The following is a 57,671-nucleotide window of genomic DNA, read 5'->3' on the forward strand; positions in this document are numbered from 1 at the left end:
CTCGTGGAACCCGCGAAGGCGCAGCTGTACCGCGACGCGCCCGTGTCGGCGCACCGACGCTTCCGGGTGCTGCTGCTCGACCCCACCACGTCCGAATCCCTCGACGCCGTTGTCGACGTCACCGACCGAGACGTGGTGTCGCACCGCGTACTCGACACCGCCGTGGATGGTCAGGTGCCCGTGCTCGACGAGGAGTTCGGGCTCGTCGAGGAGGTCCTCGCCACCGACGAGCGATGGCTGGCAGCGCTCGCCACCCGCGACCTCGATGTGGCGCAGGTCCGCGTCGCACCCCTCTCGGCGGGCGTCTTCGACTATCCGGGTGAGGAGGGCCGTCGCATCCTGCGGGGACTGGCCTTCTGGCAGCCCGAGCCCACCGACCACCCGTGGGCACACCCGATCGACGGGTTGGTCGCCTTCGTCGACGTCACGGCACGAGAGGTCCTGCAGATCCTCGACCTGGGCGTGGTGCCGATCCCGCAGGAGTCCGGCAACTTCGCCGATCCCGAGGTCACCGGCCCGCTGCGCACGACGCAGAAGCCCATCGCCATCACCCAACCGCAGGGTCCGAGCTTCGCCGTCACCGGAAACCTCGTCGAGTGGGAGAAGTGGAGTCTGCGAGTCGGTTTCGACGCCCGCGAAGGTCTCGTCCTGCATCAGATCGGCTTCACCGACGGCGGTCGGGTGCGTCCGATCATCCACCGCGCGTCGATCGCGGAGATGGTTGTGCCCTACGGCGATCCGTCGCCGGTGCGTTCGTGGCAGAACTACTTCGACACCGGCGAATACCTCGTCGGGCGTTACGCCAATGCCCTCGAACTCGGTTGCGACTGCGTCGGCGACATCACCTACTTCGATGCGGTCATCGCCGACGAGAGCGGCGCCCCGCACACGCTGCGAAACGCGGTGTGCATGCACGAGGAGGATTACGGCATCCTCTGGAAGCACACCGACCTGTGGGCCGGCTCCCACGAGACCCGCAGACAACGGCGTCTGGTCATCTCGTTCTTCACCACCATCGGCAATTACGACTACGGCTTCTTCTGGTACCTCTACCTCGACGGGACGATCCAATTCGAGGTCAAGGCAACGGGAATCGTGTTCACCTCCGCCTACCCCGGCGACGAGTACCCGTACTCCTCGCAGATCGCCCCCGGACTCGGCGCTCCGTATCACCAGCACCTGTTCAGCGCCCGGCTCGACATGATGGTCGACGACGATGCCAACAGTGTCGAGGAACTGCAGAGCGTCCGGGTCCCGATGGGAGACGGCAATCCGCACGGCAACGCCTTCACCCTGTCGAAGACGTTGCTGCGCACCGAATCCGAGGCGCAACGTGACGCCGACAACACCGTCGGCCGGGTCTGGCACGTCACCAACCCCGGGATGCGGAACCGACTCGGCCATCCGGTCGCCTATGCGTTGCTCCCGGAGGGCCGCCAGACCCTGCTGGCCGACGACGGATCGTCGATCGCCCGTCGCGCCGCATTCGCCACCAAACATCTGTGGGTGACACCGTTCGACGCCGACGAGCTCTATGCCGCAGGCGATCTGGTGAACCAGCACCCCGGGGGCTCGGGCCTACCCGCGTTCGTGCACGGTGACCGCAGCGTCGAGAACACCGACATCGTCGTGTGGCACACCTTCGGTCTCACGCATTATCCGCGCCCGGAGGACTGGCCCATCATGCCCGTCGACTACACCGGCTTCACCCTCAAACCGGTCGGCTTCTTCGACCGCAACCCCACCCTCGACGTCCCCGCCTCGAGTGCCTCCTGCAACACCTCATCCTCCTGCGACACCTCAGACAGCGCCGCCACCGACGACTCCCCCTGCCACGGCTGACCTTTCGATCTCTCCCACCCCGATCTCCCTGGAGTTCCCATGACCACCGAGCACCCGGCGCCGAGCCCCGCCGCGACCTCCACCACATCCACCCGAGAACAACATCAACTCCGGCGCGGCAGCCTCGGCGTTTTCGGGGTCACGTTCTTCGTGATCTCCGCCGCGGCACCGCTGACCGCGATGGCCGGCGGTGCGCCCGTGGCCATGCTGCTGGGCAACGGCCCCGGCGTGCCCGGCGCCTACATCGTCGCCGTACTCACCCTGCTCGTCTTCGCCGTCGGCTACACCACCATGGCCCGCCACCACACCAGCACCGGCGCGTTCTACTCCTACGTGACCCGTGGTCTGCGCCAGCAATTCGGTGGGGCGGCAGCCTATCTCGCGCTGCTCAGTTACAACGCGATGCAGATCGGCCTGTGGGGTCTGTTCGGCGCCGCGGTCACCGGATTCGTCAGCGACGAATTCGGGGTGTCCATCGACTGGTGGGTGTTCGTCCTGATCGGCATCGCCATCGTCGCGGTGCTCGGCTATCGCCAGATCGATCTGTCGGTGAAGGTGCTCTCGGTGCTGGTGGCCGCGGAGTTCCTGGTGGTGATCGTGCTGGCGATCGTCATCGCGGTCAAGGGCGGCGATTTCGGGACGACGTCGCTGAGCGTCACCCCGCTCACGCCGAGCTCCCTCACGTCCGGCTCGCTACCGATCGCCTTGCTGTTCTGCTTCGCGTCCTTCGTTGGTTTCGAGGCCACCGCCATCTACAGCGAGGAAGCCAAGGACCCCAAGCGCACGGTGCCGCGGGCGACGTTCCTCGCCGTGATCACCATCGGCGTGGTCTACACCGCCGTCACGTTCCTGATGGTCAACGGTGCGGGGGTGGGCAACATCCCCGGCTACATCGCGAAACTGGCCGACCCGACGACGTTCCTGTTCGATCTCTCTAACTCCTACATCGGCTCCTGGTTCACCACCATCATGCGACTGCTGTTCATCACCAGCGTGTTCGCCGCGGTGCTGGCCTTCCACAACGCCGTCGCCCGCTACACCTATGCGCTCGGACGCGAGGGACTGCTGCCCGAGCAGGCCGGTCGCACCCACCGCACGCATCAGAGCCCGCACGTCGGGTCGGTGGCCCAGACCACCGTCGCGGTGATCGTGGTCGCGATCTTCGCCCTCGCCGGCCAGGACCCGGTGCTGGCACTGTTCACCTGGCTGACCAACCTCGGCACGCTCGGCGTGATCGCCTTGATGGCCGCGTCGTCGTTCGCCGTGGTCGCCTTCTTCCTGCGCCACCGCGACCTCGAACGGAACCTGTTGCGCACCTTGGTTGCTCCGCTGGTGGCCGGTATCGCCCTGATCGCGATCCTGTGGTACGCCATCGCCAACTTCGGGCTGCTCATCAGTTCGGGCGGAATCCTCGTCTGGCTGCTCCCGGCCCTGCTGCTCGTCGCCGCGGTCCTCGGGGCGGGTGCCTCCCTGGTGCTCCGCTCACGCTCACCGCAGCTCTACGCCGAGATGGGGCGCCACCGTGAGTGAGACAGCAATCGTGAACACGACAGCGACCACGCCGATGGTGTCGAAACCCCCTGCCCTGCACCAGATCACCACCGAGGACCGCCCGATGACCACCCGGATCGACTTCCGCTATCTCTCCGAACCCGACATGATCGCCGCCGGGGTCACCGACATGCCCGCCTGCGTCGACGCCATGGAGGAGACCTTCGTGTTGCTACACAAGGGCGATTACCGCATGGCCGGCCCCAACAGCGACTCACACGGTGCGATGATCACCTTCCCCGACGAGTCGCCGTTCGAGGGCATGCCCGCCAACACCGCCGACCGCCGGTTCATGGCGATGCCCGCCTACCTCGGCGGCAGCTTCGGTACCAGCGGCATGAAGTGGTACGGCTCCAATGTCGCCAACCGCGACAAGGGCTTACCGCGCTCGATCCTGATGTTCATGCTCAACGACACCGACACCGGCGCGCCGCTGGCGCTGATGTCGGCGAACCTGTTGTCGGCGTATCGGACCGGCGCGGTCCCCGGAGTCGGCGCGCGCCACCTGGCGCCCCCGGACTCGCGGGTGGTCGGCATCGTCGGTCCCGGAGTGATGGCCCGCACGTCGTTGTCGGCGTTCGTCGCCACCTGCCCGATGATCGACACCCTCAAGATCAAGGGCCGCAGCCGGAGCAGTATCGACGCCTTCACCGCCTGGGTGCGCGACGAATTCCCGCAGATCACCACGATTCTGGAGGTCGAGACGCTCGGCGAGGCCGTCCACGATTCCGACATCGTCACCTTCTGCACGACCGGGGTCACCGGCGATCCCGCCACCTATCCCACGATCCGCCGCGAGGACGTGAAACCGGGTGCTTTCCTGAGCATGCCCGCCCCCTGCAACATCGACGCCGGCATGCAGACACCCGATGTCCGCAAGGTGGTCGACAACGTCCGCCTCTACGAAGCATGGGCCGAGGAGACCGGGCACCCGTCGCACCACACCATCCCGATCATCGGATGCAAGTTCATGGACATGATCCATGACGGTGCAATGGCCGCCGACGACCTCGTGGATCTCGGTGCCGTCGCCGCAGGCGACGCCGTCGGGCGCCGCTCCGACGACGAGATCGTCGTGTTCTCGGTCGGCGGGATGCCCGTCGAGGATGTCGCCTGGGGCACCGTCATCTATCGCAACGCCGTCGCCAAGGGCATCGGCACCATCCTCAACCTCTGGGACTCACCGGCCCTGGCCTGAGTCATCCTCTACCCGAAGGACATTCACATCATGGAGACCGACGTCGTCGTCATCGGCCTGGGTTCGGCAGGATCAATGGCGCTGTGGCAGTTGGCCAAACGAGGCGTACGCACCATCGGCGTCGAACAATTCGGGATCGGGCACGCCCGCGGCTCGTATGCCGGTGATTCACGCCTGTTCCGATCGGCCGTGCACGAGGGTCCGCGCTTCGTCCCGATGCTCGCCCGCGCGCGTGAGCTGTGGTTCGAGTTGGAGCACGACTCGGGCCGGCACCTCTACGACGAGTGCGGCGCCCTGCAGATCGGCGACGCGGGCTCCGGCGGACTGCTCAAGTCGATCGCGTCGGCCGAACAGTTCGACCTCCCGCACGAGATCCTCGACGCGGCCGCACTGCGCTCGCGCTACCCGCAACACCGCGTCGACGACCACACCGTCGCCGTCCTCGATCACCGCGCCGGCAGCCTCTATCCGGAAGCGAGCGTGATGGCCGCCGTGGAGACCGCGAAATCCCATGGTGCGCAGGTACTCACGAACACCGAGGTGATCGACTTCGATGAGGCGGGCGGACGTCTGCAGATCATCACCGATCACGGCACGATCGCCTGCGACAAGGTCGTCGTGGCGACCGGATCGTGGACGACCCGCCTGCGCCCGGATCTCAAGGGATTCCTCTCGATCATCCCGCTGTCGCTGACCTGGTTCATGCCCCGCCACCCGCAGATGTTCACCCCGGAGCGCTTCCCGGTCTTCATCCGCGACGAGGACGGGGTACACCTCTACGGCACCCCCAGCCACGACTCGTACAGCATCAAGGTCGCGACCGAGCCCCTCTGGCCCGCCATCGGCTCCCCCGACGAGGTGCCCGAGTTCAGTCGCGCCGACCTCACCCGGATCGGCAGTTGGGCCGCGAACTTCCTTCCCGACCTCAATCCCGAACCGGTGAAGTACTCGATGCACCACGAGCTGTGTACTCCCGGCGATCTACCGCTGGTGGATCTCGACGCCGACACCGGGATGCTGCTGCTCACCGCGTTCTCCGGGCGTGGTTTCAAGTTCGCCCCCGTCTACGGGCAGATCGCCGCCGACCTCATCACCGGAACACCCACCGACCTCTACGATCCCTCGTTCGCGTTGTCGGCGCAGCATCGATGAGCATGCCCGCCCGGGACCCGGCAGGTTGTATAGATCAGAGGCGGTGATGCTGCTCGATCTGCACAGGATCGCCAGTTGTCGCCACCACTGTTGACCGCCTCCACGTGGCGTTGTTACCTCGAACACACCGTTGTCTGCAGCACATCTGTCTGCAGCACATCTGTCTCCAGCGCATCTGTCTCCAGCGCATCAGGGTTCGAGCGGAAGGACGCCACCGATGACCATCACCGCACCGAGCAGCCACCCGATCACCGAGACGCGACACCCGATCGCCACCCCGCGCACCACTGCGGAGGTACTCGTCGACGGGCTCGTCGCACACGGCGTCGACACAGTGTTCGGCATCCCCGGGGTCCAGACCTACCCGTTGTTCGAGGCGCTCGGCAACGCCTCGGACACCATCGACCTGATCACGCCGCGTCACGAGCAGACTTGCGCCTACATGGCATTGGGGTATGCACAGTCCACCGGACGCCTCGGGGTGTGCTCGGTGGTGCCCGGGCCCGGAATCCTCAACGCCTCGGCCGGCCTGCTCACCGCGATGGGCACCAGCACACCGGTACTCGCCCTCACCGGCGAGATCCCCTCGGACTACCTCGGACGGGGTTTCGGCCACGTCCACGAGATGCCCGATCAACTCGCCACCCTGCGCGGCGTCACCAAACACGCCGAGCTGCTGCTCGATCCCGAGAACGCCGCAACCGTTCTGGCGGTATCGATTCGGACAGCGCTCCAGGGCCGGCCGGGCCCGACGGCAATCGCCACACCGTGGGACGTGCTACCCCGGCAGGTACGCGTCGACGATGTGGCTCCGCTCGAGATCTCCCGTCCTGCAGTCGATTCGCGCGACATCGACGCCGCAGCCGCACTCATCGCCACGGCACGCGCGCCGATGATCCTCGTCGGTGGCGGCGCCCGGGAGGCCGGCCCGCAGGTACGGGCGCTGGCCGAGACCTGTGGCGCGCCGGTGGTGGCCTTCCGCGGCGGCAAGGGCGTCGTCGGCGACTCGTCACCCTACGGCTTCACCTGTGCCGACGGCCTCGCCCGCTGGCCCGACACCGATCTGGTGATCATCGTCGGGTCCCGCGCCGAGCTGCTCTGGTTCCGCTGGCCGACCCCGGACGTCGACGTTCCCCGCGTGGTCATCGACATCGATCCGGCCGTCCACACCCGGCTGCATCCGACGGTGGCGATCACCGCCGACGCCCGGGACGCGACCGCCGATCTGGTCGACCGCCTGAATGCCGGCGGGCGGCAACGAGTCGACCGCACAACCGAATTCGCCGCGATCAAACGCCGGACGCGCAGTGAGATCACCGAGTGGCTGCAGCCACACGCCGATCATCTCGCGGCGATCCGGCGAGCGGTACCCACCGACGGTTATCTCGTCGACGAGGTGTCGCAGATGGGTTTCGCCGCGTGCTTCGGCTTTCCGGTCGGCGCGCCCCGCCACTTCATCACCACCGGGCACCAGAGCACCCTGGGGTACGGCTTTCCCACGGCTTTGGGAGTCAAGGCGGCTCATCGTGATTCCGTGGTCGTCTCGGTGACCGGTGACGGTGGCTTCCAGTTCGCGATCGCCGAGCTGGCCACCGCGGTCCAGTATCGGCTCGGCGTCGTGGTGGTCGTCTTCGACAACGCGGCCTTCGGCAACGTCAAGGCCGATCAGATCCGCCGCTACGGCCACGCCGTCGGCGCGGATCTGCACAATCCCGATTTCGCCGCCGTCGCCACCGCGTATGGCGCACAAGGGGTTCGGGCCGAGTCACCGGAGGAGCTCGAAGCGGCGATCACCGCCGCCGCGGGCCGCGATGTGCCGACGGTGGTCGTCGTGCCGATGCCGCTGAGCACCGAGATCACGCCCTGGCGCTACCTCATGCGAACCACTGCCTGAGCGGTCGACGACCCCTAGACTGGCCGCAACTGGTCATCTCGACCAGCTGGAAGGGCACGCAATGGACGGAGTTCAGCTCGACGACATCGATTTCGCGCTGCTCGAGTCGCTGCATCGGGACCCGCAGATCGGGGTTCTCGAAACGTCGCGGCGGATCCGGGTGGCGCGCGCCACCGTGCAGTCCCGCCTGGCGAAGCTCGAGGACGCCGGGATCATCGCCGGATATCACCCGCATCTCGATGTCGCGGCCGCCGGTTTCGACGTCCAGTGCTTCGTCCAGCTCGAAACGGTGCAGGGTGAGCTGAGTACCGTCACCGCGGCGTTGTCGGCGATTCCCGGTGTACTCGAGGCGTTCGCCACCACCGGTGCCAGTGATGTGCTGTGCCGGGTCGCGGCCGCCTCGCACAAGGATTTGCAGGAGACCTTGCTCGAGATCGGCCGGTCACCGTCGGTCGCGCGCTCCATCAGCATCGTCGTGCTGTCGGAGATCGTGCCCTATCGGGCTCTGCCACTGCTGCGCACCGCGCGCTCGGACCGTACACCCCGTGCTCCCGGATACCGGTGAAGAATCCCGGGAATGCGCTCAGTACAACAACTTTCGGTAATTGCTCTCGGCATAGCGCTCCTGCAGGGCCACCTCGTCGAGTTCGGGCATGAGTTTCTTGGTCATCTGCGCGGTGCTCGGCAGGTCGTCGGGATGCCACGTCTCCGGCCGCCACAGATCCGACCGCAGGAAAGCCTTGGCGCAGTGGAAGAACACCTCCTCCACGGTGATCTCCAGCGCCAGGATCGGTCGGCGACCCTTGACGGCGAGCTCATCGAAATAGGTGCCGCCGCTGTCGTCGTCGGCGCCGTCGACGATGCGTGCGGTCCCGTTGACCCGCAACGTGTCCCCGCGTCCCGGGATGATGGCGATGGTTCCCACGTGCGGATTGCGCAGGATGTTGAGGTAACCGTCGACGCGTTTGTTGCCGGGACGTTCGGGGATGACGATGGTGTGCTCGTCGAGGACGTGCACCACCTTGCCGGGCGGATCACCCTTGGGTGAGACGTCCATCCGGCCCTGCTCGTCGGAGGTGGCCACGAACAGCATCGGCGAGGCTGCCAGCCACTCGACGTGCACCGGCTCGAGCGCGGACTTGACCTTCTTGACCACCATCTCGATGGGATGACCGACGATCGCGCGCAACTGTTCTTCGGTGGTGATCTCCATGTCGCCATGCTCCCAGATCGCCTCACACCTGCCCAGCGGTTTCCTGACCTCACGAGTTCCTGCCCTGCGGGCTTCCCGCAACTGCCGGGCGGTCAGGTGGTGGGCCGCAGCCATGCGAGGGCTGCGGCGACGAGTGCGCTGACCCCGTGCGAGAGGGTCGGTTGGATCACCGGTGCGAATTGCGGCGAGTGATTGGACGGCAGCCCGGCGACCACCGCCGCGATCTCCTCGACGCTGCCGGCACCGGCGAACAACGCCGGATCGGCGCCGCCCAGCAGCCAGTACGCACAGGGCGCGTCGGCCGCATGGGCGAAGTGACCGACGTCCTCGCTGCCGGTCACCACTCCGGGATCGACCACCATCACCCCGGGAACGTCCGAGAACGCCTTCCGTACCGTGTCACACGCGCCGGGATCGTTGACCAGCGCCGGGAACGACTCGGCGATCCGGATCTCCGGGTCACGACGGCCGCCGGCAGCCATCGTCTCCGCTTGCGCGAGAACGCGAATGCGTTCGAGGACGGTCTCGCGTACGTCCGGGTCGAAACTGCGTACGCTCACCGCGAGTTCGGCGCGGTCGGCGATGATGTTGGGAGCTGTGCCCGCGTGCAGCGATCCGACCGTCACCACCGCGGTCTCCGTGGGCGGCAGGGTCCTCGACACGATGGTCTGCAGACGCATGACCAAGGAGGACGCCATGACGACCGGGTCGATCGTCGTCTCCGGGCGTGAGCCGTGCCCGCCGACGCCGTGCAACACCACCGACACGCTGTCGGCCGCGGCAAACGAGACCCCGTCGTGAACACCGAGCAGCCCGGCCGGCAGCGGCGCGACATGTTGTCCGAGAACCACATCCGGCGTGCCGAATCGGCCGAAGAGGTCGTCGTCGACCATGGCGCGCGCCCCGCTGCCGAGCTCTTCTGCGGGTTGGAACACCAGGATCAGACATCCGCGCCACGTGGCGTCGGCGGCGAGGTCGTAGGCCGCGCCGATCAGGCAACTGGTGTGGACGTCATGGCCGCAGGCGTGCATCAACGGGGTGCTCGTCCCGTCGGCGTGGGTGCCGACCGCGGTGCTGGCGTAGTCGAGTCCGGTCTGTTCCTGCACGGGCAGGGCGTCCATGTCGGCGCGCAACAGAACCGTCGGGCCCGCTCCGCGTGTCAGTACTCCGACGACCCCGGTTCCGCCGATCCCCTCGGCCACCACGTACCCCGCGGCGCGCAGGTGGGCGGCGGCGATAGCGGCCGTGCGTGTCTCGGTGAAGGCGAGTTCGGGGTGGCGGTGCAGGTCCCGATACAGCGTCGGCACGTCGATGGTGGTGGTCATGGGCACTCCTTCAATCCTGCGGTTCGCCGACCTCGGTGTCGGCGGGGACCACGAGCAGCGGTACCTCGCGCCGGCCGATCATCCGGTGCGCGACGGATTGTCCGAGCGCCGAATCGAGCACCGACATCAGTCCCCCGCGCGGGCTGCCGATCGCCACGAGCAGTGCCGAATACTCGTCGGCGACCGCTGCGAGCAGGTCGGCCGCCGACCAGCGCGGTTCGTGCGGTCACCGACGGCGTGGGCCCGTGACGTCGTCGACGCAGCGGCCCGGTGTCCTCGGAACCTCGGTCCTCGGAATTTCGGTTGTGGGAACCTCGGTTGTGGGAACCTCGGTGGTGGGAATAGCGGTTTCGGTCGTTGTTGCTCATCGCGCTCCTCAGATCGCCCACATCAGGGCCAGCCCGGCTGCACATGCGGTCACCGAGGCGACCACCGAGCCGACCGCGTTGGCCATCGCGAGCATTCCGTGCCGCTGCTGGGCGAGCCGAATCGTCTCCACCGATGCGGTGCTGAATGTCGTGTATCCGCCACAGAATCCGGTCCCGACGACGGCTTGCAACCCGGTCGGCGCCCCGTGCGAGATCACCAGCCCGGCGAGCATTCCCAACACCAACGACCCGGTCACGTTGATGACGACCGTGGCCCACGGAAACGTCGTCGATCGCCATCGTTTGATGTTGCCGTCGACGACGAACCGGGCGACCGCGCCGAGGGCACCCGCCAGCAGGATCGCGATCACCGTCATGCGACCTCACCTCCCCGGCCCCGTAGAGCGGCACCGGCGAGCGCGATACCGGCCCAGGCGCACAGGATTCCGCCGACCACGCTGACTGCTGCGTACGCGATCGCGGTGCCCGGCGCGCCGTGGTGTCCGAGTTGAGCGGTTTCCAGGGCGAAGGAGCTATAGGTGGTGTACGAACCGCAGAATCCGGTGCCGACGAGCACCCGAACGCGTCGTCGCCATCCCTCGTCCGGCCCGGCCAGGGCGAGTACCTCGAGCAGCGCGCCCAAGACGAGGGAACCGCTGAGGTTGATGCCGAATGTGGCCCACGGCCAACCGGTTCCGTGGGCCGGGAACAACTCCTCGAGCAGGTAACGCATCCCGGTACCGGCAATACCGCCGAGAAAGACCAGCGCGAGCGCTCCCGGCTGCAGATGCAGGGGCCGTGGAGCCGGGCTGTCGGGGTCGACGGGACGAGGAGCTGGTGGATTCGAGGTCGGTTCGGGGTGTGGGGGTGCGCCCATGACAGAACTCCTTTCCGGCAATCGGAACAGGAGCCATCAGCCTTGTCGGCGGTTCGGGCCGGCGCGGCCCGGGCGAGATCCATCACCCGCGGCCGATGCTACTCGACGTCCGTCGAATCCGGGTGCAGGCGTCGGCGCAGGAGCGGAACACCCACACCGACCACCGCCGCGACCGCGAGACCGAGAAGCGTCTCGCCGACGCGCTCACCGAAGCGTCCGGGTGCGGTTCCGGTGGTCGCCGCACCGAGCATGAGGATGACCAGAAAGGTGGTGAAGGTCGGCAGAATGTACCATCGGCTGCCGCGGGTGCCCGCCGCCGCGGCGAGCACCACCCCGACCACGATCGCCAGCGACCAGGCAGGGGCATGGTCGACGAGTACGACGGCGGCCGCACCGCCGGTCACCACTGACACGAAACGCCCGGCGGTCCGCCACAGTTGCAGATCAGCATCCGGCCTCATGACCAGAAGCGCTGCCGCGCAGGCCCATCCGACGTGATCGAAGCCGGAGGCGAATCCGATGCCCGCGGTGATCGCCCCCACCACACCGACGAGCAGGCCATACTGCATCCCCGGCACCCGCGGCCCCGGCCCACCGCCGGGCCCGTCCGGGACGAGACGCTCCGGGATGACGACGGCGACGACGAACGCGGCGAGGCCACCGAGGAGGAACAGTCCGGTGATCCGCAGGCCGACGGCCACACCGTCGGAGCTCAGGCCCACCCCGATCAGCGGTGGCGCCATGATCGTCAGCAGCATCGACAGTCGCGGACGTCGCAGTGCGGGCGCCGACCACACGGCCAGCACCGGCAACACCGCCATCACCGCCACGGCGAGGACCGGGAAGGGAGCGACAGCGGAACCGAGGATGATCGGGACCCCGAGAACCAGTCCGGCTGCCACGATCACGAGCCGGGAGCGTCGGGCATGCGGTACGCCCACCACCAGCGCCGGGATCATGCCGACCGCCAGGGCAGCGCCGGCGCCCACGTCGACCAGTGCCGTCACGACGATCGCCGGGATACCCGCCACGAGTGCGGCCACGGCCGGCAGCCAGTTCCAGACGAACAGTGGCGGGCGGGCGCTGTCGGGAGCCACCCGCTCACCCTAGCCCAACCTCACCGCACCCGGACGCCGAACGATCCAGGGGCTCAGCCACCGAGCTGACGCGCCAACGCCGCCAACACGTCCGGGTCCTCGATGGTCGAGGGCACCGTGTAGTCCTCGTGATCGGCGATCTGGCGCATGGTCTTTCGCAGGATCTTGCCCGAGCGGGTCTTCGGCAGCGCCGGCACCACGGTGACGTCGCGGAAGGTCGCGACGGCCCCGATCTCGTTGCGCACCATGGCGACCAGCTCGGCGCGCAGGGTGTCGGGCTCGATCTCGACTCCCGACTTGAGGACCACGTACCCGCTCGGCCGCTGCCCCTTGAGGTCGTCGTGGATGCCGATGACCGCGCATTCGGCGACCGCCGGATGCGCGGCGACGACCGCCTCGATACTGCCGGTGGACAACCGGTGTCCGGCGACGTTGATGACGTCGTCGGAGCGGCCGAGGACGAACACGTAGCCGTCGGCGTCGACGTATCCGGAGTCGCCGGTCAGGTAGTACCCGGGGAAGGCCTTGAGATAGGAACTGCGGTAACGCTCTTCGTCGCGCCACAATCCGGCGAGGGTTCCCGGCGGCAGCGGGAGTTCGATGACGATGTTGCCCTCGGTGCCGGGCGCGACCGCGGCGCCCTCGGCGTCGACGACGCCGACGCGGTACCCCGGTACCGGCACGGTCGGCGAGCCGGCCTTGATCGGCATGGGTTGGAGCCCACGGAGATTGGCTGCTATCGCCCAGCCGGTCTCGGTCTGCCACCAGTGGTCGACGACCGGGATCCCGAGGATCTGTCCCGCCCACTCGAAGGTGTCGGGGTCGAGGCGCTCGCCGGCGGCGAACAGGGTCTGCAGCGAGGAGACGTCGTATTGGGCGAGTAGCGCGGCATCGGGGTCGGCCTTGCGGATGGCGCGGATCGCGGTCGGTGCGGTGAACAGCGCCTTGGCACGGTGTTCGGAGATGACGCGCCAGAACGCACCGGCGTCGGGCGTGCCGACCGGCTTGCCCTCGTACATGATCGTCGTCGCGCCGATCAGCAGCGGACCGTAGACGATGTAGGAGTGGCCGACGACCCATCCGACGTCGGACGCGGTCCACCAGACGTCACCGGGGTGGATGTCGTAGATGTTGGGCATCGACCAGGCCAGCGCGACGGCATGCCCACCGTTGTCGCGGACGACGCCCTTGGGTTTCCCGGTGGTTCCCGAGGTGTAGAGGATGTAGAGCGGGTCGGTGGCCGCGACCGTCACCGGTGCCGCCGGCATGGCGTCGGCGATCTCGTCGTCCCAGTCGAGCCAGCCGTCGTGGTCGGCGGCCGAGCCGGGGACCTCGTCGCGGTTCTTGACGATCACGGTGGTCGGGGGCTTGGCGGCGAGTTCGAGCGCCTTGTGCACCATCGGCAGATATTCCACGACGCGGCCGGGTTCGAGACCGCCGGACGCGGTGACGATCGCCACCGGCTCGGCGTCGTCGATCCGGGTGGCGAGTTCGGGTGCGGCGAATCCGCCGAAGACCACCGAGTGGACGGCGCCGATACGGGCGCACGCCAACATCGCGATCGCGGCCTCGGGAATCATCGGAAGGTAGATGACGACACGGTCGCCCGCCGCGACGCCTGCCGCGCCGAGTACCCCGGCGAAACGCGACACCTCGTCGAGGAGCTCGGCATAGGTGTAGCGCCGCACCTCACCGACCATGGCCGAATCCCAGATGAGCGCCATCCGATCGCCGTGACCGGCGGCGACGTGGCGATCGAGGGAGTTGAAACAGGTGTTCAGGGTGCCGTCGGGGAACCAGCGATAGATCGGGGCGTGTGAGTCATCGAGCGCCACCGTCGGCGGCACCGACCACTCGATCTCGGCGGCGGCGGTGAGCCAGAACGACTCCCGGTCCTCGATGCTGTCGCGAAATGCCTTGTCGTAGCTGTCTGATCCGAAGCTGCGCGCGTCGCTGTTGCTGGCCACTGCCGTCCTCACGTCGATCGATGTCGCGGCAGAGAGGTCGGGTGACCCGCCACGCTGCCGATTCGAGGGTAATCAGCCTCACACGTGGGCGCGAGGGGTTGGCCACACCTGCGCCGACCGGTCGGCAGATCGCGCCGAACGGTGTGGCGAACCCACCCGTTCGGGCAGGTCAGCATGTCCGATCGGGTGGGTTCGGTGGGCATCGGGTCTCGGCGATGCAAGGTGGATCCAGGACCCGAGATCACTCCAGATAGTTCTCGACGACGTCGGCTGGACGGGCCGACGCGTCGTCGGGATTCTGCCCGGCACGCCGGCGTGCCTGACGCTGCCGCAGCAGATCCCAGCATTGATCGAGGTCCACCTCGAGTGCGCGCAGTCGCGCATTTTCTTCACCCTTGCTGATATCTCCGCGCTCGAGTCGCTCACGCAACTCGTGCTCCTCCCCGATCAGCTCGGTGATGTGGTCTCGGATGGACCTGTCGGTATTCGGAAAGTCGTCGGCCATGCCCCGACACTACGCGTCGGGCACATCAGGCGTCGGAACGAGTTTCGACCCTCAGTTCGCGGCCTGGTACGCCTCGATGATCTCCGTTGCGATACGTCCGCGATCACTGATGTCGTACCCGTTGACGCGCGCCCAGTCGCGCACGGCCTTCAGATCGCGAGACGAACGTGCACTTCGGGCCGCCTTCGACCGGCGGCTACCGGCCGAGCGTGAGGCCGTCACATATTGTTCGAGATCCTGCCGGAATTGCTTGGCGTGCGCCGGCGACGTATCGAATTCATAGGCTTTGTTGTCGACACTGAAGGTGATTGTGACAGCTTCCTTCAGTTCTTTTCCATCGAGATCATCGACGAATGTAACAACGGTTCGACGTGCCATCGGATAGAGCCCCCTCGTAGTACTGCGTTGCTGAATACAAAACGAACAATAGCACCGTACGGCATTAGTGCTCCGTATCCGGGCGCCGAATCGAGCGTTTTCCGGCGAGCATCAATAAATAATTGTCACATGTAAAGAAAATCGAGATTTTTCCGTCTTGGAACACCGCGACGTCGATATTCCGTGCTTATTCGGAGGTTTATGTCGTCTGATTATGCGACACGGAGAACGCCCATCTCGGTACCCGACCCGCAGCGGGCGCGGCGGCACCGCGGGTCCGGCCGCCGGCCTCGCCGTGCGGGTCAGAGCCCCAGAAGCGAGGTGAGTTCGGTGGCGAGGTCGCCCAGGCGTGCCTGCGCCGTGGCCCGTGCCGCCCGCACCCCTGCGGTACGCACATCGTCGGCCGGAATGACCACCTCGAGATAGCACTTGAGCTTGGGTTCGGTACCCGACGGCCGGACGATGACGCGATCGTCGGCGGCGGTCCGGAACAGGAGGGCGTCGGTCGGCGGGAGGTCATCCCCACCACGTGCGAGATCGCGGAACTCGACGATCGCCTCCCCGACCAGTCGATCCGCCCGGGCCGACCGCAGCCTTGTCATCGTGGCCTCGATCACCGCGGGATTCTCGACGCGCACGCTGATGGCCGAGGTGCTGTGGAGCCCGTGCACATGAGCCAGGTGGTCGAGCTGGTCCTCCAGAACCGCACCGGTCGCGGCGAGATCCTCGACCAGGGTGATCATGCGGACGGCGGCAGCGATTCCGTCCTTGTCGTGCACCGCGTCGGGGTCGGTGCAGTATCCGATCGCTTCCTCGTAGCCGAATCGCAGGCCGGGGGTGCGCGCGATCCACTTGAAGCCGGTGAGGGTCTGCGCGAATCGCAGACCATGCGCGGCGGCGATGCGGCCCAGCAGCCTGCTGGACACGATCGAACACGCCAGGGTGTCGCCGGGCCGGGAATCGTCGGCGGCGGCCTGCTCGCCGAGCAGCGCACCGATCTCGTCGCCGGACAGCTGCCGCCAGAGTCCGTCGCGGCTCGTCGCGACCGAACAGCGGTCGGCGTCGGGATCGAGCGCGATGACGACGTCGGCGTCGACCTCCCGGGCGTGGGCGATCGCGAGATCGATGGCGCCGGGTTCCTCTGGGTTCGGGAACGCCACGGTCGGGAAGTCCGGGTCCGGGAGGAACTGCGCCGGCACGGGGTGGACGTCGCCGATGCCGGCGGCCCGCAGGACCTGCATCGCCGTGGAGCCGCCGACGCCGTGCATCGCGGTCAGGACCACGCGCACCGGTGACGGCTCGGCACGCCGGCGAAGACCGGCCGTGCGGGCGATGTAGCCATGCAGCAGCTCAGGATCGGCGCCGGTGATCCGGTCGTCGGAGCGCGGTACCTCGTCGGCCACCGGACTGTCGGCGATCCGCGACGCGATCTCGGCGTCGGCCGGCGGCACGATCTGCACCCCCGCTCCGTCGGCGTCGGTCGCCCGTCCACCCAGGTACACCTTGTAGCCGTTGTCGGTGGGCGGGTTGTGTGACGCGGTGATCATGATCCCGGCGTCGGCGTCGAGCGCGCGCACCGCGTACGCCGTGATCGGTGTCGGCAACTGCTCGGGCAGGGCGATGGCCCGCAGGCCGGCGCCGGAGAGCACCTGCAGCGCGGCTGTCCGGAATCGTGAAGAACCATGCCGCGCATCACAACCCACGACGACTGCGGCGTCGGGTCCGACGACGTCGAGCAGGTAGCGGGCCAGCCCCGCGGTGGCCCGGATGACGACGGCGGTGTTCATGCGGGATTCGCCGGCACCCACCGCCGCCCGCAGACCCGCGGTACCGAACTCGAGGGGACCGGCACACCGCGACCGCAACTCGGCGAGAGCCTCCGGATCGTGCGACCTCGCACCGGTGATGAGGACGCCGAGTTCGGCCCGGGTGGCCGCGTCGGGGTCGTGTGCGCACCAGTGCGCGGCGCGGGCGATCAGTTCACCGTCGGTGAGGACACCGTTGCTCACGCCAGTCATCGCATCCTCTTGCTCGTCTGTGTGAACCCGAACGTATCAAGCCCGCCCGCACTCGACTGCTCTCGATGGGGTGGGGGCGCAGATGCGAATCGGCCCCCGATCGCTGATGCGATCGGGGGCCGAATCTCCGTGGTAGCGGGGACAGGATTTGAACCTGCGACCTCTGGGTTATGAGCCCAGCGAGCTACCGAGCTGCTCCACCCCGCGTTGGTGAACACCACGTTACAGGGTGGTTCGGCGCGGATGCAAATCGCCTCCGCCCCGATACCTGCAGGTCGGAAAAACGTGTGACCACAACCACATTCATGGACTCCACGTCAGTTACCGCCACCGAGGGACTCGTATTGCGCAACTGCCTTGTTGAGCTGATCGAGCGCTTGACCGTACGCGGTGAAGTCGCCGCTGGACTGCGCTTGACGCAGCTTGTTGAGCGCATCACCGATCGCCGCGACGGCCGCATCCCGCTGCTGGTTGTTCCCCGACTGGCCCGTTTGACCATTGCCCGTGGAGGGCTGGTTCGGTTGTGGCGTCGGCACGGTCGGTTGGTCGGCGCCGGCCTGATTGCCGCTGGGCTCGCCGTTGAGCGGTGCGGTCGCATCCTCCGGACTGATACCCACCTGAGCCAGCGCCTCGGCAACGGTGGCTGCGTAACCGACCTTCGGATTACCCGCCGCGGCGTTGTAATACATCAGCACGCGGTGCAACTTGGGGATGCCGCCGCCGTTGTTGGTCTGGGTGTACAGCGGCTGGACGTAGAGGATTCCGCCCCCGCCGACGGGAAGCGTCAGCAGGTTGCCGTAGGTCACCTTGGTGGTGCCCTCCAACTGTTTTCGGTCGCCGAGGACGGCGCCGTAGTTGTTCATGTTGTCCTGCGCCTGCTGTGGGCCGACACCGGACTGACGATCGGTGGGCAGCACCTTCATGGTGATCTGGCCATAGGAGCCGGGATCCGACGAGACCGTCATGTAAGAGGCGAGGTTGCGCTCGCGGAAACCGGTGAACACCGTCGTCAGCTGGAATTGGGAGTCCGAACCGGTGCCGCCGCGCGGATTGCGCGCGGTGAAGTAGTAGGGCGGTTGGTTCAGCTGCCGGTTGGCGTTGTCCTCGTTACTCGGATCCGGGGGCACCGACCAGAAGTTGTTGTTCTGGAAGAACGCCGTCGGATCGGTCACGTGATACTTCGCGAGCAGTTCGCGCTGGATCTTGAACAGGTCCTCGGGATAGCGGACATGTGAGGCCAGGCTGGTGTTCTTGTCGAATTCCGAGCGCGGTTGCACGGTTCCCGGGAACACCTTCATCCACGTCTTGAGCACCGGGTCGTTCTTGTCGAACTGGTACAGGGTGACCTTGCCGGTGTAGGCGTCGACGGTGGCCTTCACCGAGTTGCGCACGTAGGACACCTGCGTGTTCGCCTGGCTGCGCTGAGCCTGGTTGTTGATCAGTTCTTGCGCATCGGTCGTCGCGTCCTGCAACGACGTCTGCTGCGAATACGGATAGTTGTCGAGGGTGGTGTACCCGTCGACGATCCACTTGATCGAACCGTCGGCCATCACCGCGGGATAGGCCTTGGAATCGACGGTCAGCCACGGCGCGACCTGCTTGACGCGGTCGCGCGGGTCACGGTTGTAGAGAATCCGCGAGTTGCTGTTGATGGCGTCGGAGAGCAGGAAGTTGCGTTCGGTGTACTTGACCGCGTACATCGCCCGCACGAACCAATTACTCAGCGAGACACCGGAATCGGCAGTGTAGGTGTAGGTCTTGTTGTCCTCGTCGTACTCCCGCGCGCCACCGGAGGTGCCGACGATCGCGTAATCGGGCGAGACGTTGGAGATCAGCTCGCCGAAGTAGATCCGCGGCTGGCTCACCTTGATCGGTGCGGTCGCCGCATAGTTGGGATCGCGGATGGTCTGCAGGTCGCTGACATAGAACACGGGAAGTCCCCCGCGGTCACTGCCCGACGTCGCGTCACCGGAGGCCTCGTCGACCTGATTGGCCGGTGCGGCGACGAAGCCGTTGCCGTGGGTGTAGACGGTGTGCTTGTTCAGCCAGTTCTGCTGCTGGTCACCGTATTTCGTCGGGTCGAGTTCGCGGACGGCGACGATGAAGTCACGTTCTTGACCGTCAACCTTGTACCGGTCGATGGCCAGCTGGGAGGGGAAGCCGTAGAAGTTCTTGAGGAACTGACGCTGGTTGAACGTGGGGGCGATGACATTGGGGTCGAGGATGCGGATGTTCGACAGGGTTGCCTCGTCGGCGTTGACCGCCTCGGCACTCGGCGCGGTCGCGCCCCAATCGTTCTGGTAGTCCACGTTCTTGCCGGCGACGATGCCGTACGCCTGTGTCGTCGCCGCGATGTTGCGACTGATGTACTCGGCTTCCTTCTGCGCCGCATTCGGCTTGACCGAGAACTGCTCCATCGTCAGCGGCCATCCGACACCCATGACCAACGCCGCGAGCAACATCAGCACCGTGGCGATCGCGGGAATACGCAGATCCTTGAGAACGACACCGGCGAAGAACGCCAGAGCACAGATGATCGCGATCGCCATGAGGATCAGCTTCGACGGGAGCACCGCGTTGATGTCGGTATAACTCGCACCGGAGAAGATCTCCTGCTTTCGATCACTGGAGAGCAGACTGTACCGATCGAACCAGTAGGCAGTTGCCTTGAGCAACAAGAAGATCCCGGCCAGGGCCGCGAGCTGGATTCTGGCCGACCCGGTCAACGATCCGCTGCCGCCGCCGAGACGGATACCGCCGAAGACATAGTGGGTGATCAGACTCGCCACGAACGCGATGACGACGATGACGAACAGGAAGTTCAGGACGAAGGTGATGAACGGCAGCTTGAAGGCGTAGAAGCTGATGTCGATGCCGAACTGGGGATCGGTCACCCCGAAATCGGTGCTGTGCAAGAAGGTCTGGACCGTCGCCCACGAACCCTGTGCGACGAGCCCGGAGAGCACACCGATGAGGACCGGCGGGATGATGGCGAACCAGCGAATCCGGCCCATCACCGCGGCGCGATAGCGCGCGAGCGGATCACCGGGTCCCGACGCGGGCACGAACACCGGACGCGACCGATAGGCGAACGCGATCGCGGCGAAGACGATGCCGCCGACGATCACCGCGGTGATCACGAACAGCAGGATTCGAGTCCACAGAATCGTCGAGAAGACCTCGGAGTAGCCCAGATCGGAGAACCACAACCAGTCGGTGACGAGGCCGACGATGCGCGGCCCGATCAGCAGGATGATCAGCAACGCAACCGCGATGCCGATGATGATCTTGCTCCTGCGCGACAGTGTCGGCAAACCTGCCGGCCCGCGAACGCCCACCTGACCCACTCTCCAAAGTTCTCAATCCGGACATGCGCCCGGCGACCGTCTGTGCCGTCCCTCCGGCGTGGCCACCCACTGTACTGGGCGGCGCAGGGTTCGGGCAGCGGGGCGATCCCGGCGCCGCAGTGTGGGTACTCGGGCGGTGCGGGCGCCGCGGTCGACGACCGTCCGGGCATGATGGACGCGATGTCCGACACGACCCGCTACTCCCCCGACGACCTCGGCCGTTCGCTACGCGAAGCGCTCGACTTCCTCGTGCCGAACGGACCCGATCACCTGCCCGCGGTCTTCGCGCTGGTTCCGACGCCGGTGCTGGCCCGGATGCACCCCGAACTCGTCGACCCCGACGACGACTCGGCGTTGAGTCTGCTCGCCGAGGAGCCGATTGCCCCGCGCGCAGACGACGATGGCGACACCGACGACGTCGAACCGTACGCCGCGCTCGAGGAATTCCTCGCGACCACGTCGTGGCCGGAACCGGTGGTGGGGGCGGCGGTCGTCCTCGACATCGTCGTACTGCCGCCCCAGGCCGGTCTCGATCTACCCGAGGCCGCCGGCGGCGCCGAACCGGATGCGCCCACCTTGCGCTCGGCGGCCCGTGATCATCCCGACGCGCGGGCGGCCCGGCTGGCTGTCGGCGCGTTGCGCGGTGGTACCCGTCTGGCCCTGCTCGAGCTGGTACCCGACGATCCCGACGAGGCGCGCGAGCTGCGGACCCATCCTGATATGGCGGCCGATCTGCAGCAGGCGTTGGCCGCGGCTCTCGACGGCTGACGCCCCCGGGGGGGGTCGCTCCCGGCGTCAGCAGTGCGGCACCGGCTTACCCGCGGCGAGGGCGTCAAGCGAGTCGACCGCGGAATCCAGCGACTCGACCTTGACCAGTTGCAGTCCGTCGGGGGCGTCACCGGCGGCCTCGGCGCAGTTCTGGTCGGGGACGAGGAAGACCGTTGCCCCGGCATCGCGTGCGGCACGGGTCTTGTGGGTGATGCCGCCGATCGGACCGACGTCGCCGTCGTCGGCGATGGTGCCGGTCCCGGCGATGAACTTGCCGTGGGTGAGTTGTCCGCTGCCGAGACGATCGATCACCGCGAGGGTCAGCATCAACCCGGCCGATGGGCCGCCGATGTCCCCGACGTTGAAGGTGATCTTGAGGTTCGGGTCGGCGTTGCGTACCTCCGGGGTGACGCCGATGTAGGCCACGTTCTGCTCGCCGGGACGCGCAGCGGCCTTGACGGTGACCGTCTGGGTGGCCCCGCCGCGTCGGATCTCGAAGGCGATCTCATCGCCCGGCTTGTGCGCGCGCACCGCCTTCTGCAGGTCTTCGGTGGTCGCGACCTCGGTGCCGCCGACCTTCACGATCGCGTCGCCGGACCGGAGCACCGACGAGGCCGGCCCGTCCGGGGCGACGAGTGCCGCCACGAGCTCGGTGGGCCGATCGAGGTATCGCAACGCGGCCGCCTGGGCGGTGGTCTCCGAGTTGCTCATGTCCTCGACGTTCTGCTGATTGGTCTGCTCGGTGGTCTGGTTCGGTGGGAACACGGTCTCGCGCGGCTGTACCGAATACGTTCCCGACAGCCACATCCCGATCGTCTGGAACAGCGACAGCCCGTCGGTCACCGACACCGTCGTCAGGTTCAGGTTGCCGTCGGTGTGCTGCGTCGGCACTCCGCTGATGTCGACGACGGGCACCTCGCGGTTGTCGAGTTGGATGGTGCCCAGGGTGTTGACCGTGGGCCCGGGCCCGAGCGCGACGAACGGCACCTGAACGGTCGTTCCCACGACGACGAGTGCCAGCAGGATCAGCACGGTCACGGCCACGGTGACGATGCGACGCGAGGTAGGCCCCTTCATTCCGACCACCCTAGGACATGGGTCCGATCCAGCCGCCGCACAGACCGATGCGGCGGACGGTCGAGGGCCGGTCGAGGGCCGGGTGCCGCCGTCGACGTCGACCACGCGCAGCCGACCTGCGCGAACTACGCTCAAGGCGAAATCATCGAGGGGGTCGCGACCACGCGCTGGCGGTACCGTGGAGGCATGAGTGATTTGCCCTTCGGTTTCTCGTCCTCCGGTGACGACAGCGGCAAGGACGACCGCCGCAAGGACGACGGTCCGACCGGCAACGACGGCCCCGGTGGCGCCCAGAACCCGTTCGGTGCCCAGAACCCGTTCGGGTTCGCCCTCGGCGGCGAGGGATTCGACCCGTCCGCCGGTCTCGACCCGTCGGCGCTGGGCCAGATGTTCAGCCAGCTCGGCAGCATGCTGAGCGGGATGGGGTCGTCGATGACCGGTCCGTCGGCCGGCGGTCCGGTCAACTACCAGCTCGCCGCCAACCTCGCGCGTCAGCAGATCGGCAACTTCACGCCCGTCCTCGACAAGGAGACCTCGGCGGTCGCCGATGCGGTCCGCCTGGCCGAGGTGTGGCTCGACGACGTCACCACGCTGCCGGCCGGCATCAGCAAGCCGGTCGCATGGACGCCGGTGCAGTGGCTCGACGAGACCATGCCGACCTGGAAAGGCCTGTGCAATCCCGTTGCCGCGCAGCTGGCCAAGACGTGGGAGCAGAATCTGCCCGCCGAGGCCGCGCAGTTCGCCGGACCGATGATGGGCATGATGACCCAGATGAGCGGCATGGCCTTCGGCACACAGCTCGGTCAGGGTCTGGGGCAGTTGGCCAAGGAGGTGTTGACCTCCACCGACATCGGATTGCCCCTGGCACCCGAAGGTGTCGGTGTGCTGTTGCCCGAGGCGATCGCGACCTTCGCCGACGGCCTCGATCTCCCGGCCCAGGAGATCATCGTGTTCCTCGCCGCGCGCGAGGCCGCGCACATGCGGCTGTTCACCCACGTGCCGTGGCTACGCCAGCGCCTGTTGGCCACCGTGGAGGAGTACGCGCGGGGAATCAGCATCGACTTCTCCGGCATCACCGACGCGACCGCGGGGATCGATCCCACCGAGTTGTTCTCCGATCCGTCCAAACTCGAGGAACTGATCAGCTCCTCGACGTCGTTCGAACCGACCACCACCCCCGAACAGAAGGCCGCACTCGAACGCCTCGAAACACTACTCGCCCTCATCGAGGGTTGGGTGGAAAACGTTGTCACCCAAGCACTCTCCGATCGCATCCCCAGTACCGCCGCGTTGACCGAGACGATGCGCCGCAGGCGGGCCAGCGGTGGTCCGGCCGAGCAGACCTTCGCCACCCTCGTCGGCCTCGAACTGCGCCCCCGTAAGTTGCGCGAGGCAGCCGCATTGTGGCGATCGCTGCTCGAGGCGTCCGACGTGGCCACCCGCGACAAGGTGTGGGAGCACCCCGACCTGCTGCCCGACGGCACCGATCTCGATGCTCCGGCGGCCTTCATCGACCGGGTGATCGGCGGCGACACCTCCGACATCGATTCGGCGATCGCCGAACTCGAGAAGTCCCTCGCCGCAGAGGCCGGAAGTACAGAGGCCGGAAGTTCAGAGGCCGGGGATGCAGAAGGCGGCAACACAGAGGCCGGGGACGGAAAAGCCAAGGACGTCAAGCCCGACGACAAGTCCGAGGACGGCGACGACAAGTCCTGACTTCGTACCGATACCGACAGCCGGGCCGGGCCCCACCGCCTGTGGATAACACCGCCTGTGGATAACACCGTGAGCCTGCGGTGTCGTCGGTGGCATGGTGATCGACATGACAGCGGCCGCCGCGACACCTGCTCCCGCCACCCCCGATGCCAGGACGTCCCGGCCGGCGACCGGTTCGCGAGTACCGACGGGCATGCCGGTCCTCGCCGACGGAACTGCGGTCCTGATCCGGCCCGGCAACCGGGTACACATCGGCGCGGACCCACACACCGCGTTGGTGCTCGAACTGCCCGCACGGGTCTCCGGCCGGGCGGTGGCCGACCTGTTGGCGTCGCTGTCCGGTCCGCGCAGCCGCGGCGAGGTGTTTTCCGATCTCGTCGACACCGGGCTCACCCGATCCGAGTTCGACGCGATCCTCGACCGCCTCGTCGCCGCGGGCAAAGCACTCCGCCCACCGTCGCAGCGACGCGTCGGCGCGCTGCGCATTCGTGTGCACGGGTCCGGGCCGCTGAGCACGCTGTTGTCGGCGTCGCTGACCGACGCCGGCTACAGCGTCACACGCAGCGTCCGCCGGCCCACCCCGACCGCGCCCGGGACCGTGCAGATGTCACCGATAGCGCTGCCCAATCTGGTCGTCCTCACCGACCACGTCGTACACGAGCCGTGGATGGCCGAACGTCTGATGCGCGTGGGCACCCCGCACCTGCAGGTCCGGTTGCGCGACGGGACCGGCCTGCTCGGTCCGCTGGTGCTGCCCGGCCTGTCGAGCTGCCTGAACTGCGCCGACCGTCACCGCGCCGACCGCGATCCGGCGTGGCCGTTGCTCGCGGCGCAACTCGCCGGGACGAGCGGGCACGCCTCGGCGTCGATCGCCCGTGCCACTGCCGCACTCGCCCACGAGCAGGTCGATCATCTCGCTGCAGCCCTCGCGTCGAGCCCCGACGCCGAGGGCACTGCCGCGCCGCCCGATCCCCCGCACCTGGTGAACCGGATCCTGCAACTGCACCCGGCGCCGCTGCGCATCGAGAGCACCACCTGGCTACCGCATCCACTGTGCGGTTGCCACGAGATCGCCACGCTGACGTGAGGCGCGGCCCGGGCAACACCTCGCCGGTCCTCTATCCTGAGGAGGGGAAAGGAAGCTATGACCGACATCACGCGGGGGCAAGGTCGCCGTAACGCCAAACTCGTCTCGCTGCCCATCGGTATGGCCGGGCGCGCCGCTGCCGGGTTCGGCAAACGGATGGCCGGCCGGGACAAGGACGAGGTCAACCAGGAGCTGCTGGAGAAGTCCGCCGAGCAACTGTTCGCGGTTCTCGGGGAGCTCAAGGGTGGGGCCATGAAGGTCGGCCAGGCCATGTCCATCATGGAGGCGGCGATCCCGGACGAGTTCGGTGAACCGTTCCGCGAGGCCCTCACCAAGTTGCAGGCCGAGGCGCCGCCGCTGTCGGCGTCGAAGGTTCATCGGGTGCTCGATCAACAGCTCGGCACCAAGTGGCGATCGCGATTCCGCGAGTTCTCCGACGAGCCCGCGGCCGCCGCCAGCATCGGCCAGGTGCATCGCGCGGTGTGGTCCGACGGGCGTGACGTGGCCGTCAAGATCCAATACCCGGGCGCCGACCATGCACTCAAGGCCGACCTGAAGACGTTGTCCCGGATGTCGGGGCTGATGCAGAAGCTCTCCCCCGGCACCGACGTGAAATCGATGATGGACGAGCTCATCGACCGCACCGAGGCCGAACTCGACTACCTCGGCGAGGCCGACAACCAGCGCGCGTTCGCCAAGGCCTTCGACGGCGACCCGGACTTCGTGGTGCCCAAGGTCGTGGCGAGCTCACCCAAGGTCATCGTCTCCGAATGGCTCAACGGCACACCACTGTCGAAGATCATCACCAACGGCGACAAGGCAACTCGCGACCGCGCCGCGGCGCTGATGTCGACCTTCGAGGTGTCCTCACCGTTCCGCGTGGGCCTGCTGCACGGCGACCCGCACCCCGGCAACTTCTTCCTCACCGACGACGGTCGGTTCGGCGCACTGGATTTCGGCGCGGTCGGCCACTACCCGAACGGGTTGCCGCCGGAGACCGGCCCGATCCTGCGTCTCGCGCGCGAGAAGGAATACGACGAACTCAAGGAACACATGGTGGCGGCGGGATTCATCCTGCGCTCCCAGGTCGACAAGGTCTCACCGACCGACCTGCAGGCGTATCTGCGTCCGTACGTGGATCCGCTGTACTCCGAGTCGTTCCATTTCACCCGAAAGTGGTTGCAGCGCGCCGCCGGTCACGCGACCGACGTACGCGGCGAGGTGTACAAGACCTCACGGCACCTCAACGTCCCCAAGCACTATGTGATGGTGTTCCGCGTGCTCGCCGGATGCGTCGGCATCGCCGCACAGCTCGACGCCGAGGCGCCATACCGGGCGATCATGGAGAAGTGGGTGCCGGGCCTGGCCTGAGACCGAAGCGGGCCGGCGTCGTCCCCAGCTCCCGGGAGAATGCGACGATGTAGGCCGACGGTGTGGCATAACCACAGGCCGCGGCCGCTCGTGTCACCGAACCGGTGTTCGTCAGGGTTTCCAGGGACGTCAGGATGCGCGCACGGCGCAGCCATAGTCCCAGCGTCAACCCGGTATCACGCCACACATGACGTTCGAGAGTGCGCACGGCAACCGACATGTCGCGTGCGAGGGTGGCCGCCGGCGTACCCGGCGATCGAAACGCGAGCACGACGAGCAAACGCCCGAGTTCCCCGGTGGGCAATGGCAACTCGAGAGATTCGACCGGTGCGGAACGCAGTTGGTCGACGAGGACGGTCACGAGGGCCGAGTGCAAGGGATCGCCCGGTTTCAGTGGCGCCTGTCGAACGATGTGTGCGAGCAGTTCACACGCGAACGGCGACAGCGACACCACCGTGGGTCGATCGGCGGGAAACGGTTCGGCAACAGCGGCCGGGTTGCGCTGTAGGTAGACGATCCTGACTCGGACCGGCCGTGCATTGTCGATCTCCACCGGCATCCCCGCGGGTATCCAGACCGCACGCCCGACGGGCACTGTCCACCGTGCGGCCGCGGTCAGCACGGTCAGCACCCCGGCTGCCGCATGGATCATCTGATTCCATCCGGGTTCGATGGCGATCTGCGCGCGTTCGGCCGGATGAGTCACGGCGTACCCACGAACGATCGGTTCCCTCGAATCGTGTTGTCGTAATTCCGACACAATTTGTCAGAGTATCGAAAGCACGGCGAGACAGCAGGGAGAATGCTGGAGCCATGGCCGCTCCGATCACTCACTTCGCACTCAACGCCGACGACGTAGCCTCGACTCGACGGTTCTACGAGTCGGTCTTCGGATGGAGGTTTGCCGCATGGGGGCCGCCGGGCTTCTACTCCATCGACACCGGCGGCGAAATTGCAGGAGCACTCCAACAGCGCCGCAGCCTCGACGGTCGCGAAATCGTCGGAGCCGAGATCACATTCTCCGTCTCCGATGTCGACGCGACAGCCTGCACCATCGAGGAATCGGGTGGGCGGGTGGTCCTGCCTCGCCACACCATCGACGGCGTCGGACACCTGATCTTTCTTGCCGATCCCGCCGGAAATGTGGTTGGCGCGATGCAATACGACCCTCGTGCGGGCAGATGAACGAGGAGCACCTCACGCTGTGCACCAGTAGCGAGTGGGCACATGCGGTACGTGAATGGATACTGCCGTGGACCCTCGAGGGCTTTGAGCTCGGTGAGCAGGTGGTAGAGATCGGACCCGGCCCCGGCGTGACCACCGAGTTGCTCATCGAGCGCGCCTCACATCTCACCGCGGTCGAGATCGATGAGTCGCTTGCCGCCGACCTGCGCCGACGTTTCGCCGATCGGACCGACATCGACATCCTCTGCGCTGACGGCGCGAATACCGGATTGACTGCAGGCCACTATGATTCGGTGATCTGCATGACGATGTTGCACCACGTCGCCTCACCAAGGGCTCAGGACGCGGTGTTCACCGAGGCACGGCGACTGTTATCACCAACCGGCGCCTTTCTCGGTTCCGACAGCCTCGACGGCCCTGAGTTCCGTGCATTGCACGAGAACGATGTGTGCGTACCCGTGGCGCCGGAGGAACTCGACACCCGCCTGCGACGTGCGGGTTTCCGGTGGGTCGAGGTCGACACCAACGAGTGGTCAGTACGCTTCCGCGCGCAGCCTTGATGCACACCGACGAAACCGGCCGTCCCCGACAGACTTTCGTCGGGAACGGCCGGTTACGTTCAGGCCGCATTCTTGCGCGGGCGGCCACGGGGACGCTTGCGCGCCACCACGACACCGCGATCGAAGATCTCGCCGCCCCACACACCCCACGGTTCGGCCCGCTCGAGGGCCGCGGCCAGGCAGGCCTCCCGCAACGGGCACTCGGCGCACATCGCCTTGGCCCGCTCGAGGTCTCGGGGATCCTCGGCGAACCACAGGTCGGCGTCGGTCATCTGGCAGGGAAGGTCGGTCTGCCCGAGGGCCGGGGCGGACGTGACGCCGACCGCGTCGAAGCGATCGGAGGGCATACAGGACTCGAGGACGCAGTCGGTCGTCATTGTTGTCTCCACCTCTACTCGGATTCTTCGGATGTTCTCGACCCGAGCCGTTGGTGGAGCCCTGCCGCACATCGACGAGATGGGCGGGAGGTCAACCAAAAAGGGCCACGGGTTCGCTTTCGCGATTCGCCCGTGGCCGCCGTTCCGACGCTGTCAGCGTCTGAATACGAGGTTCTGCACGGGGAACCGCTTGTCGGCTCGTGCTGCCGCTACCGCGGGAGCCGGAAATCCGACGGGCTGCGCCAGAGCGACGGCGCCGCAACGGTGATCGGTGGCATGGCCACATTCGTCGAGCCAGGAGCGGTCGCGACGGGCGACGGTCCGACGGGACATGGCGATGCCGTCGTCGACGACAGCGATGCCGTTGCCGATCTCCGATGCCGACGCTGCTTGCGTCGACTCGGCGGCGCCGAGAATGATTGGGTTCACTGATCCGCTCCTTTCTGGTCTCGTGTGGCCACGCGTGACAGGCGGTGCCATGACGGCACACAGCCGTCCCCGTGCTGATGTGTTCACCAGCCTAAGGGCCGATGCGTAGATCGCACAACCTATTTTTGACCTGCGGTTTTCACGATGTCGATGACGTCGGGACCGTACTTGTCGAGCTTGCTCGCGCCGATGCCCGAGATCGACACCAGCGCCTGCTCGTCGGTGGGATGCTGCTCGGCGATGGCGAGCAGGGTCTTGTCGGAGAACACCACGTAGGGCGGAACCGCGTCGTCCTTGGCGCGTTGCCTGCGCCAGTCCTTGAGCGCGACCAGCAGATCCTCGTCGAGATCGGACGGGCAGCTCTCGCATCTGCCGAGCAGCGTCGCCGTCGCATCGATCAGTTTGGACCCGCAGACCCGACAGGTGGGGCCGCGTTTGGGTTTGCGTTCGGGCGCGATCCGCGACGCCGGCGAATCGTCGGGGATCAGGCCGGACAGGAACCGTGACCGCCGGCGGGAGCGGCCACCCTCGTTGCGCGCGGCCGCCCACGACACCTGCAGATGCTCCCGGGCACGGGTGATCCCCACGTAGAACAGGCGCCGCTCCTCCTCGACCTCGTCGGGAGAGCCCTTGATGGCCTGGCTGATCGGCAACGATCCCTCGGTCAATCCGACCAGGAACACCGCATCCCACTCGAGTCCCTTGGCTGCGTGCAGCGATGACAGCGTCACCCCCTGCACGGTCGGTGGGTGCCGCGACTGCGCGCGCGTCCGCAGTTCTGCGGCGAGCTGGGGCAGCGTCAGGTCGGGGGTCTCGTGGACCATGTTCTCGGTGAGCTCGGCCAGCGCCCGCAGCGATTGCCACCGCGCCTTGGCCTGCGCGCCCGTGGGTTCGGTGTCGTCGAGGCCGAGTTCACGCAGCACCGCGGTCACCGCGGTGGTCACGTCGACGTCCTCGCGCAGTCCACGTTCGGCGACGGCGTCGAGACGACGCATCGCCTGCCGCACCTCGGTGCGCGTGAAGAACGCCTCGCCGCCGCGCACCTGGTACGGGATGCCCTGCTCGGTCAGCGCCTGTTCGTGATTCTCCGACTGGGCGTTGACGCGGTAGAGGATCGCGATCTCCGACGCCGGCACGCCGTCGTTGATGAGCCGCTTGATCCGCTTGGCGACCGCGGCGGCCTCGGCCGGCTCGTCGGGGTAGTCGACGAAGCGGGGCGCCGGGCCGCGCGCACGCTGGCCGACGAGTTCGAGCCGGGTCCCGGCGATCCGTCCGTGCGCGGCACCGATCACGCGATTGGCAAGACTCACCACCTCGGGGGTGGACCGGTAGTCGCGGACCAGGCGCACCATGGTCGCCTCCGGGAAACGCCGGGGGAAGTCGAGCAGGTAGTCGGCCTTGGCGCCGGTGAAGGTGTAGATGGTCTGGTTGGCGTCACCGACGACCGTCAGATCGTCGCGTTCACCGAGCCACGCGTCGAGCAGGCCCTGCTGCACGGGCGTGACGTCCTGGTACTCGTCGACGACGAAACACCGGTATCGCGAGCGGAACTCCTCGGCCACGGCGGGATCGACGTCGATCATCTGGGTCATGTAGATGAGCAGATCGTCGAAGTCGAGCAGACGATTCCCCTCCGGCGACACCTTGGCGTCCTCGTAGGCGGCGTAGACCTCGGCCACCTTCTCCGGCGCCGCGGGAGACTCGCGCATCAGCCGCGTCGCCGCGGCGACATAGCCTTCCGGCCCGATCACCGACGCCTTGGCCCACTCGATCTCCGAGAGCAGATCACGCACCGTGTCGGTGGACGTACCGAGCCCCGACCGCCGCGCCGCACGCGCCATCAACGGGAACTTGTTGTCCAGCAATTCCCATGACGCGTTCCCGAACACCCGCGGCCAGAAGAACCGCAGCTGCCGCAACGACGCGGCGTGAAAGGTCTGCGCCGACACCGACGGACCGGACGCGCCGATTCCCAAGGAGCGCAATCGGGTACGCATCTCCCCCGCCGCGCGGGCGGTGAAGGTGACGGCGAGTACCTGTGACGGATTGACCTGCCCGGTGTCGATGAGATGCGCGATCCGACGGGTGATCGTGCGGGTCTTGCCGGTGCCCGCGCCGGCGAGCACACATACCGGACCGCGCGGCGCGAGCACCGCCTCACGCTGTTCGGGGTCGAGTCCGTCGAGGATGCCGCGATCGCGCGACGGGGATGTCCCCTCCTCCGGTCGGGCGGACATCTCGACCCCCTTCTGCGTGGAACGTTGCGGCACGCCCTCCACTATGTCAGCCGCCCCCGACACCGTCGTGGGACGCTCCACAGGGACACGGGGCAGGTGCTCAGACGCCCAGTTTGGCCCGCACCTCGGCAATGCTGGGGTTGGTGGCGGTCGACCCGTCGGCGTAGAGCACGGTGGGGACGACGTGATTACCGCCGTTGACACTGCCGACGAACTCGGCGGCCTCGGGGTGGGCCTCGATGTCGATCTCGTTCCACTCGATCCCGGCGCTGCGCAATCCGGTCTTGAGTCGTGCGCAGAAGCCGCACCAGCTGGTGGTGTACATGGTCAGCTGATCGGTCGGGGTTGCGGTTGCCTCACTCATGGCACCCATAACATCATCGGACGGCAGGCTGTTCCGCACGGCGCGCGGTGATGCTCGCCACCGCGCGCCGACGCCTGCCACCGTGCAACGCGACAGGAGTGATGATGGCCGAATCCCCCACCAAGGAGCAGCTCGTCAAATACCTGCAGGAGCTCCGCGATACCGTCCTGTGGAAGCTCGACGGCCTCGACGAGTACGACCTCCGACGCCCGCTGACCCCCACCGGCACCTCACTGCTCGGCATGGTCAAGCACCTCGCCGACGACGAGTTCTCCTACTTCGGTGAAGCCTTCGGCCGGCCGGTGACCGACCTGCCCTGGATCGAGGGCCGCGACTCCGGGGACCAGGCGGACATGTTCGCCCGCGCCGACGAGTCCGTCGCCGACGTCGTCGGCTGGTATCGGAGCTCGTGGGAGCACGCGGCACAGACACTTGCCACCCGAGACCTCGACGCACTCGGGGTGGTGACGTGGTGGACCCATCAGTCGGTGACGCTGGGCCGGATTCTGCTGCACATGGCGGTGGAGACCGCACGTCACGCCGGGCAGATGGACATCCTGCGCGAATCCGTCGACGGCGCCGTGGGTCTCTACGCGGACAACACCAACATCGCGCCCGTCGATCACGCGGCGCACCGTGCGCGCGTCCAGGCCATCGCCGACGGATTCCGGCGCAGCTGACATGGCCATCGCGTGCGCAGCCGGTGCGTTCAGGGCGTCGCGTGCGCCCAGGTCGTGATCAGTGCGTGGGCGATGGAGATCGAACCGGGCAACAGCAACCGCGGGCCGTCGGCGTCGGGTTCGGGATCGTCGCGCTGCCATTCGTCACCGCGGGCAAGTGCCTCGAGCACCTCGTCCCGGTGGAACCACACCGCGTCACCGATCTCGCCGTCGAGGAAGCGCAGCGGCTCGCTCGGATCACCGACCGCGGCGAAGCCGAGCATCAATGATCGCGGGAACGGCCACGGCTGGCTGCCGAGGTACCGCGGATCGGTGACGGTGATCCCGACTTCCTCGTGCACTTCGCGAATCACGCACTGCTCCAACGATTCCCCGGGTTCGACGAAGCCCGCCAACGTGGAATACCAGCGTGCGGGCCACACGGCCTGACGGCCCAGCAGGATCTGGTCGGCGCCATCGTGCACCACGGTGATGATCGCCGGGTCGGTCCGCGGGAACTCATCCTCTCCGGTCTCGACGTGGCGTCGGACCCAGCCACCGCGGGCCGGGCGGGTCGCACCGCCGTCCACCGGCGAGAATTGTGCCCGCGCATGCCAATTCAGGATTCCCAACGCCGTCGCGAGCAGGCCTGCCTCGTCGGCGGAGAGCCGGGCGGCCCCGCGCCGGGCGTCGGCGGTGCGTCCGTCGAGGGTCTCCACGCGCAGCGCCCACAGATCGGTGTCGGTGTGGGCGAGGAAAACCGCGTCCTGCGGCGGGGCGTCGGCGATCTCGACGGCCGGACGCCATCGCAGGGCGCGTTCCTCGGTCACCGGGTAGCGTCCGGCCGGGTCGATCGGGAGAACCCTGGCGGTGGACCATCCCGACACCATCCGCGCCGGATCGTCGCGGATCTCGTCGGCACGGTCGAAGGTGCCGCGGGACAGCAGCGGCGGCTGGTCGAAAACGAAGGCGCCCATGTCAGTCCGCCGGTCCCTTGCGCACGTAGAGCAATCGGTCGCCGGCTTCGATCTGCTCCACCTCGCTGTCGTCGACCCGGTGCAACACCCCGCCACGGACCACACCGAGCACGATGTCGCGGGTGTGCGCCGGGGAGCCTCCGGTCTCGGTCGGGTCGACCTCACGCTCGGCGATCGCGTACCCGGCGTCGGGGGTCAGCAGATCCTCGATCACCTCCACCACCGACGGCGTCATGGTGGCGATGCCGAGCAGCCGGCCCGCGGTCTCCGACGACACCACCACGGAGTTGGCGCCCGACTGGCGCATCAGGTGGGTGTTCTCCGATTCGCGGATGCTCGCGACGATCTTCGCCCGCGGATTGAGTTCGCGGGCGGTCAGCGTGGCGAGTACCGCCGTGTCGTCGCGGTTGGTCGCGACGACGATGCTCGCAGCGTGTGCCACACCGGCGAGCCGCAGGATGTCGGACTTGGTGGCGTCACCGCGCACCGTGACCAGACCATCGGATTCGGCGGCCTCGAGCACCGTCGGGTCGGCGTCGACGACGACGATGTCGGCGGGTTTGATGCCGTCGCCGATCATCGCGTCGACCGCGGTACGACCCTTGGTGCCGTAGCCGATGACCACAGAGTGATTGCGCAAGTTGTTCCTCCAGCGCTGGATCTTGAGGGCTTGACGTGAGCGTTCGGTGAGCACCTCGAGTGTGGTGCCGATGAGCACGATCAGGAACAACACCCGCAACGGGGTGATGATGAGCAGGTTGAGCAATCGCGCCGACGGGGTCAGCGGGGTGATGTCGCCGTAGCCGGTCGTCGACAGCGTCACCGCCGAGTAGTACAGGGCGTCGAGAAACGACAGCGGGTTTTCCTGCACGTCGCGATATCCGTCGCGATCGAGGTAGACCAGCACCGCGGTGAAGAACAGCGCGATCACCGCGAACACCACGCGTTTGCCGATGGCGCGGCCCGGGCTCTGCTGCAGTTCGGGAATGCGAACGACCCCGACCAGGGCGTAGTCGGGGCCCTCGGAGAGATCCTCGCCGCGAAACCGGCGCCGGAATCCGCGCGATCTCATCGCCGGCACGGCGCGCTCGGATGGGTCGCTGCTGTCACAGTGTGGAATCTAGCTCATCGGGCCAGCAAAGCGGCGAGTGCCGCGGCATCGGGCAGGTCTCGGGGCGCGAGGGTGCGCCCGGACCGGACATAATGGAATGCGGCCGAGACCTTCTCCAGTGGCACCCCGGCCAACTGCGCCCACGCGATGCGGTAGGCCGCGAGCTGGATGAACACCGACGACGAGTCGGCGCTCGGCTCGGCTCCGGTCTTCCAGTCCACCACCACCCACGACCCGTCGGGTTCGGCGAAGATCGCGTCGATGCGTCCGCGGATCACCGTGTCGCCGATGACCGTCTCGAAGGGCACCTCGACCTCGCTGGGGCTGCGGGCGGCCCACGGCGAGGCCAGAAATGCCTCGCGCAGCGCGTCGAGGTCGGCGTCGGGGGCGGCACTCTCGTCGGCGGCGCCGGGCAACTCGTCGATGTCGAGCAGCCGGGTCGCGCCGAACCACCGCTCCACCCACGCGTGAAAGGCGGTGCCGCGCCGTGCGATCGGGTTGGGACGAAACGGCGTCGGGCGACGGAGCTTGCGCGCGAACTCGCGCTCGTCGGTGTCGAGGTCGACGAGTTGGCTGACCGACAGATGAGCCGGCAGCGCCACATCCACCTCGGCCTGATTCGTGCGCTCGTGCTCGGCGAGGAGCACCTCCACCTCGGCGCGCCACGCCTCGATCTCGTCGGCCGGCGCGTCGTGGGCCACCGGCGCCTGGGAATCGGGCTCCGGATCGGTGAGCGCCCCGAACAACGCCGGCGCCTCCCGCCGGCGCAGTTCGTCGAGGACGAGATCGGCCGCCGCGGCCACCGCGTCACGGCGCGCACCGAGACGGTCGGTCGGCCACATCCGGGCATCGACCCGCTCGGCCAACGGGTTGGCGGCACCGTCGGGCGGGTCGTCGGCGAGCACGTCGACCGTCAAACCCCGTGCCTCGTCGGCGGATCCGTTCTCCACCGTCTCGGTCACGATGGCCAGCAACTCGTTGAAGAACGGCGATCCACCCCGGGGTTTCTCCCCGGTTTCCGACCAGTGATGCGCCGAGACCAACAGGTCGTGACGGGCTCGGGTGATCGCGACGTAGAGCAACCGCCGGTCCTCGGAGAGCCGGCGTTCGGCGATGGCCTCCTTGTGTTCGGTCAGCGCGTCCTCGAGTTCCTTGCGGTCGCCCACCCGACTCAGATCGAGCACCGGGAACCCCTCGTCGGCGCCGGCCGGCCGGGCCGCCGCGAGCTTCGCGGCCGCGGGTCCCCGGGGTTCCGGCTCGGCGAGATCACCGCGCAGCGGCCCCGGAAGTTCACGCGCACTGCGCATCCAGGTGGTCTCGCCCTTGGACGACGGGAAGATCCCCTGGCACAGATGCGGAATCGCGACCACATCCCACTCGAGTCCCTTCGCGGCATGCACGGTCAGGATCTGCACGCGCTGCTCGGCGACCTCCACCCGCCCGGGCTCGAGCCCCTTCTCGATGGTCTCGGCGGTGTCGAGGAACGCCAGCAGCCCCGCCAGATTCGCGCCGGGCCGCTCGGCGTAGCGGGTGACGTAGTCGGCGAAGGCATCGAGGTGTTCACGCCCGGTGATCGCGCCGCGCATCCGGCGTGCACGGATCTGCGCCTCGACGGCCACCCCGATGGTGTTCTCGACGTCGGCGACCAGCTCGGGCAGCGGCTGACCCATCCTGCGCCGCAACGACTCCAGTTGCGCCCCGAACGCCCGGATACGCGCATAGCCGTCGGGGCTGTAGGCCTCCGGACCGCCGGGATCGACCACGGCGTCGGCGATCCCGGCGCGGTCGACCACCTCGGTGGGTAGCACCGCGTCGAGTGCCTCGTCGAGTTCCTCGCGGGTGGTGACCACCCCGCCGGTGGCGATCTGGCCGGCGGCCAGCTCGGTGGCGCGACGCCACAGCGCCGCCAGGTCGCGCGCGCCGAGCTGCCATCGCGAACCGGTCAGCAGACGCATCGCCGCGGTTCCGGCCATCGGATCTGCCATCAGGCGCAACGTCGCGACCACATCGGTGATCTCCGGTACGTGCAGCAACCCGCCGATGCCGACGACCTCCGCGGGAATGCCGCGCGCCTCCAGCTCGGCCGCGATCGGCGCCGAATCCTCGTTGCGGCGCACCAGGACCGCGACGGTCGGCGGCCCCGAACCGTCGACGTCGTGGTACCGGGCCGCGACCTGGTCGGCGAGCCAGGCGCGTTCGTCGAGCACCGTCTCGGTCAACGCGAACGTCACCGTCCCGGCGTCGGCGCCGGGCCGCGGACGCAGGACACTCACCGGCACACCGCGACGTCGCAGTTCCTCGGACGCCTCGTTCGCCAGGCGCAGCGTCTGCACCGGGTTGCGCCAGCTCGTCAACAGTTCGCGACGGTGCGCGGGCGAACCGTCGGCGCGGGGAAAGTCGGTGGCAAAGCGCGGGAGATTGGCCGCCGACGCACCCCGCCACCCGTAGATCGACTGGATCGGGTCGCCGACGGCGGTGACGGCCACCGGGTCGCTGCCCGCGGACGCCTGCCCACCGAAGAGCGCCGAGAGCAGAACCCGCTGGGAGTGACCGGTGTCCTGATATTCGTCGAGCAGCACCGCGCGAAATGATTGCCGCTGGGCGGCAACAACTTCCGGGTTGCCGGCGACGAGGCGGGCCGCCAGGGACATCTGGCTGCCGAAATCGAGGACGGCCTGCTCGCGCATGGTGCGCATCAACGTCGCCACGAGCGGCAACAGCTCCCGACGCTCGTCGATCACCTGCTGGACGGTACGTAGCGCGGCATTCGGTGCGCCCCGCTGGCGCGGGGCCTTGGGCAGATCGTCGACCATCCGGTAAAGGTCGTCACCCCATGCGGCGAGGGTGTCGAGGTCGACGAGGTGCTCCGACATCTCACCGAACAGCCGCAGGACCGCCTCGGTGACGCTCGCCGGCACCTTGGTGGTGCTCAGTTGCCCGGTCCACGAGGACACGATTCCGAAGGCCATCTGCCACAACTCGGTCTCCGACATCAGCGTCGCGTGCGGCTCGACCGGAAGGAGTAGACCGTAATCGGCGATGAGTCGCCCGGCATACGCGTGGTAGGTGCTGACCTCCGGATCACCGGCCCGCAGGCGTGCGGCGAGCGCCCCGTCGGGGTCCCAACTCAGCAGGGCCGGGGAGCCGGCGAGCATCGACAGCCGCCTGCGGATGCGGGCGCCGAGTTCGCTGGCCGCCTTGCGGGTGAAGGTGAGTCCGAGGATCTCGTCGGGGCCGACGATGCCGTTGGCCACCAACCACACCACGCGGGAGGCCATCGTCTCCGTCTTGCCCGCGCCCGCACCGGCGACCACCAGCATCGGTTCGGTGGGCGCCTCGATCACCTCGACCTGTTCGGGAGTGGGCGGAGGCAACCCGAGGGCGGCGGCCAGCGAGGTCGCCGACACCCGGGGCCGCGTGGGCCGCGCCTCGGTGGTGGTGCTCCCGGTGGTGTCCTCAGTCATCGGTGACCGCCTTGCCACGTAGTTGGGCGGGGCAACTGGTCACCAACGCACAGTGTGCGCAGCCGGGGTTGGGGGTCGCCTCGAAGACCGGACCGATGCCCGAGCGTGCGGCCCGGCGCACCACCGCGCGCCACTCGTCGAGCAATTCCGGTGTGAGCGCGGGCTGTTCGCGTTCGGTGGCGCCGGTCGAACGGTGCGGCGCCGACACGTACACCAGGCGACCGCCGCCGGGCTCGACGTCGGTGCCCGGGAAGTCACGCGCCCCGCCGTGCGCGATGGCGACTTGGTAGGCGGCGAGCTGGGCGTGGTCGAGCGTGTCGGCCTTGGTGATCGCCGACTTGGCGGTCTTGACGTCGACGACGACCGGTCGGCCCTGCGCGTCGCGTTCGAGGCGGTCGACCCGGCCACGGAGTCGTACCGGCAGGTCCGAGCCGTCCTCGGCCGGTGCGACGCCTTGTGCACCGGCGCCGGCGGCATCGGCCTCGGGGGCACCGGTATCCGCGGCCGGTGGGATGACGGCGTCGATGACCTCCTCGACGCCCACCGTGGTGAGATCGTCGCGCGAAAGAGAAAGCCACTCACGGAAATTCGTGAGCATCGCCTCGGCACGCTCGAGTTCGTGCGCCGAGTACCAGGCCGCCCCGGTGTCGACGCGCTCCCAGATCTCACGCAGCGCCGACGTCACCTCGGCGGGTTCGATCTCCCCGGCGACGGCCTGCACCAGCGTGTGCACGAGCGAGCCGGTCAGGGCCGGGGTGCCGTCGCCGTCGCGGCCTCCGGCACGCTCGAGCATCCAGCGCAGCGAACAACGCGACAGTTGGTCGACGTTGGACGGTGAGAGCACCACGGGGCCGGCGTCGGGCGTCCACAGCGGCTCGGCGGAACTCGGCCGCGACAGCCCGAACCAGTCCCGCGGATGCGCTCCGGGAATATCCGAATCGGCAAGTTGCGCAAGCAATTGGGCGGCGGCGCGAGTGCGTTCGTCCGGTTCGTCGGCGGTGGCACCGGCCACCACGACCGCACGCAGCGTCGCCACCAGCGACGGCAGCGACAACACCCGGTCGACACCGGGGTCGATGGGCAACTCGTCCTCGGCGACGGTGTCGAGGACGTCGGGATCGTCGGGCTGCTCGGCGTCGCCGGACTCGCCCGTCCCGCCCCGCCGGGCGTCGATCCGCAGTGCATCGGAGATCTCGCCGATGAACCTCGACGGCGACGACTCCCCTCCTCCGTCCTCGACGGCGGTCACCAGTAGTCGTCGGCGTGCGCGGGTGCACGCGACGAGCAACAGTCGACGTTCGTCGGCGAGCGCACCGGCGCCCCGCGCCACCCGATCGATCGCCGCGGGATCCATCCCGTCGAGAAGGTCCACCAATTCGGCTGTGCCCAAGACACTTCCGCGGCTGCGCAGCGACGGCCACAACCCGTCGAGAACTCCGGCGACGGCGACGACCTCCCATTCGCGGCCGGCGGCGGCGTGCGCGGAGAGCACCGACACCGAGTCGGCCGCGGCGGCCGGGGTGCGGCTGTCGCGTGGGATCTGCAGTTGCGAGAGATAGTGCACGAACGCGGCCGGGCCCGCGGCGGGCAGGGTGTCGGAGAAGTTCGCCGCCGCCTCGAACATCGCCATCATCGCGTCGAGATCCCGATCGGCCTGTTCGCCGCCGGGCCCACCTCGAATCGCCGAGGAGACCCACCGCCGTTCCAGGCCGGTGGCCTGCCAGGACGCCCACAGGGTTTCCTCCACGCCACGTCCGGCGCGATGGGCGGTGGCGCCGGCGGCGATCACGTCGAGCACCCGCGCCAGCGGTGCGCCCTCGTGGTCGGTCAGCGCCGCCAGGTACTCGGCGCCGAGGTCGGGGTCGAGGAGCGCCAGACGCAACGACGACAGCGAATCGCGGCCCGCGCGCTCGCCTCCCGCCTGCTCGTCGCGACGACGCACACCCCGCCGCAGCCGGCGCAGCGCCCCTGGATCGGCCATCCCGACCGGGCCGGTGAACAGTGCCAGCGCGTCGTCGGCGGTGAAATCCTCGGCAGGCGAGTCGTCGGCGTGTGGGTTCCCGACGACGTGCGGATTCTCGACGGTCTCCGCGGTGTGTTCGACCCGCTCGCGGGCGGCCACCGCGCGCAGCACCACCATCAGCGCGGCCACCGATCGCTGACGGTGCAGCGGCAAATCGGAGGTCGGGGTGCTCAGCGGGACGCCGGCCGAACGGAACGCCCGCCGCAGGGCGGGGAGCGCCAGATGCGCCGACCGCACGATGACCGCCATCTGCGACCACGCCACCCCCTCGAAGAGGTGCGCCCGTCGTAGGAGATCGGCCACCGCGGTCGCCTCCTTGGCCGCAGAGCTGTACACCCGTACCGATGCCCCGCCGGGCAGCGCGTCGGAGTCGGGGACCACCGGGAAGCGATGCGGGCGCGCGCCGGGCAACCGTGCGGCGAGTGCACGACCGACCACCGCGATCTGGCGATGATGACGGAAGTCGGTGTCGAGCACGACGTCACGGTCGGTACCGGACGCCGCCAGTGAGTCGGCGAAACGCGGACTGGCGCCACGGAATCCGAAGATCGACTGGTCGGTGTCGGCGGCGATGATCGTCGAATCCGTTCCGGTGCCGATCAGCCGAACCAGGTGGGCGGCTTGTGGATCGAGGTGTTGGGCGTCGTCGACGATCAGGTGCCGGATACGCCGACGTTGCCCGGCGAGGAGGTCGGGGTCGGTGGCGAAGGCCGACAATGCCGAGCCGACGAGTTCGGCGGCGTCGACCGCGGGCGCCGAGGCGCCCGGTGTCTGCGATCCGACCGTGCCGCGCAACAGGACGTTCTGCTCGTACTGCGCGTATGCGTGCGCCGCGGCGACCCACTCGGGACGCCGGTGCCGGGAGCCGAGCTCGGCGAGCTCCTCGGGGCCGACGCCCCGTTCGGCGGCACGCATCATCAGGTCGCGCAGCGCCTGCGCGAATCCATCGGTCCCCAGCGCGGGACGCAGATGGGCGGGCCAGTACCCGGCACCGTCCTCGATGTCGCCGGCCAGCAGCTCGCGCAGCACGACGTCTTGTTCGGAGCCGGTGATCAGCCGCGGCGGCGGGTTGCCGTGCGCCTGCGCCTGCAGTCGCAGGATCGCGAACGCGAACGAATGCACGGTGCGCACCAACGGTTCACGCAGCGCCCCGCCGAGCGCGGGCGCGTCCGAGGACTGCGCCAACACCCGGCGGGTGATCTCCTCCCGCAACGCCACCGCGGCGCGACGGTTCGCGGTGAGCACGAGCACCGACTCCGGGTCGATGCCGGGCCGGGTGAGACGTGCGACGGCCGCATCGACCACCAATGCCGTCTTGCCCGAGCCGGGCCCGCCGTGGACGCGGAAGGGCCGCCACGGGTCGGCGACCGTCCCGTCGGGCGTGTGCGCGTCGATGACCCGCATCACGCTAGGCGGCCACTCCCGGGTGACGATGGGCCCGCCGTCGACCCCAACGAGATGTGCGCGCAACGCGGTGCCGCCCCGGCCGGCCGCGCCGCGCGCCGATCCCGGGCGCGCCTGCTCCGACCGCGACGAACCCCGCTTGGCGGGGGCGGCCCGCTTCGGCGAGCTCGGCGCGGCCGTGGTCGAGGGACGCTTACGGGCCATGCGTCCATGCAAGCACGGCCCACCGACAATCGTTGGTGGGCCCGTCTCCCCCACGATCCGCCCCGGCCCGGGCCGGGGCCGCGCGCTGCGGCGCGTACGGCACAATCGTCGGCGTGACGGCACTTCACCACGTCGAGTTCGGCGATCGGCGCGCCCCGACGGTTCTGGCACTGCACGGCCTCACCGGTCATGGGATGCGTTGGGCTCCGCTGGCTCACGACCATCTCGCCGACCTGCACATCGTCGCACCCGACCTCATCGGCCACGGCCGCTCGCCGTGGCGTCCGCCGTGGGCGATCGAGAACCATGTGCGTGCGCTCTCGGAGTTCATCGACACCGCCATCGATCCGGCGGCGCTGCCGCTGGTGGTCCTCGGGCATTCCTTCGGAGGTGCGCTGGCGATCCATCTGGCCAACCAGCGGCCGGACGCGGTGCGCGGGTTGGTCCTACTCGATCCCGCGCAGGGCCTCGACCCGGAGTTTGCTCTCGAGGTCGCCACCGACAGCCTCGAGAATTGGGACTATCCCGACGCCGACGCGGCCCGCACGGCCAAGCGCTCCGAGGGCTGGGCACGGGTACCCGCGGAGATCCTCGATGCCGAGATCGCCGAGCACCTCACCACCATTGGTCACGGGCGCGTCGGTTGGCGGGTCAGTGCGCCGATGGCCGCCGCGTCGTGGAGCGAGATGAGCCGTCCGCCAACGCTTCCGCCGCGAGGGGTGCCCACCCATGTCGTCGTCGCCGATCGCGTCGACCCGCCGTTTGTGCGGCCGGCGTTTCTCGAGGCCTGTGCGAGCGAACGCGGCGATCAGGTGCAGGTTCACCGCGCCGACTGCGAGCACATGGTGCCCTTCCTCGAACCCGGGTTGACCGCCCGGTTGGTGCGTTCGCTGCTGTGAGTGCGGTCACCGAGGATGACGTCGAGCGGGTGCGAGCCCTGGTCGCCGCGATCCCGTCCGGCCGGGTCAGTACCTACGGCGATCTTGCCGCCGCGGCCGGATTGAGTTCCCCGCGGATCGTCGGGTGGATCATGCGCACCGATTCCGCGGACCTGCCGTGGCATCGGGTCATCTCGGCGAGCGGCAAACCCGCACCACACCTCGCCCACCGGCAGCTCGACCGACTCCGCGACGAAGGGGCGCCGATCCGCGACGGAAAGGTGCTGATGCGCGAATGTCGTTGGGAGATCGACGTACTCGACTGAGCACTGTCGGCGCTGAGAAGAGCGCTGTCGGCGAAGTACAGAGCGCTGTCGGCAGGGTGATGGGCGCTGTCGGCGGGGTGGCGGGCGCGGTCAGCGCAGCAGGACCGCGTCGGTGCGGTACGGACTGACCGCGGCACGCATCCGGGTGACGATGAGTTCGACGATCGCCGGGTCGGCGCCGAGCGGCTCGGCCACCAGGTCGGCACCCACGGTGTGCAGGCGCTCGTGAAAGAGGCCGGGGGCCAACAGGTATGCGGCGATGACGACGCGGCGACCGGAGGTTCGAGCGGCGGCGACCGCGTCGGCAACGGTCGGTGCGGCGGTGGTGAGAAAGCCGACCTCGATGTGCCCGCCGATCAGCCCCTCGAGCTGACGCGCGGCGAGATGCACCTGGGCACAGGCGGAGTCGTCGGACGAGCCGGCGGCGGCGAGCACCACGGCGTCACCGGGGCGCCACCCGGATTCGATCAACCGCCGCCGCAGGACCGCGGCGATCCTCGGATCGGGGCCCAGGGCGCGGGTCACGATGGCATCACCGACCCCGGATCTCCGGACATGGTCCGGGATATCCTGGCGCACATGGTATCCCGAAGCCAAGAACGCGGGCACCAGGACCGCGGGGCGATCCAGCCCGCCGAGCACCTCGCTCGGGGTAGGGCCGAGGACGTCGACGAAGGCGGTGCGCGTCGGACCGACCGTCGCAGCGACCTTTTCGGCGATCTCGGCAACCACCGCGACGCCGCGGGGGTTGCGGGTCCCGTGCGCGACGAGTACCGGGCGGACCCCGCCCAGCCGGTCACCCACGGCAGACCGAATGTCGTTGCGGATCATCATGACTCGTCCTCGGCTTCGTCGTACTCGAGATCGACGGCAAGGCGGTATCCGCGCTTGACCACCGTCTGGATCATCTTCGGGTCGCCGAGCGCCGCCCGCAGACGCGCAACGGCCACCTCGACCGCGTGGGTGTCGGCGCTGTCGCCGGGCAGTCCGCGCAGCAACTCCTGGCGACCCACCACCCGCCCCGGCACCTGCGCGAGCATCTTGAGCAACAGATGTCCGGTGGCCGACAACTCACGCATCTGCCCGTCGACGACCACCGCCTGACCCCGAATCGCGGTGTCGTGTCCGGCAACCCGCAGGGTATGGCTGCGTCGGGGCAACTCGTCGGTGATCAGCCGGGCCAGCGCACCGAGCCGGAAGCGGCGCGGATAGACGGTCGGGATCTGCAACGCCTCCAGCGGCCCCGCGGTCACCGAGCCCACACAGAACACCGGTACCGCGGTCCGCAGTCCGTGCAGGAACGGCTGCAGTTTGCCGAGTTCCTTGGCGCGGGTGAGTATCGACGCCGCCGCGGGTGCGCTGGTGAAGGTGAGCGCGTCGAGGTCGGCACGCACGACCGACGCGATCATCGCGTCGATCCGCCCGACGTCGGGATGCATGTTCCAGCGGTACACGGGGACGGCCAGGACGTCGGCGCCCGCGGCGCGGAGCACCGCGCAGAAGTCGGGCAGCGGCTCCCATTCGCTGGTGGCACCGTGCAATTGCACCGCAATCCGCTTGCCCTCCACCCCTTCGTCGAGCAGACGGTCGAGAACCTCCGAGGAGGACTCGCTCTCCGGCGACCACTCCTCGCGAAGTCCGGCCGCACGGATCGCACCCTTGGCCTTGGGACCGCGGGCGATCAGCCGGCTCTCGCCGAGCGCGACGAGGAGTTGCTCGGCGTCCCCCCAGCCGTCGGCGGCCTCGACCCAGCCCCGGAAACCGATCCCGGTGGTGGCAACCATCAGGTCCGGCGGATCGGCGATGATCCGTTCGGTGACCTGTTCGAGCTCGGTGTCGTCGACGAGCGGCAGGATGCGAATGGTCGGGGCCATGACGACGTCGGCGCCGCGACGCACGAGGAGCGCCGCGAACTCGTCGGCCCGGCGCGCGGCGGTGATCCCGACGGTGAAACCGGTCAACGGCAGATCGTCGGAACTCGAGGGTGTCGCTCCAGGACTCATCGGGGCCCGTCGGCAACAACACGATGATCGGCGGCGCCGAACCAGATTTCGACGATGCCGTCGACCACGCGGGTCGCCAGCGAGGGCACCGACACAGACTCGTCGTCGAGGCACACCCCGGTGCGCAGCGAGAAGACCTGCTTGCCCAGCGGACTGGCGACCGTGAGCTCACCGCCGTGATCGCCGGTCAGCCCGCGCGAGAGCACCGCGGCACGCCCGAACGGGTCGATGTTGCCGATGGCGTAGATCCGCGAGCGCCCCACCGCCTCACGGTCGGTCTCGGCGGCGGGAATCCGGAAGAGCGCCGCCTGACGGCCCTCCGGGCCGAGGACTGCGACTCCGCGTCCCTCGACGAGCCGATCGAAGGGGCAGGCGCGCACCCACTGCCCTGCGCCGATCTGCCCTGCGCCGATCTGCCCTGCGCCGATCTGCCCTGGGCCAATCTGCCCTGCGCCGGTCGCCGTGTCGGCGGTCATGTGGCCACTCCTTCGCGTTCGGTCGTACGGTCGGTGTTCGGCTGCTGCGCCCGGAACCGGGGCATGTCCAGCAGCACCGGGACCTTGCGGTCGCCTTCAACCGCTCCGTCGGTGAACCGGATGGTCGGGTCGGGCACGTCCGGCGCGTTGACGAACGACACGAACCGCGACAACTTTTCCTCGTCGGCGAGCACCTCGGCCCACTCGTCACGGTATCCGGCGACGTGACGGTCCATCGCGGCCTCCAGTTCTGCCGCCAGGCCGAGACTGTCCTCGCACACCACGGCTCGCAGGTGATCGAGACCTCCGTCGAGCGATTCCAGCCACGGGGCGGTGCGCTGAAGCCGATCGGCGGTGCGGATGTAGAACATCAGGTACCGATCAATGTAGGCGACGAGTGTCGCGTCATCCACTCCGCGGGCCAGCAGTTGGGCGTGCTTCGGGCTCTGTCCACCATTGCCCGCCACGTAGAGATTCCAGCCGTTCTCGGTGGCGATCACCCCGACGTCCTTGCCGCGCGCCTCGGCGCATTCGCGTGCGCACCCCGAGACACCGAACTTCAGCTTGTGCGGCGATCGCAGACCGCGGTAGCGCTTCTCGAGGAACACCGCCATCCCGACCGAATCCTGCACACCGTATCGGCACCAGGATTGACCCACACAGCTCTTCACCGTGCGCAGACTCTTGCCGTAGGCGTGTCCCGATTCCATTCCGGCGTCGACGAGGCGCCGCCAGATCTGCGGCAACTGTTCGACGCGGGCGCCGAACATGTCGATCCGCTGGCCACCGGTGATCTTGGTGTACAGGTCGAAGTCGCGGGCGATCTCGCCGATGACGATCAGTTGTTCGGCGGTCACCTCCCCGCCGGGCATCCGGGGCACGACCGAATAGCTGCCGTTCTTCTGCAGGTTCGCCAGAAAGTGGTCGTTGGTGTCCTGCAGCGCGGCCTGTTCGCCGTCGAGGATGTGATCACTCGAGGTCGAGGCGAGAATGGAGGCGACCGTCGGTTTGCACACCTCGCAGCCGGAGCCGGCCCCGTACCGGGCGATCAGCTCGGAGAACGTCCGGATACCGGTCACCGCAACGACTTCGAACAACTCCGACCGCGACTGGGTGAAGTGTTCACAGAGCGCCTTGCTCATCTCGACGCCGGAGGCGGCCAGCAGCGAGGCGATACTCGGTACGCAACCTCCGCAGGTGGTGCCCGCAGAGGTGCACGCCTTGACCGCGGCGATGTCGCAGGCGCCCTCGGTGATGGCCGAACAGATCGCACCCTTGGACACCCCGTTGCACGAGCAGATCTCCGCGTCGTCGGGTAATGCGTCGAGACCCATGCCGGATTCCCCGGCCGCAGGGGCGATCAGAGCGGCCGGATCTCCCGGGATCTCGCGCCCCACCATGGGTTTGAGCGTGGCATAGGCCGATGCGTCCCCGACCAGGATGCCGCCGAGCAGGGTCCGTGCGTCGTCGGAGAGCACGATCTTCGCGTAGCGGCCGGCGAGCGGATCGGAATAGACGATCTCCAGCGCGTTGTCCGTCTCCCCCATGGCGTCACCGAAGCTCGCGACGTCGACGCCGAGCAACTTCAACTTGGTCGACATGTCGGCACCGGCGAATGTCGCACTGCCACCGAGGAGTTGGTCGGCGACGACGTCGGCGGTGCTGTATCCGGGGGCGACCAGGCCGTAGCATCGCCCGTCGACCGCGGCGACCTCGCCGACGGCATAGATGTCCGGGTCGGCGGTTCGGCACGCCGAGTCCACCAGCACGCCGCCACGCTCCCCGACGGGAAGACCCGCCTCCCGGGCCACCGCGTCGCGGGGGCGCACACCGGCGGAGAACACGACGAGGGCGGCGTCGATCGTCGCCCCGTCGCTCAGTGTCACCGTCAGCGATTCCCCTTCCGGTCCGTCGGCGATCGATGACGTGCCCACTCCGGTGTGCACGTACAACCCCAGGTCGGAAACCAGGTTCTGCAACACCGCCGCACCCCCGGCGTCGACCTGCATCGGCATGAGCCTCGGCGCGAACTCGACCACGTGCGGTGTCATCCCCAGCAGCCGAAGGGCATTGGCGGCTTCCAGGCCGAGCAACCCACCGCCCACCACCACACCGGCGGCGCCGGGCGTCGAACCCTCGGCGACGCGACGGATGCCATCGAGATCGTCAAGGGTGCGGTAGACGAAACACCGGTCGTGGTCGTGACCGGCAACCGGCGGCACGAAGGGGTACGAGCCGGTCGCGAACACCAGTGCGTCATAACCGATCTCGGACCCTCGATCGGTGATCACCCGTTTCCCGTCCCGGTCGATCGCGGTGACCGTCTCCCCCAGACGTAGCCGCACCGCGTCGTCACCCGCATAGTCGTTGCCGTGCAACGCCAGCGATGACCGGTCCCACGCGCCGACGTAGGATGACAATCCCACACGGTCGTATGCGGCGTGCGTCTCCTCGGCGATCACCACCACGCGCCAGATCCCGGCTTGATCCCGCTCACGCAGCGACTGCACGAACCGATGCCCGACCATGCCGTGGCCGATCACCACGACGGTCCTCGAGAGCGGGCGGGAATCCCTACGGGAGTGGGTCATCGGGCATCCACCGCCGGGGTGGCCGGGGTGGCCTGGGCGACGGGAGTGGCGGGTGCGGTATCGGCGACCTCGATGTCACCGGTGTGACGGAAGTGCGGGTCGAGGACCACCTCGCGCCGGGCGTAGAACCACCAGGTGATCACCCCGGCGATCACATAGAAGGCCATGAACACCCAAAATGCCACCGTCGCCGAATGATTTGCCTTGTAGCTGCTGCGAAGAACGAGGTTGATCGCGACACCACCGAGCGCTCCGACCGCCCCGGCGATTCCGATGAGAGCGCCCGACATCGACCGCGACCACAGCACCGCGGCACCTCCGCTGATCCCCGGTAGGTTCCGCGACTTGTGTTCGAAGATGGTCGGAATGATCTTGTAGACCGAGCCGTTGGCAATGCCCGAGATCGCGAACAACAAGATGAACCCGATGATGAATCCGGCCAGTTGGGTGGATTCGATCCGGTGGCCGGGGTGTGAATCGGCGACGGTTCCGGAGACGACCAGGATCACCGAGGAAGCGACCATCGCGACGAAGGACCACAGGGTCACCCGCCCACCACCGAACCGGTCGGCGAACTTGCCACCCAGCGGACGGAACAACGAGCCGAGCAGCGGACCTATCCACGCGATCTGCGCGGCGGAAAGCGATGCGGCCGAGGCAGACTGACCCGACGACTGAAAACTGAGGCTGAGTACCTGGCTGAAGGCGAACGAGAAGCCGATGAACGACCCGAAGGTACCGATGTAGAGCACCGAGATCAGCCAACTGTCGTAGTGCTTGAGGCAATCGATCATCGCCCGACCGCTGGCGGTCTGGTGATCGAGGTTGTCCATGAAGACCGCCGCACCGATTCCCGCGACGGCGAGCGCGACAAGGTAGATCGCACAAAGGATCTCGGGTTTGTCGCTGGCCAGCCAGATGACCAGCAGACCGATCAGCTGGACCACAGGGACCCCGATGTTGCCGCCGCCGGCGTTGAGTCCCAACGCCCAGCCCTTGAGTCGCTGCGGATAGAACGCGTTGATGTTGGTCATCGACGAGGCGAAGTTGCCGCCACCGAAGCCCGTGAGCGCGGCCACCGCGAGGAACCAGCCGAAACCGAACTCTCCTGGGTTCATCATCAGCATCATCGTCAGACCGGTCGGGATCAGCAGGACCACGGCGGAGAAGATCGCCCAGTTGCGACCGCCGAAGCGCGCGGTGGCCTGGGTGTAGGGCACCCGCAGGCACGCGCCGACGAAGGTCGCCGTCGCCGCGATCACGAACTTCTGGTCGGCGTTGATGCCGTACTGGGGGCCCATGAACAGCGCCATCACGGAGAACAGCGACCAGATCGAGAAGCCGATGTGCTCGCAGATCACCGACCACAGCAGGTTGCGTCGGGCGATCGCGGCATTGCCGGTGTCCCAGGCGTGCCGGTCCTCCGGATCCCAGTCGGTGATCGTGTGGTCTCTGCGGAGGTCGTGCAGAAGCGTCGAGAATGCCATGTGGGTTCCCATCGGTCTCGGGTGGGCTGATGCCGTGACCACCGACGACGGCGTCGGTCGTTGGAACCAAAACTACGAATCGAGTGTTGCGCCGATTGTCGGCGCAGTGACCGCGACATCACGTTGTTCTCACATTGGCGAGCGGAGCCTGTGAGACCGGGCCAACTCAGTCGCTGCTGGATCCCGAATCGCTTGATCCCGAAACACTTCGGGTGGCCCAACCAGGATAGCTGGAGAACTCACCGTCGGGGTGTGGCCGGTCGCGTCGGACCTTGATGATCACGACGAGGATGATGAGGCCGAGCGCGAGCGGATCTGTGCGTGAGATCCTTCCGCCGAGGTGTGTGTCTTCGGGTCACGGACTGTCGAGTAACCGCCGTACCCGCTGGCCGAGCTCCCGTTCCCCCAATCGTCGAGCAGCCCTCCCCGCCGGCCTCCCGATGGTCGAGGTGCGAGCCGCGTGCGGCGAGCCTCGAGACCCGACGAGACATAAAGCCTCCCAACCACATCCACCCACCACAGCAAAAGACGCACCCCTACCACACCCCACCGACGGAAAATCTTCGCCAGCCCACCACCGAAACCCGTTGTCCACAAGCATCTTCCCTTCCACAGGACTGTCGAACACCCTTGCCATACTCCATATGTTCGAGTAGGATGGAGTCATCACACCGATCAGCCACTGGGGAGGGGCCCATGATCGACACCACCGAAGCTCTTGACGCCGAAGCGGTTTTCGCCGGGATTGTCAGCCAACTCAGCGACCTGCAATGGAATCCGGAGATGACCGGCCCACAGGCTTTCGGCGCGATGAAACAAGTCCTGTTGCTGCGGAACCTGGTTGATCACCACGCCACATCGCTCACCGGTGAGATGGATCGCCTGGGCGTGGCCGATCACAAGACCACCCGACTTCGGGAGTTGTTGATCAGCATGGGCTCCTCCGAACACACCGACGCCATTTTCCGCGGATTGACCCACATTGACACCCGCTCCCCCGAACCCCGCGACACCGTGCAACGCTGTGAATACCTCCGGAAACTCTTGTCGCACTACTTCGCCGGATTCACCCCCGCCGAGATCAACCTCTACTCACAGCAGCTGGGGAACGAGCTGGCGGCCGAAACACCGGGCGGGTCACCGGCCGCCGAAGACAAGACGATCAACAGCTACACCGACCACATCACCGACGACGGACGACTGGAGATCTCGGCGAACCTCGACATCATCGCCGGGGAGAAGACCAGAACTTTGATGGAAGCGCTGTCGGCGCCAACACCCCAACCCGACCGCTCCCCGAACGCCCGAGCAGATCCGCGCCGCTGCGTTCGAAACCATCGTGGAGTTGGCGGCACAAGGCTTGGCCGACACCACCTTCTCGGCCAAACCCACCAACGGCCTGTTGTGGACCTGGTCGGCGGACAACCCGGCACTCGGGGGGAACTTGCAGAACATGGGCGCCATCACCGAAGCCACCGCCAAACTGTTGTCGTGTGACACCACGATCACCAAGATCATGCTCGATCCCAACGGTGTACCGCTCAGTGTTGGCGAGGCGAAACGCTTCTTCACACCCGGCCAACGCAAAGCACTACTCGTCCGGGATCGCGGATGCATCAAATGCGGAGCCCACGCCGGACGCTGCCAAGGACACCACCTCGAGCATTGGAGCAAGGGTGGGCCCACCGACCTCGACAACGGCTGCCTCCTCTGCACCAGCTGCCATGATGATGTGCACCACCACGGATGGGACATCATCATGGGCTTCGACCGACACCCCTGGTTGATCCCACCCGCCAGCATCGACCCGCAACGACAACCAGTGCCGTCGTATCACCGCCGCACCATGCGACTCGACGACGCAGCAGCCTGACCTACCCTGCCCCACTACCTGATTCCCCCGCACCCGGCCCCGCCGGGACCGCATCTGTTGTTTGAGAATTCCATAGAGATAATTCCCACCCGATGGTCGAGGTGTCGTGCCGCCTGTGGCCCGGAATCCTTTCGGTACAAGGGGACGCTCCTATGTCTTGTCAAGAGCGGGTATTTATGCTGCGTGAGCTGGGGTTTCACCCCCGTTCGAGGGAGTGTTGTCGCCGTATTCGAGGAGACCGTAGAGCTCACGTGCGACGTAGGTTTTCAAGCAACGCCGAATCTCGCGCTTACTCTTCTTCTTCCGCCCGTTCGACTCCGACTGCCATTTCTGCACATACCTTTTCGACCGAGGATCATGCTGCATCCGCACCAACACGATGTGATGCAACGCCCAATTCAACCGACGATCCCCCGACCTGTTGAGCCGATACCGCGTGACCTCACCACTACTGGCCGGGATCGGAGCAGCCCCAGCCAACATCGCAAACGCCCCACGACTACGAATCCGACCCGGATGCGACCACGCACACAACACCGTCGCCGCCACAATCGGACCCACCCCGTGCACATCCAACAACGCCGGCTTCCACGACTTCACCACCGCCTTGATCTGCTTCTCCAACTCCGCAGCCTCGGCCTCCAACGACTTGACCCGCTTGGCCAACCTGCGCAACACCCGCGCCATCGCCGCCGTATCCGCATCCCAGGACTTACTGATCCGCAACACCGCCGCCCGATCAACCATCGCCGCCGTCGACGACTCGACCCGCACCCGATCCCGCAACACCTGCGGCGCCGACACCGTCAACCCAAACAACTGCCGAGCCCCATCAGCAGCACCCTGCACCGCCGACGCCCGCACCGCCAACAACGCCGCCAGCCGATCCCGCCGCGCCCCACTACGCGGCACCCCCAACTGCGGGCGCGCCAACGCCTCCCGCGCCGCCCGCACCGCATCAATCTCATCACTCTTAGCACCATGACGACGCTTCATCCGCTCCGGCCGATCAAGCTCAATCACGTTCTCCACCAAATCATCACCCAGCAAATACCGACACAACCCCGCCCCGTGCGACGAGGTCCCCTCCACCGCCCAAAACCGCGCCGGAGAATACCTATCGGCAAACACCACCAACCGCGCGAACCCATGAACATCCGCGCTCACCCGCACCTGACCCAACACCGCACCCGTACGCGCATCCACCGCCGCAGCAGCATGCTCATGCACATGAGTGTCAACGCCGATCACCACCTCGACCAGCTCCCGCAAATCCGTCACACTAGTCACGTGTTCTCTCCATTCCAGTAGGGAACCAACAGTGGTTCCGGCCCGGGAGAGCGGCAGGCACGACTATTGACGGGACACAGATGACGCGGCTACGTCATCAGGTCAAGCTCCTATCAAGCAACCCGCACACCCGGGCCGGGACCGATGAACCAGAGCGGACAAGTCCCGTTCAGGACACGAAGTCAGTCTCGAGGAGGGCCACACCCCGGTCCATCACCCACAACCTAATACGGCTGCACCCCTAATTCTCATAGTCTCGAGGCTCGTCGCTAGCGCTCCTCGGCACCTCGACCATCGGATGGGGACCACCGAACGTCATATATCGCTGGTCGAGGTGCGAGCCGCGTGCGGCGAGCCTCGAGACCACCTGAGCCGACGCTGGATTCGAACCACCGTGCACCAGATACCCATCAGCACAACAGGTCTCGAGGCGGGAAGCTGCAAGGATGTCATTGTGGCCCGGAAGCCCGTCGGCACCAGGGGTCTGGAGTCCTCGACCATCGGGTGGGAAAGGTAACAGCGCCCGCACCCACAGGTGAACGCGCTACACCATGAGCCGCACGATATCGACGACGCGCTTGAGTCCCGGTAACGCGCCGGCGGTCGACCGCGGGTGCAGCGCGTGGACCGCCAGGCGGAACATGGTGGCGCGCAACATCATCTGCGGCCACTCCGGCTCGTCGGACCAGCGCTGCACGAGGTCGTCGTCGGCGCCACCCCAGGCCAGCGAGTCCACGACCACCACCGCCGCCGCCCACGACGCCGGCCGCCAGTAGGGCACGATGTCGGTGATCCCAGGTGCGGCCGCACCGGCGAAGAGCACTGTGCCGAACAGGTCACCATGCACCACCTGGCTCGGCAGGTCGACATTCTTGCGCAGAGTCGCAAGGGTTTTGAGGATCTCGATACTTTCCTGGCCGTCCGGTGAGGTCGGCTCGGACATCCCTGCGGCACGTGCCGAGCGCATCGGGGTGTCCTCCCATGCGGCGCGATCGGCTGCGGCGAAGACGTCGACGTCGGTGTGCGGCGGCGCGGGCTGCTGGAGCAGGAATCGTGGTCGCTCGAGTCCGGCGATGGCTTCGTGTAGTCGTTCGGCCACCGACACAACCTCGTCGTGGCGGGGTTCGGGGACGCCGGCGATATAGGTGTCCGCGCGCCATCCGGAGACGACATATCGACCGTCGGTGGCCCGGAACGGTCGCGCGATCCGCAAGCCCTCGACGTAGAGATTCTCGCGGACCGAGGCCGACCACGCCGCGCGCGCGTGGTCGGGTACCAACGACAGCACGACCTCCCCGACGCGCCATCCCCCGACCCAGCGCTCGCCCATGGCGATGGGCGGGTGGGCGGTCAGCCCGAACGTGTTGAGCACGTGCTCGGGTGGCTCGACGGTGTTCACGTCTGCAGAGATTACCGAGGTGGTGGCCTGAAGCCGCGCAGCGACGCGGCTGCGAGGTGCCGCGTCAGTAGACCGGCAGTTCCTTGTCGACCTGATTGGCCCATGCGGTGATGCCACCCTGCAGGTGCGTGGCATCGGCGAATCCGGCCCGCTTGAGCGCGGCAAGCGCCTCCGCCGACCGGATTCCGGTCTTGCAGTACAGCACCGTCGGCCGGTCCTGCGGGATCTGGGCCAGTGCGGCACCGGACAGGATCTGATCCTTGGGCACCAGGGTCGCGCCGTCGATGTGCACGATGTCCCACTCGACCGGCTCGCGCACATCGACCAGTGCCAGCTTCTCGCCCGCGTCGATTTTCTCCTTGAGTTCGACGGCGGTCAGTGTCGAGCCGGCCGCCGCCTGGGCGGCCTCGTCGGAGACGACACCGCAGAACGCCTCGTAGTCGATCAGACCGGTGATCTTCTCCCCCTCGGGATCCTTGCGAATCCGGATGGTGCGGTAGGTCATGTCGAGGGCGTCGTACACCATCAGCCTGCCGAGCAGTGGCTCACCGATGCCGCAGATCAGCTTGATCGCCTCGGTGCCCATGATGGAACCGATCGAGGCGCACAGGATGCCGAGCACCCCGCCCTCGGCGCACGAGGGCACCATGCCCGGTGGCGGCGCCTGCGGGTAGAGATCGCGGTAGTTGATGCCGCGGCCGTCGGGGGCGTCCTCCCAGAACACCGAGGCCTGCCCCTCGAAGCGATAGATCGATCCCCACACGTACGGCTTGTGCGCGAGTACCGCGGCGTCGTTGACCAGATATCGGGTGGCGAAGTTATCGGTGCCGTCGAGGATCAGGTCGTACCCGGAGAACAGCTCGATCGCCCCCTCGGGTTCGAGGCGCTGATCGTGGATGTTCACGGTGACGAACGGATTGATCTCGAGGATCGAATCGCGGGCACTCTCGGCCTTGGGCCGACCGACGTCGGACTGGCCGTGGATGACCTGACGCTGCAGGTTGGACTCGTCGACGACATCGAACTCGACGATGCCGATCGTGCCGACACCGGCGGCGGCGAGATAGAGCAGCGTCGGCGAGCCGAGTCCACCGGCACCGATGACGAGCACCTTGGCGTTCTTGAGGCGTTTCTGCCCGTCCATCCCGACGTCGGGGATGATCAGGTGCCTGCTATAGCGCGCGACCTCGTCGTTGGAGAGTTCGGCCGCTGGTTCCACCAGCGGGGGCAAGGATGACACGGCAGGCCTCCCGGGTATGCGAGTCGGACGGGTGAACTGAGTCGAACAACGACCCGGCGCACCTCGTCATTCCCGCGAGCGCAACGGCTCAGCCGGCGCTCGTTCCCTCGGGGAACGGCCACGGGTTGGGTTTGCAGACCAGGGCCGGATTGGCGCGGATGTCCGGATCGAGCGCCATGATCTCCGAGTTGGACACCCCGAAGGACTGCTGCATCATGATCGGCGCCGGCGCACCGTTGGCCGGGCACGGGACGTGATGCTCATACCCGATGCCGTGACCTACTTCGTGGTTCACCAGGTATTGCCGGTAGGCGACGTCATCGCCCTCGTAGGATTGCGCGCCGCGAATCCAGCGCGCCTCGTTGAGGGTGACCCGTTCCTGTGGCGGATAGAAGCACGAGGTCTCCAGTTTGATCTGGTACCCGCACAGTTCGCGCGTGGTGTTCGTCGACGTCAGGGACACCCGCAGGTCCGGGTTGCCGCGATCGATCCGGCGGAACGACACCTTGCCGTCACCGATCCAGCTCTTGTCGTTGGCCAGCGTGGCGTCGACCATCTTCGCGAACGCCTGATCGCCCCCGTATTCGGCCGGGATCAGGCCGTTCTCGACCTCGACGGTATAGGTGTACACCTGCCCGCCGCGACCGACCTGCGGGGTCGTACCCGGCACCACGTGAAAGGTCTTGCGCCCCACCGTGGTGAAGCCGCCGCCGCCCGGCAGCGCCCCCGCCGGCAGCTGCGCGGGCGAGATCTCCCCGGTGGGCGCACCGATCGGCCGGGTCTCCTTGGTGACCTCGGCGTTGCGGGCCGACGGGTCCGGGCCGACCGGCGCGCCGGCGTTGGTCGTGTTGTCGTCGCGGATCGTGTAGACGAGCAGCACGATGGTCAGGACCACCAGAACCGGGATCGCGTAGGCACGCCACCCGTAGGTGGCCACGAATCGGCCGATCGCGCTCTGTTTCTTGCGCGGTGGCGCGCTGTCGCGGTCCGAGCGTGGCCGGCCGTTGTCGTCGGTCGGGTCCCAGCGGGCGCGCAGCGGCTGATCGGGAAGCGGGCGCCGGCGAGTCGTCGTCGCGGACCGGGGCATGGCCGTCGACGGGCCGGTGGACGACGGGCCGGTGGACGACGAGGCGGTCGGGGGCTGGCCGGTCGGGGGCTGGGCGGTCGGGGGCTGGGCGGCACCGACCGGAGGCTGGTCCGTGCGGTTCTCGCCTGTCCCCGTTGGCGTCTGGGCTGCCGCGTACGATCCACCGGGCGCTGACGATCCACCCGGCGCGACCGATCCACCGGGCGTCTGGTCACCGGCGCGTGGCGACCGCGGACCGACCTCGCGCGCACGGGGCCGCCCCGTCCGGCGCTCCGCGCTCCCCGTCCCCGACGCATCATCTGTGCGGCTCACGGTTCACACCCTCTCACAGAACCGGCCAATACCACGTGCGACATCACACGTCCTCATCGAAGGCTGTGAATTCACTTGTGCGATCCACGCGGTTTATGGGTCAGGAGTCCGAGTACCCTCTAACCATGTCAACGGCGGCTAATGTCTCCTCCGGGCGCAACGGCACCCGGCTTCCGCGGAGTGCACGGCGCTTGCAGTTGCTCGAGGCCGCGAGCGAGATCTTCGTCGAGCGCGGCTATCACTCGGCGGGCATGGACGAGATCGCAATCCACGCGGGCGTCAGCAAACCGGTGCTCTACCAACACTTCCCGTCGAAGCTCGATCTCTACATCGCGGTGGTCGATTCGCACGCGGAAAAGCTGGTCGTCGATGTGAACAACGCATTGCTCACCACCACCGACAATCACCAGCGCGTACAGGCGGCGGTGCAGGCGTTCTTCGACTTCATCGACTCCGACAACTCCGGATATCGGTTGATCTTCGCCTCCGACGTGATGGACCCGGCGGTCATCCGCCGCACCGAGGGTGCCACCGAGGCCTGCGTGGACGCGGTCTACGGACTGGTCATGCAAGATTCCGGACTCGACCCCTACCGCTCACGCATGCTGGCGGCCGGGCTCGTCGGAGCGAGCCAGGTCAACGCCCGCTACTGGCTCGAGGCCCGCCGTCCGATCGACAAGCAGACCGCGGTGGACACCACCGTCGCCCTGCTCTGGGGTGGCCTGTCCCATGTGCCGCGTCAGGTCGAGATCGACGCCGCGGCGTCGGCCCGCGCCGCCGCAGGCCCGGATCCGGAGTCGGCCGCCGACGACATGGAGCCCTCGGCCGGTTGAGACGAAAGAACGCACCGAGCCGACCTGCTCGATGCGTTCTTCTCGGGTTGTGCGCGGTAACCGGTCAGGAACCGAAGCCGACCCGTCGGTTCTCCGCGGCGCCGACCTCGACGTAGGCGATTTTGGCAGCC

47 protein-coding genes, 1 tRNA gene, 1 pseudogene and 1 riboswitch (2 of these 50 only partly in view) are annotated in these 57,671 nt (G+C 67.7%); of the genes and pseudogenes, 17 read left to right on the plus strand and 32 right to left on the minus strand.

Annotated elements, in window-relative coordinates:
- The 6 genes from AC5ZH6_RS18035 to AC5ZH6_RS18060 form a co-directional block, all read left to right on the plus strand.
- Positions 1–1,842, plus strand: the 3' portion of a protein-coding gene (locus AC5ZH6_RS18035) for a primary-amine oxidase (protein ID WP_006372895.1). The gene continues 129 nt to the left of window position 1, outside the view; the window shows 1,842 of its 1,971 coding nt (coding positions 130–1,971); its start codon lies off the left edge, out of view; the stop codon is at positions 1,840–1,842.
- A 39-nt stretch (positions 1,843–1,881) separates the two neighbouring features.
- Positions 1,882–3,372, plus strand: a complete 1,491-nt coding sequence (locus AC5ZH6_RS18040; RefSeq protein WP_006372896.1) for an APC family permease — start codon at positions 1,882–1,884, stop codon at positions 3,370–3,372.
- 34 nt (positions 3,373–3,406) lie between these two features.
- The gene (locus AC5ZH6_RS18045) at positions 3,407–4,591 is read left to right on the plus strand and encodes an ornithine cyclodeaminase family protein (protein WP_006372897.1); all 1,185 of its coding nucleotides are present in this window, start codon (positions 3,407–3,409) and stop codon (positions 4,589–4,591) included.
- A 30-nt stretch (positions 4,592–4,621) separates the two neighbouring features.
- Positions 4,622–5,743: an N-methyl-L-tryptophan oxidase gene (gene solA, locus AC5ZH6_RS18050; protein WP_006372898.1), complete on the plus strand. Its 1,122-nt coding sequence runs from the start codon at positions 4,622–4,624 to the stop codon at positions 5,741–5,743.
- Positions 5,744–5,960: 217 nt separating this feature from the next.
- On the plus strand, positions 5,961–7,637 hold the full coding sequence (locus AC5ZH6_RS18055) for a thiamine pyrophosphate-dependent enzyme (protein ID WP_006372899.1): 1,677 nt from the start codon (positions 5,961–5,963) through the stop codon (positions 7,635–7,637).
- 61 nt (positions 7,638–7,698) lie between these two features.
- Positions 7,699–8,202, plus strand: a complete 504-nt coding sequence (locus AC5ZH6_RS18060) for an Lrp/AsnC family transcriptional regulator (protein WP_006372900.1) — start codon at positions 7,699–7,701, stop codon at positions 8,200–8,202.
- 18 nt (positions 8,203–8,220) lie between these two features.
- Here the strand turns inward: AC5ZH6_RS18060 and AC5ZH6_RS18065 are convergent, their stop codons facing one another.
- From AC5ZH6_RS18065 to AC5ZH6_RS18120, 12 genes are all read right to left on the minus strand, one after another.
- Positions 8,221–8,850 (minus strand): pyridoxamine 5'-phosphate oxidase family protein, encoded by a 630-nt coding sequence (locus tag AC5ZH6_RS18065; RefSeq protein ID WP_006372901.1) that lies wholly within the window; start codon positions 8,848–8,850, stop codon positions 8,221–8,223.
- A gap of 92 nt (positions 8,851–8,942) precedes the next feature.
- Complete coding sequence (locus AC5ZH6_RS18070; RefSeq protein WP_020170595.1) at positions 8,943–10,175, minus strand: amidohydrolase; 1,233 nt, start codon at positions 10,173–10,175, stop codon at positions 8,943–8,945.
- A 10-nt stretch (positions 10,176–10,185) separates the two neighbouring features.
- Positions 10,186–10,332, minus strand: coding sequence for a hypothetical protein (locus tag AC5ZH6_RS18075; protein ID WP_020170594.1), 147 nt, complete (start codon positions 10,330–10,332; stop codon positions 10,186–10,188).
- Positions 10,333–10,551: 219 nt separating this feature from the next.
- Positions 10,552–10,920, minus strand: a complete 369-nt coding sequence (gene crcB / locus AC5ZH6_RS18080) for a fluoride efflux transporter CrcB (RefSeq protein ID WP_006372903.1) — start codon at positions 10,918–10,920, stop codon at positions 10,552–10,554.
- Positions 10,917–11,420: a fluoride efflux transporter CrcB gene (gene crcB / locus AC5ZH6_RS18085; protein ID WP_006372904.1), complete on the minus strand. Its 504-nt coding sequence runs from the start codon at positions 11,418–11,420 to the stop codon at positions 10,917–10,919. Before crcB (AC5ZH6_RS18085) ends, crcB (AC5ZH6_RS18080) begins: the two co-directional genes overlap by 4 nt.
- A gap of 20 nt (positions 11,421–11,440) precedes the next feature.
- A riboswitch (Fluoride riboswitch) is annotated at positions 11,441–11,516 on the minus strand.
- Positions 11,517–11,518: 2 nt separating this feature from the next.
- Positions 11,519–12,517 carry an FUSC family protein gene (locus tag AC5ZH6_RS18090; RefSeq protein WP_006372905.1) on the minus strand — a complete coding sequence of 333 codons (999 nt, stop codon included), beginning with the start codon at positions 12,515–12,517 and terminating at the stop codon, positions 11,519–11,521.
- Between the two features lie 53 nt (positions 12,518–12,570).
- A complete protein-coding gene (locus AC5ZH6_RS18095; RefSeq protein ID WP_006372907.1) occupies positions 12,571–14,484 on the minus strand; it encodes a propionyl-CoA synthetase in 1,914 nt (637 codons plus the stop codon).
- A 241-nt stretch (positions 14,485–14,725) separates the two neighbouring features.
- Positions 14,726–14,989, minus strand: coding sequence for a DUF2630 family protein (locus tag AC5ZH6_RS18100; protein WP_006372908.1), 264 nt, complete (start codon positions 14,987–14,989; stop codon positions 14,726–14,728).
- A gap of 51 nt (positions 14,990–15,040) precedes the next feature.
- A complete protein-coding gene (locus tag AC5ZH6_RS18105; RefSeq protein ID WP_006372910.1) occupies positions 15,041–15,367 on the minus strand; it encodes a histone-like nucleoid-structuring protein Lsr2 in 327 nt (108 codons plus the stop codon).
- Between the two features lie 302 nt (positions 15,368–15,669).
- Positions 15,670–17,385 (minus strand): phospho-sugar mutase, encoded by a 1,716-nt coding sequence (locus AC5ZH6_RS18110; protein ID WP_006372911.1) that lies wholly within the window; start codon positions 17,383–17,385, stop codon positions 15,670–15,672.
- A gap of 130 nt (positions 17,386–17,515) precedes the next feature.
- Positions 17,516–17,592, minus strand: a tRNA-Met gene (locus AC5ZH6_RS18115).
- 110 nt (positions 17,593–17,702) lie between these two features.
- Positions 17,703–20,723, minus strand: a complete 3,021-nt coding sequence (locus tag AC5ZH6_RS18120) for a UPF0182 family protein (RefSeq protein WP_006372913.1) — start codon at positions 20,721–20,723, stop codon at positions 17,703–17,705.
- 189 nt (positions 20,724–20,912) lie between these two features.
- Here AC5ZH6_RS18120 and AC5ZH6_RS18125 point away from each other — a divergent pair, with 189 nt between their 5' ends.
- The gene (locus AC5ZH6_RS18125; protein WP_244421230.1) at positions 20,913–21,500 is read left to right on the plus strand and encodes a PPA1309 family protein; all 588 of its coding nucleotides are present in this window, start codon (positions 20,913–20,915) and stop codon (positions 21,498–21,500) included.
- 27 nt (positions 21,501–21,527) lie between these two features.
- Here the strand turns inward: AC5ZH6_RS18125 and AC5ZH6_RS18130 are convergent, their stop codons facing one another.
- Positions 21,528–22,577 carry a YlbL family protein gene (locus AC5ZH6_RS18130; protein ID WP_006372915.1) on the minus strand — a complete coding sequence of 350 codons (1,050 nt, stop codon included), beginning with the start codon at positions 22,575–22,577 and terminating at the stop codon, positions 21,528–21,530.
- A 186-nt stretch (positions 22,578–22,763) separates the two neighbouring features.
- Between AC5ZH6_RS18130 and AC5ZH6_RS18135 the strand changes: the two genes are divergently transcribed.
- From AC5ZH6_RS18135 to AC5ZH6_RS18145, 3 genes are all read left to right on the plus strand, one after another.
- Positions 22,764–24,293 carry a zinc-dependent metalloprotease gene (locus tag AC5ZH6_RS18135; RefSeq protein WP_006372916.1) on the plus strand — a complete coding sequence of 510 codons (1,530 nt, stop codon included), beginning with the start codon at positions 22,764–22,766 and terminating at the stop codon, positions 24,291–24,293.
- 106 nt (positions 24,294–24,399) lie between these two features.
- Positions 24,400–25,380, plus strand: coding sequence for a hypothetical protein (locus AC5ZH6_RS18140; RefSeq protein WP_244421231.1), 981 nt, complete (start codon positions 24,400–24,402; stop codon positions 25,378–25,380).
- A 57-nt stretch (positions 25,381–25,437) separates the two neighbouring features.
- On the plus strand, positions 25,438–26,751 hold the full coding sequence (locus AC5ZH6_RS18145) for an ABC1 kinase family protein (protein WP_006372918.1): 1,314 nt from the start codon (positions 25,438–25,440) through the stop codon (positions 26,749–26,751).
- Here AC5ZH6_RS18145 and AC5ZH6_RS18150 read toward each other — a convergent pair.
- The gene (locus tag AC5ZH6_RS18150; protein ID WP_006372919.1) at positions 26,720–27,457 is read right to left on the minus strand and encodes a helix-turn-helix domain-containing protein; all 738 of its coding nucleotides are present in this window, start codon (positions 27,455–27,457) and stop codon (positions 26,720–26,722) included. The two genes, AC5ZH6_RS18145 and AC5ZH6_RS18150, sit on opposite strands and share 32 nt — an antisense overlap.
- Positions 27,458–27,564: 107 nt before the next feature.
- Here AC5ZH6_RS18150 and AC5ZH6_RS18155 point away from each other — a divergent pair, with 107 nt between their 5' ends.
- Positions 27,565–27,936 (plus strand): VOC family protein, encoded by a 372-nt coding sequence (locus tag AC5ZH6_RS18155; RefSeq protein WP_006372920.1) that lies wholly within the window; start codon positions 27,565–27,567, stop codon positions 27,934–27,936.
- Positions 27,933–28,496, plus strand: coding sequence for a class I SAM-dependent methyltransferase (locus AC5ZH6_RS18160; RefSeq protein WP_006372921.1), 564 nt, complete (start codon positions 27,933–27,935; stop codon positions 28,494–28,496). Before AC5ZH6_RS18155 ends, AC5ZH6_RS18160 begins: the two co-directional genes overlap by 4 nt.
- A gap of 59 nt (positions 28,497–28,555) precedes the next feature.
- Here AC5ZH6_RS18160 and AC5ZH6_RS18165 read toward each other — a convergent pair whose 3' ends face one another.
- The 4 genes from AC5ZH6_RS18165 to AC5ZH6_RS18180 all read right to left on the minus strand — a co-directional run bounded on the left by AC5ZH6_RS18165 (position 28,556) and on the right by AC5ZH6_RS18180 (position 31,912).
- On the minus strand, positions 28,556–28,873 hold the full coding sequence (locus AC5ZH6_RS18165) for a WhiB family transcriptional regulator (RefSeq protein WP_006372922.1): 318 nt from the start codon (positions 28,871–28,873) through the stop codon (positions 28,556–28,558).
- A gap of 153 nt (positions 28,874–29,026) precedes the next feature.
- Positions 29,027–29,302: a hypothetical protein gene (locus AC5ZH6_RS18170; RefSeq protein WP_006372923.1), complete on the minus strand. Its 276-nt coding sequence runs from the start codon at positions 29,300–29,302 to the stop codon at positions 29,027–29,029.
- Between the two features lie 119 nt (positions 29,303–29,421).
- Positions 29,422–31,539, minus strand: a complete 2,118-nt coding sequence (locus AC5ZH6_RS18175; RefSeq protein WP_006372924.1) for an ATP-dependent DNA helicase UvrD2 — start codon at positions 31,537–31,539, stop codon at positions 29,422–29,424.
- Positions 31,540–31,639: 100 nt separating this feature from the next.
- Entirely contained in the window at positions 31,640–31,912 is a 273-nt protein-coding gene (locus AC5ZH6_RS18180; protein WP_006372925.1) for a mycoredoxin, read from the minus strand.
- Between the two features lie 95 nt (positions 31,913–32,007).
- Between AC5ZH6_RS18180 and AC5ZH6_RS18185 the strand changes: the two genes are divergently transcribed.
- Entirely contained in the window at positions 32,008–32,583 is a 576-nt protein-coding gene (locus AC5ZH6_RS18185; RefSeq protein ID WP_006372926.1) for a DinB family protein, read from the plus strand.
- 29 nt (positions 32,584–32,612) lie between these two features.
- Here the strand turns inward: AC5ZH6_RS18185 and nudC are convergent, their stop codons facing one another.
- Genes nudC through AC5ZH6_RS18205 form a run of 4 tightly spaced genes read right to left on the minus strand, consistent with a single transcriptional unit; the run spans position 32,613 to position 41,745 of the window.
- Positions 32,613–33,539 carry an NAD(+) diphosphatase gene (gene nudC, locus AC5ZH6_RS18190; RefSeq protein WP_006372927.1) on the minus strand — a complete coding sequence of 309 codons (927 nt, stop codon included), beginning with the start codon at positions 33,537–33,539 and terminating at the stop codon, positions 32,613–32,615.
- A gap of 1 nt (position 33,540) precedes the next feature.
- Positions 33,541–34,611: a potassium channel family protein gene (locus tag AC5ZH6_RS18195; protein WP_026919963.1), complete on the minus strand. Its 1,071-nt coding sequence runs from the start codon at positions 34,609–34,611 to the stop codon at positions 33,541–33,543.
- Positions 34,612–34,664: 53 nt separating this feature from the next.
- Positions 34,665–38,114 carry an ATP-dependent helicase gene (locus tag AC5ZH6_RS18200; protein WP_006372929.1) on the minus strand — a complete coding sequence of 1,150 codons (3,450 nt, stop codon included), beginning with the start codon at positions 38,112–38,114 and terminating at the stop codon, positions 34,665–34,667.
- Positions 38,107–41,745 carry an ATP-dependent helicase gene (locus AC5ZH6_RS18205; protein WP_006372930.1) on the minus strand — a complete coding sequence of 1,213 codons (3,639 nt, stop codon included), beginning with the start codon at positions 41,743–41,745 and terminating at the stop codon, positions 38,107–38,109. The genes AC5ZH6_RS18200 and AC5ZH6_RS18205 overlap by 8 nt, the downstream gene beginning before the upstream one ends.
- A gap of 113 nt (positions 41,746–41,858) precedes the next feature.
- Between AC5ZH6_RS18205 and AC5ZH6_RS18210 the strand changes: the two genes are divergently transcribed.
- Both AC5ZH6_RS18210 and AC5ZH6_RS18215 read left to right on the plus strand, forming a co-directional pair.
- The gene (locus tag AC5ZH6_RS18210) at positions 41,859–42,644 is read left to right on the plus strand and encodes an alpha/beta fold hydrolase (protein ID WP_006372931.1); all 786 of its coding nucleotides are present in this window, start codon (positions 41,859–41,861) and stop codon (positions 42,642–42,644) included.
- The gene (locus AC5ZH6_RS18215; protein WP_006372932.1) at positions 42,641–42,949 is read left to right on the plus strand and encodes an MGMT family protein; all 309 of its coding nucleotides are present in this window, start codon (positions 42,641–42,643) and stop codon (positions 42,947–42,949) included. Before AC5ZH6_RS18210 ends, AC5ZH6_RS18215 begins: the two co-directional genes overlap by 4 nt.
- Before the next feature lie 90 nt (positions 42,950–43,039).
- On the opposite strand, the gene AC5ZH6_RS18220 is transcribed toward AC5ZH6_RS18215, so the two are convergent.
- The 5 genes from AC5ZH6_RS18220 to AC5ZH6_RS18240 are packed head-to-tail and all read right to left on the minus strand — an operon-like array spanning position 43,040 to position 49,506.
- The gene (locus AC5ZH6_RS18220) at positions 43,040–43,783 is read right to left on the minus strand and encodes a sirohydrochlorin chelatase (RefSeq protein WP_006372933.1); all 744 of its coding nucleotides are present in this window, start codon (positions 43,781–43,783) and stop codon (positions 43,040–43,042) included.
- Positions 43,780–44,952 (minus strand): uroporphyrinogen-III synthase, encoded by a 1,173-nt coding sequence (locus tag AC5ZH6_RS18225; protein WP_035728894.1) that lies wholly within the window; start codon positions 44,950–44,952, stop codon positions 43,780–43,782. The genes AC5ZH6_RS18220 and AC5ZH6_RS18225 overlap by 4 nt, the downstream gene beginning before the upstream one ends.
- The gene (nirD, locus tag AC5ZH6_RS18230) at positions 44,949–45,428 is read right to left on the minus strand and encodes a nitrite reductase small subunit NirD (RefSeq protein ID WP_006372935.1); all 480 of its coding nucleotides are present in this window, start codon (positions 45,426–45,428) and stop codon (positions 44,949–44,951) included. Before nirD ends, AC5ZH6_RS18225 begins: the two co-directional genes overlap by 4 nt.
- Positions 45,425–48,019: a nitrite reductase large subunit NirB gene (gene nirB / locus AC5ZH6_RS18235; protein ID WP_006372936.1), complete on the minus strand. Its 2,595-nt coding sequence runs from the start codon at positions 48,017–48,019 to the stop codon at positions 45,425–45,427. Before nirB ends, nirD begins: the two co-directional genes overlap by 4 nt.
- Positions 48,016–49,506: a nitrate/nitrite transporter gene (locus AC5ZH6_RS18240; RefSeq protein WP_006372937.1), complete on the minus strand. Its 1,491-nt coding sequence runs from the start codon at positions 49,504–49,506 to the stop codon at positions 48,016–48,018. The genes nirB and AC5ZH6_RS18240 overlap by 4 nt, the downstream gene beginning before the upstream one ends.
- Positions 49,507–50,202: 696 nt before the next feature.
- Here AC5ZH6_RS18240 and AC5ZH6_RS18245 point away from each other — a divergent pair.
- A pseudogene (locus AC5ZH6_RS18245) lies at positions 50,203–51,379 on the plus strand (HNH endonuclease).
- Between the two features lie 174 nt (positions 51,380–51,553).
- On the opposite strand, the gene AC5ZH6_RS18250 reads toward AC5ZH6_RS18245, so the two are convergent.
- From AC5ZH6_RS18250 to AC5ZH6_RS18265, 4 genes are all read right to left on the minus strand, one after another.
- Positions 51,554–52,660, minus strand: a complete 1,107-nt coding sequence (locus AC5ZH6_RS18250) for an IS110 family RNA-guided transposase (protein ID WP_050955328.1) — start codon at positions 52,658–52,660, stop codon at positions 51,554–51,556.
- 553 nt (positions 52,661–53,213) lie between these two features.
- A complete protein-coding gene (locus AC5ZH6_RS18255) occupies positions 53,214–54,068 on the minus strand; it encodes a TIGR02569 family protein (RefSeq protein ID WP_006368649.1) in 855 nt (284 codons plus the stop codon).
- 64 nt (positions 54,069–54,132) lie between these two features.
- Positions 54,133–55,308, minus strand: coding sequence for an adenylyltransferase/sulfurtransferase MoeZ (gene moeZ / locus AC5ZH6_RS18260; RefSeq protein ID WP_006368650.1), 1,176 nt, complete (start codon positions 55,306–55,308; stop codon positions 54,133–54,135).
- Between the two features lie 88 nt (positions 55,309–55,396).
- Entirely contained in the window at positions 55,397–56,395 is a 999-nt protein-coding gene (locus tag AC5ZH6_RS18265; RefSeq protein WP_006368651.1) for a DUF3152 domain-containing protein, read from the minus strand.
- A gap of 437 nt (positions 56,396–56,832) precedes the next feature.
- Between AC5ZH6_RS18265 and fasR the strand changes: the two genes are divergently transcribed.
- A complete protein-coding gene (gene fasR, locus AC5ZH6_RS18270; RefSeq protein ID WP_020170572.1) occupies positions 56,833–57,540 on the plus strand; it encodes an HTH-type transcriptional activator FasR in 708 nt (235 codons plus the stop codon).
- A 64-nt stretch (positions 57,541–57,604) separates the two neighbouring features.
- Here fasR and AC5ZH6_RS18275 read toward each other — a convergent pair whose 3' ends face one another.
- Positions 57,605–57,671: the 3' end of a DUF3107 domain-containing protein gene (locus tag AC5ZH6_RS18275; RefSeq protein WP_006368653.1), read on the minus strand. 164 nt of this gene lie beyond the right edge of the window; the window shows 67 of its 231 coding nt (coding positions 165–231); its start codon lies off the right edge, out of view; its stop codon occupies positions 57,605–57,607.

This window comes from Gordonia sp. YC-XJ4 (genome assembly GCF_059511865.1).

Coding starts and splice junctions, on each gene's coding strand:
- AC5ZH6_RS18040 (WP_006372896.1), top strand. CDS start 1,882: ATGACCACCGAGCACCCGGCGCCGAGCCCCGCCGCGACCTCCACCACA.
- AC5ZH6_RS18045 (WP_006372897.1), top strand. CDS start 3,407: ATGGTGTCGAAACCCCCTGCCCTGCACCAGATCACCACCGAGGACCGC.
- solA (WP_006372898.1), top strand. CDS start 4,622: ATGGAGACCGACGTCGTCGTCATCGGCCTGGGTTCGGCAGGATCAATG.
- AC5ZH6_RS18055 (WP_006372899.1), top strand. CDS start 5,961: ATGACCATCACCGCACCGAGCAGCCACCCGATCACCGAGACGCGACAC.
- AC5ZH6_RS18060 (WP_006372900.1), top strand. CDS start 7,699: ATGGACGGAGTTCAGCTCGACGACATCGATTTCGCGCTGCTCGAGTCG.
- AC5ZH6_RS18065 (WP_006372901.1), bottom strand. CDS start 8,850: ATGGAGATCACCACCGAAGAACAGTTGCGCGCGATCGTCGGTCATCCC.
- AC5ZH6_RS18070 (WP_020170595.1), bottom strand. CDS start 10,175: ATGACCACCACCATCGACGTGCCGACGCTGTATCGGGACCTGCACCGC.
- crcB (WP_006372903.1), bottom strand. CDS start 10,920: ATGACGGTGATCGCGATCCTGCTGGCGGGTGCCCTCGGCGCGGTCGCC.
- crcB (WP_006372904.1), bottom strand. CDS start 11,420: ATGGGCGCACCCCCACACCCCGAACCGACCTCGAATCCACCAGCTCCT.
- AC5ZH6_RS18100 (WP_006372908.1), bottom strand. CDS start 14,989: ATGGCCGACGACTTTCCGAATACCGACAGGTCCATCCGAGACCACATC.
- AC5ZH6_RS18105 (WP_006372910.1), bottom strand. CDS start 15,367: ATGGCACGTCGAACCGTTGTTACATTCGTCGATGATCTCGATGGAAAA.
- AC5ZH6_RS18110 (WP_006372911.1), bottom strand. CDS start 17,385: ATGACTGGCGTGAGCAACGGTGTCCTCACCGACGGTGAACTGATCGCC.
- AC5ZH6_RS18125 (WP_244421230.1), top strand. CDS start 20,913: ATGTCCGACACGACCCGCTACTCCCCCGACGACCTCGGCCGTTCGCTA.
- AC5ZH6_RS18130 (WP_006372915.1), bottom strand. CDS start 22,577: ATGAAGGGGCCTACCTCGCGTCGCATCGTCACCGTGGCCGTGACCGTG.
- AC5ZH6_RS18135 (WP_006372916.1), top strand. CDS start 22,764: ATGAGTGATTTGCCCTTCGGTTTCTCGTCCTCCGGTGACGACAGCGGC.
- AC5ZH6_RS18140 (WP_244421231.1), top strand. CDS start 24,400: ATGACAGCGGCCGCCGCGACACCTGCTCCCGCCACCCCCGATGCCAGG.
- AC5ZH6_RS18145 (WP_006372918.1), top strand. CDS start 25,438: ATGACCGACATCACGCGGGGGCAAGGTCGCCGTAACGCCAAACTCGTC.
- AC5ZH6_RS18155 (WP_006372920.1), top strand. CDS start 27,565: ATGGCCGCTCCGATCACTCACTTCGCACTCAACGCCGACGACGTAGCC.
- AC5ZH6_RS18160 (WP_006372921.1), top strand. CDS start 27,933: ATGAACGAGGAGCACCTCACGCTGTGCACCAGTAGCGAGTGGGCACAT.
- AC5ZH6_RS18165 (WP_006372922.1), bottom strand. CDS start 28,873: ATGACGACCGACTGCGTCCTCGAGTCCTGTATGCCCTCCGATCGCTTC.
- AC5ZH6_RS18175 (WP_006372924.1), bottom strand. CDS start 31,539: ATGTCCGCCCGACCGGAGGAGGGGACATCCCCGTCGCGCGATCGCGGC.
- AC5ZH6_RS18180 (WP_006372925.1), bottom strand. CDS start 31,912: ATGGGTGCCATGAGTGAGGCAACCGCAACCCCGACCGATCAGCTGACC.
- AC5ZH6_RS18185 (WP_006372926.1), top strand. CDS start 32,008: ATGGCCGAATCCCCCACCAAGGAGCAGCTCGTCAAATACCTGCAGGAG.
- nudC (WP_006372927.1), bottom strand. CDS start 33,539: ATGGGCGCCTTCGTTTTCGACCAGCCGCCGCTGCTGTCCCGCGGCACC.
- AC5ZH6_RS18195 (WP_026919963.1), bottom strand. CDS start 34,611: ATGAGATCGCGCGGATTCCGGCGCCGGTTTCGCGGCGAGGATCTCTCC.
- AC5ZH6_RS18200 (WP_006372929.1), bottom strand. CDS start 38,114: ATGACTGAGGACACCACCGGGAGCACCACCACCGAGGCGCGGCCCACG.
- AC5ZH6_RS18205 (WP_006372930.1), bottom strand. CDS start 41,745: ATGGCCCGTAAGCGTCCCTCGACCACGGCCGCGCCGAGCTCGCCGAAG.
- AC5ZH6_RS18220 (WP_006372933.1), bottom strand. CDS start 43,783: ATGATGATCCGCAACGACATTCGGTCTGCCGTGGGTGACCGGCTGGGC.
- AC5ZH6_RS18225 (WP_035728894.1), bottom strand. CDS start 44,952: ATGAGTCCTGGAGCGACACCCTCGAGTTCCGACGATCTGCCGTTGACC.
- nirD (WP_006372935.1), bottom strand. CDS start 45,428: ATGACCGCCGACACGGCGACCGGCGCAGGGCAGATTGGCCCAGGGCAG.
- nirB (WP_006372936.1), bottom strand. CDS start 48,019: ATGACCCACTCCCGTAGGGATTCCCGCCCGCTCTCGAGGACCGTCGTG.
- AC5ZH6_RS18240 (WP_006372937.1), bottom strand. CDS start 49,506: ATGGCATTCTCGACGCTTCTGCACGACCTCCGCAGAGACCACACGATC.
- AC5ZH6_RS18265 (WP_006368651.1), bottom strand. CDS start 56,395: ATGCCCCGGTCCGCGACGACGACTCGCCGGCGCCCGCTTCCCGATCAG.
- fasR (WP_020170572.1), top strand. CDS start 56,833: ATGTCAACGGCGGCTAATGTCTCCTCCGGGCGCAACGGCACCCGGCTT.